The sequence below is a fragment of the Luteibacter sp. HA06 genome, from assembly GCF_054061215.1.
Genome location: NZ_JBSSDZ010000001.1, coordinates 1,249,579 through 1,303,972 on the forward strand (window position 1 = coordinate 1,249,579; position 54,394 = coordinate 1,303,972).

Here is a 54,394-nt window from a genome sequence, read left to right on the forward strand (position 1 = left end):
AGGTTGGTGCCCCCCGCGATGTAGCGCGTTCGGCGCTGTGTGACGGCGGTGCGGGCGGCGGCGCCCGGCGACGTGGCGCGCTCATACGTGAACTGCTTCATGCGTCGTCCCCCGCGGCATCGGCAATGGCCGCGACGATGTTCGGATACGCGCTGCAACGGCACAGGTTGCCACTCATGCGTTCGCGGATTTCGTCGTCGGTGAGGGAGGCCGCAGTGGCGAGGTCTTCAGTCACCACGCTCGGCCAGCCGGCACGAATTTCCTCGAGCATGCCCGTCGCCGAGCAAAGCTGGCCCGGCGTGCAGTAACCGCACTGGAAGCCGTCGTGGGCGACGAAAGCCGCCTGCAACGGACTGAGGACGTCGCCTCGCGCCAGGCCTTCGACCGTCGTGAGCGCGTCACCATCATGCATGACGGCAAGGGTCAGGCAGGCGTTGATACGGCGCCCCTCGACCAATACCGTGCAGGCACCGCACTGGCCATGGTCACAACCCTTCTTCGAGCCTGTCAGGCCGAGATGCTCGCGCAAGGCATCGAGAAGGGTCACGCGGGGATCGAGATCGAGATCGCGATCCTCGCCGTTGATGCGCAAACGGATGGGGACAGTGTCTATGCCGGGAACGCGCGCGAGGGTGCGGATCGCCGCACTACCGGAAGTCGCGTCGTGACGGGCCGCACTGGCGGAAGATCGCTCGGGTTTCTGTTGCATGCCCTTCTCCGTGGGGTTCCCCACGGTTGTAATCAGAACGACGTGAACACGGCGGAGCGAATCGCGCCCCCCGGCTTGCCAAGACCTTTACATACGCCCGCGCTCGGGGTCCAGGCGGCCAGCCGCGATGGCACGAATGACGTCGGCTTCGGTATCCAGGTCGTCGGCAAAGGCGTCGGCGCGGATGATTTGGGGAACAGCCTCCTGCCATAGGGCGCGAAAACCGGTATCGCCACGGAGCAAGGTGGCGCGTGCGAGTGTCGTGGCGCGCAGCACGGCGGGCACGCCCATGGCGTCGCCATAGCCGGTAACGGTGTCAGCAGAGCCATCGTGCGCGCTGAGCAGTCGCTGCAGGTGGCCCTCGTCGAGCGCCAGCTGATCGACGAGCACGACAAGGATAGGGTCGGTGCGCCCCGCCAGGGCATCGGCCGCCGCATGAAGGGACGATGCCATACCCTCGGCCCAATCAGGGTTGAACACGGCAATGGCGCCGCCCAGCTGGCCGCACATGCGTTCCGCGTAAGCTCCGACGATCGCCACGGTCTGCCCCGGGCGGGTCGCCGCTACCAGTCGTACCGCGCGGGCGAGCAGCGTTTCGCCTTTCACGGTCAGTAGCTGCTTGGGACGTCCGAGGCGCTGGCTGCCGCCGGCGGCGAGGATCACCGCATCATGGGTGCCCATCACGGCAGCCGCGCGCGGTCGCGCTGGCACACCTGGGCAAGGATGGACAAAGCGATACCGTGGGGGGTCTGTGCGCCGATCGGCAGTCCGGCGGGGAGGTGAAGCTTTTGCAGTTCATCTTCCTCGATGCCGTCGTCCCTGAGACGTTCGACACGCGCGCCAATCTTGTTGCGACTACCGAGGATGCCCACGGCAAACGCCTCTGAGTGCAGGGCGTGCGCCGCCACGGCGTGGTCGATTTCAGCATCGTGGCTCAGTGAATACACGGCTGTGCGGTCGTCGAGCGCCAGATCGGCCAGGGCGGCCGGAAGGCTCCGCGAGTCGTATCCGGCAAGGGCGACCCCCGGGGGTGGTTCGGTCGGCCCATGAGGCCTCAACAGGACGATCTCCACACCCAGCGCGGGTGCGAGTTGAGCGACAGCCAGGGTCACCGGATCGCCGCCGATGGCGACCAGCCGCAACGGCGGACGCTGGGGGCGCGCGTAGTGTTGAACGTCAGGTTCCCGGGTACCGTCGGAGATCTGCCAGGCGCCCGTCTCACGATCGGTCAGGACGGTGACAGTACGCCGTTCGCGGCGTGCAATGGCAAGGGTATTCACATACCGCGACGGCTCGCGCAGTTCACGAACGAAGATGCCGATCCGGCCACCGCAGCTGAGCTGGATGTCCAGGACCGGGCTGCCTACGCCATAGTCGAGGAGCCGCGGGCGGCCCTCCGCCAAGGCCAGGGACGCCTCTTCGGCGACAGCCGCTTCAACGCAGCCGCCGGACACGTACCCCGCCACCCGGCCGTCTGCGGCGATCGCCATTTCGCTGTAGAGCGGGCGCGGCGACGGCCCTGCGACATCGACCAGCGTGGCCAGCGACACCCGGCCGGCGTGGGCGTACTCGCGAAGGGCCGGCAGGAGGTCCTCGACCAGCGCGTAATCCGGCCACGCCGGCCACGCTGCTGCGACGAAAGGATTCAAGGCGTTCATGCCCGAAGTCTGGCACGATTGCATGTGAAGGGCTTGCGGGGCAGGACACACCCCGCTTACGCACATTGTGCTTTCCTGAGGCGACATGTCCCCACTTATCGACCGTCACGGACGTACCAAGCGCAAGCTGCGGATATCGCTCACCGATCGCTGCAACTTTCGCTGTACGTACTGCATGCCCGAAAACCCGGACTGGCTCCCCAGGGCCAGCCTGCTGACGCGTGCGGAAATCGTACGGCTGGCAGGTCTGTTCGTGGACCAGGGTATCGACCAGATCCGACTGACGGGCGGCGAGCCGCTGCTGCGCCGGGACCTGCTGGAGTGCGTGCGCGACATCAGCGCTCTTCGCGAAAGGGGCCTGCAGCGACTGTCGATGACCACCAATGCCTCCCGTATCGCGCCAAAGGCCCATGCCCTGGTTGCTGCGGGCGTGGATGATTTCAACGTGAGCCTGGATGCAGTCGATCCAGCCACGTTTCGTCGCCTTACCCTGCGTGAGATCGCACCCGTGCTCGATGGCATCGATGCGCTTGTCGATGCGGGAGCCAAGGTCAAGCTCAATGCCGTCGTCATCCGTGGCGACAACGAAAAGGACATCGTCCCGCTGCTGGAATGGGCGATGCTTCGTAAGCTTCCCCTTCGTTACATCGAATACATGCCCCTGGATGCGCCGGGGCACTGGAAGCGCGATGCCGTCGTCTCCGAGGCCGAAATACTGGCCGCGATCCGCGAGCGCCACGAGGTCGAGGATCAGCCAAGGGGACACGATCCCGCGACGCCTTACCTCGTCGACGGCCACTACCCGCTTGGCATCATCTCCACGGTGTCCAATCCGTTCTGCTCGACCTGCGATCGCCTCCGTATCACCGCAACGGGCGAACTGTTCACCTGTCTGTTTTCGCCGCTCGGCACGCCGCTCGGCGCAGGCATGCGCGAGGGCATCGCCGATGACGTGCTTGCCGAACAGGTGCGCCGCGCCGTCTGGCTGAAGGACGCGGGATACGCCTCACGGCCGGGCCCGGTGGACAGGCCGCTGACCATGCATGCGATGGGCGGATGAGCCACTTTTTCCGGATACGCCATGAAACCGATTGTCTTTGAATTTTTCGCCGCGCTCGAGCGGCTGGCCGGAACCTCTACCCTCGAGGTCGAAGGTCCGGACGACACACGCACGGTCGCCGACGCCATCGCCTTGTTGGCGCGCGCCCGTCCCGAGCTGGCGACGTCGCTGGACCGCTGCGCCTGCGTGTCCGGAGATACGATCGTTCGTCGCGCTGATCCGCTGCCCGCCGATGGGCGCATCGCGCTGCTCCCGCCCGTGGCCGGAGGCTGAGCATGGAACGTCACGTTCTTTCCCATGATGCGGTGATGGTCGAGCCATTGCTTGAACTGGACGGCCACCCGGAGTGTGGTGGTCTCGCGCTTTTCGTCGGTACGGTTCGCGATCATCATGAAGGCCGTTCAGTGCGGCACCTTACATACACGGCGCACGAGCCGCTCGCGGCAAAGATCATTCGCGAAGTGGAGGCAAGCACACGCGAGAAGTATGGCGTTCCGTACGTGCGCGTCGTGCACCGCCTGGGTGACCTCTCGATCGGCGATATCGCCATTGTCTGCGTCGTGCGCGCGCCACATCGCGCGGAAGCGTTCGACGCATGCCGCTACGCGGTCGACGCGGTGAAGCACGGCGCGCCCATATGGAAGGAAGAGTTCTATACCGACGGCAGCAGTGCCTTCGTCGAGGGATGTTGCATCCGCGACGATCTCGATGACGCACCTTTGCCGTCACATCGCCACCATTCGCATACGAGTCACGGATGAAAGACGTCAGCCAGAAACCGGATTCCCTGCGCGTCGCCCGCGCAACCGCCACCTTGCATGCACCGGCCCACTGCATCGAGCTGCTGCGCAGTGGCGACACCGAAAAAGGTGATCCCCTCAAAACCGCGCGAGTTGCTGGCATCCTCGCGGCCAAGCGGACCGATGAGCTCATTCCGCTGTGCCACCCCTTGCCCATCCATCGGGCCGACGTGACTTACGAACTTGAAGAAACCTCGGTGCGGGTCATCGCCGAAGTGCAGACCATCGGCCCGACGGGAGTCGAGATGGAAGCGCTGACTGCCGCGAGCCTTGCCGCGCTGACGCTTTACGACATGCTCAAACCCTATGCCGAGCCGGACGAACTGCACATCGAAGACTGTCGCCTCGAACGCAAAATCGGTGGCAAGTCGCACTACAAGCGGGCGTTGTCCACGCCGCGCAGTGCCGCGGTCGTAGTCCTCTCCGATACCGTGGCAAGTGGCAGCAAATCCGATACGGCAGGCGTCTGGGTACGCGACGCGCTGGCCGCGGCCAACTTTGGTCCGGTCGAGTACGCGGTCATCGCCGATGACGCGGCCGTGCTGGGCGATCTGCTCGGCACCCTCATCGCCGCCGATACGGCCATGATCATTACCGTGGGCGGCACGGGCCTGGGCCCGCACGACATCACCGTCGACACGGTCAAGCCGATGCTCGATGTCGAGATCCCCGGCATCATGGAAACCGCCCGCGCCTTCGGGCAACAGCGCATGCCCTTCGCCATGCTCTCGCGTGGTGTCGCCGGCTATGTCCGCGACACCTTGCTGCTCACGTTCCCGGGAAGCCGTGGCGGGGCCAGCGAGTCGCTGGCGGCCACCTTGCCGGGTCTCATCCACCTGCTGGAGACCGGTCGCGCGGGTGGGCAACACCCGGGCGGCTACGGCGAGGCGCACTGATATGGCTTTGCTGCCGCTCGCCGAGACCTTCGAACTCTACCGGCAGTGGGTGGGTCCGTTGCCCACGCATCGCCTTCCCGTCGAGCACGCGCTGGGTGCCGTCCTGGCCGAAGACGCGACCGCACGCATCGCGCTTCCGCGCTTTACCCAAAGCTCGGTCGATGGCTACGCGGTGCGCGCCGGGGATGGGCTGGCGCCGCGTGAGCTGATAGGAACCTCCGCAGCCGGCGAGCCGACGGATGTCTTGGTCGGTGACGGGCAGGCGGTTCGTATTCTGACGGGCGGTGTCGTACCGCAGGGCGCCGACGCCATTGCGCGCCAGGAAATCGTCCAGCGAACGGGGACGGGCATCGTGCTCAGCGAAGCCGTGCGCACCGGCGAAGCCATCCGCTATGAAGGCGAGGAGCTCGCCGCAGGCAGCGTGATCGCTCATGCGGGCCAGCGCGTGACCGCTGGACTCGTTGCCGCCTTTTCCATGGCAGGCATCGACCGTATCGAGGTCTATCGTCGGCCCCGTGTCGCCGTGCTCATCACCGGCGACGAGGTACTGCGTGTCGGCGAGCCGCTCGCTCCCGGCATGGTCTATGACGCCAACGGTCCGCTGCTTCGCGCGTGGTTTGTCGAACAGGGCTATGGCGAGCCGGTCGTGGCCTATGTGCGCGACGACGAAGCGGCTCTCGAGGAAGCCCTGAGTGCCGCGCTGGATAGTGCGGACCTGGTGGTCACCAGCGGTGGCGTCTCGGTCGGCGATCGCGACTTCGTGCCTTCTGTCGCCGATCATCTCGGCGTGCGCAAGGTGTTCTGGAAAGTGGCGCAGAAGCCTGGCAAGCCGCTGTGGTTCGGCATGCGCGAGGGCAAGGCATTGCTGGGCATGCCGGGGAATCCCGCCGCCGTACTGGTTTGTCTGGCGGTGCATGCGCGTGCCGTGCTCGGCCACCTCGAAGGCGAGACGGCGGCTCAACCCAAGTGGCGCGGTGGTGTCCTGAGTGCGGCCGTCGAGGCGGACGCGGAGCGCGACCGGTTGGTCCGCATGCGCCTGACCAACGAGGACGGCATGGTCATGCTCGAAGCGTTGCCGCGCCAGGACTCGCACATGCTGAGTAACCTGGCTTCGGCGCACGCCCTGGTATGGCTACCCACCCGCGCGGCGGCTTTCGCCGCCGGCGAGCGGGTATCGTGGATCCCGATCTGACCTGTTACCAGGCCTTCACGTCAGTGACCACGACGGTGTAGTCGGACATATCCGCCGAGTAACGGAACAGGCGGCCGAGGTCGAAATCGACGCTCTTGCCCGGCTCGATGTTGGAGGTGCCTGCCGGCCAGCCCTGCTTGCTCGCAACGACCTTGCCGGTGGAATCCTTCGCGTCGATACGGATCTGCGCGGCGGCGGCTTCGGGGCACTTGTTGACTAGGTTGCCCTTCATGCTGAAGCGCGGCTGGCCCGAACCCTGCTGCACCTTGACGGAGAAACCGTCGATGGTGAAATCCTTGGCGGCGCAGGCAGCGTGGGCGGACAACGGAGCGGCGATGAACAGCGCGGCGGCGATGGCGATCTTCTTCATGGGTGTTACCTGTCGTCGATAGGGAAAGGCTCGCACCTGAGGAGGGCGCGTAGCTTTCGTATCGGCAGGTTTAATTCTGACTTTAGGCCGGATTTGCCCTACGCGTTCAGACGGCCGCGGCGAACAGGTCGGGCGTGACCTCAATCTCGGGTTCGAACCAGCGCTTGACCGGGGCGAAACTCCGGCGGTGGGCGACGCAGGGACCCAGGCGGCCCAGGGCTTCCAGGTGTTCCGGAACGCCATAGCCCTTATGCCTGGCGAAGCCATAGCCGGGATGCTCGGCGTCCAGGGCGTGCATGTGCCGGTCGCGGCTGACCTTGGCCAGGATCGAGGCGGCGCTGATCGCCGGCTCGGTAGCATCGCCGCCGATAACGGCTCGCGCCTCGCACGGTAGCGTCCGAGGCAGGCGATTGCCGTCGATGAGGGCCATCTGTGGTGCCAGCGAAAGCCCCATCAGCGAGCGCGTCATGCCGACCATCGTCGCCTGGAAGATATTGATCCGGTCGATCTCCTCGCGTTCGACGAAGATCACCGTCCAGGCCAGCGCACGCTCGACAATCCGCCCGTAGAGCTTTTCGCGGACGTCTTCGGCGAGCTGTTTTGAATCGTTGAGGCCACGGATCGGCCGCGCAGGGTCGAGGATCACGGCTGCGATGACCACCGGTCCGGCGAGCGGGCCGCGACCTGCCTCGTCCACCCCAGCGACGATGAGGTCGCGGGCGAGCTGGCTGCTGACGTTGCGCTTACGGGGCATGGGCTGCGGGGACCAGTTCGGCAACGGCGTCGGCGGCGTGGTCCGCCGCGCGACCTTCCAGGCCGCCGCGCAATTCCTGGTGCAGGTACTCGAAAGCAGCGACCACGGCACCGCGACGCTCGCTGTCCCCGAGCAGGGCCAGGGTCGCTTCCGCCAGGTTCTCCGCCGTGCAGTCGTCCTGCATGAACTCCGGCACCAGCAGGCGCCGGCCCAGGCCACAGGCGCGGGCAAGGATGTTCGGCAGGCTGTACACGTCGGTCTTGAGCATGCGCAGTGCCTTGGCAATGCGATAACTCGTGGGAGACACACGGTAGCCAACGACCATCGGGCGCTTCGCCAGCATGGCTTCCAGCGTGGCCGTGCCCGAGGCGAGCAGCACCACGTCGGCGGCAAGCATGACCTCGTGGGCCTGGCCGTCGGTGAGTAGTGGTGGCGTACCCGGGAAGTCGGCAAGGAGGGTCTTTAGCCGTGCGTGGACGCGTTCGTTCGCGGCAGGGACGACGATGCGCAGGTTGGGCATGGCGATGGCCACGCGTTTCGCCGCCGCGATGAAGATGGCGCCGACCCTGTCGATTTCGCTTGGCCGGCTGCCGGGCAGGACGGCGAGCACCGGCGCGTCGTGCGGCAGCCCCAGCGCGTCGCGCGGGCTGGCCCGGTCGGACACCATCGGGAAGCGGTCCGCGAGCGGATGGCCGACGAAGCGTGCATCGATGCCGTGCTTCGCGTAGATCGGCGGCTCCATCGGGAACAGGCAGAGGACGCGGTCGGCCGAGAGGCCGATCTTCTCGGCGCGCTTCTCGCGCCAGGCCCAGACGGACGGGCTGACATAGTGCACCGTACGCAGGCCCGCGGCCTTCAGCTTGCGCTCCACACCAAGATTGAAGTCCGGCGCATCGATACCGACGGTGACGTCCGGGCGCGCGACCATAAGCTTGCCGAGGAGGTCCTTGCGCAGGCGAAGCAGGCGCGGCAGGTGTTTGACCACCTCCGCAAAACCCATAACGGAAAGTTCGCGGATGTCGTACCAGGACTCGAAGCCCCGGGCCATCATGCGTGGGCCGCCGATACCCACGAAACGGGCGCCGGGAAAACGGTTGCGCAGGGCGTCGATGAGTTCCGCACCCAGCTGATCGCCGGAGTCTTCGCCGGCGATCAGGGCGATCGTCGGCGCGGCAGGGGAGGGAGTGGTCGGCTGCATGACGTCAGCGGGCGAGCGAGCGCTCGCTGCGGTCCAGGAATTCGAGCATCTGGCGCACGTCTTCGCTGGTCTCGGCCTGGACAAGCAACTGCTCGCGCGCCTCGGCCAGCGGCAGGCCGCCCATGTACAGCGTGCGATAGGCGCGCTTGATCGCGGCGATGCGTGCGGTATCGAAACCGCGGCGTTTCAGGCCTTCGCTGTTGATGCCGCGCGGACGGCCACGTGTTTCGTTGGCCATCATCACGAAGGGCGGTACATCGGAGCCGACCAGGCAGCCCATGCCGATGAAGGCATGGGCGCCGACCTTGCAGAACTGATGCACGCCGGAATAGCCGGACATGATCGTCCAGTCACCGATCTCGGCATGCCCGGCGAGCGCCGAGTAGTTGGAAAACACGACATGGTCACCGACCTGGCAGTCGTGGGCGATGTGCACGTATGCGAGTAGCCAGTTATCGTGGCCGATGCGCGTGATGCCACCACCGTCGGCCGTGCCACGGTTGATCGTGACGAATTCGCGGACGAGGTTGCGATCACCGATGATGACTTCGCTTCGCTCGCCCTGCCATTTCTTGTCCTGCGGCGGGCCGCCGATCGATGCGAACTGCGAGATGCGGTTGTCGCGGCCGATGGTGGTCGGCCCTTCGATCACCACGTGCGGACCGACAGTCGTGCCTTCACCGATGACGACGTCCGCACCGATGACGCTGAACGCGCCGATGCTGACGTTGTCCGCGATGCGCGCGGAGGGGTCGATCTGCGCGGTGGCATGAATCATTTATCGCTCCTGGCGGCGCACATCAGCTCGCAGGACGCGACCGTCTTGCCTTCCACGAGGGCCCGGGCCTCGAACAGGCCCATCCCGCGAAGCAGGCGCTTGAGCGACACCTCCAGGCGCAGCTGGTCACCCGGTGCGACGACGGCCGAGAAGCGGGCGTTGTCGACCTTGACCAGATAGAACAGGGGGCTGCCGCCCTGGCCTTCGATCTGGCTGGTGAGCTGGGTGAGCAGGCCGGCGGTCTGCGCCATGGCTTCGACGATCAGCACGCCCGGCATGACCGGGTGACCGGGAAAGTGACCCTGGAAGAACGGCTCGTTGATCGTGACGTTCTTCAGCGCGGCGATGCTCTTGCCCGGATCGAGTTCGATCACCCGGTCCACCAGCAGGAACGGGTAACGATGCGGCAGCAGTCGCTGGATATGTTCCACATCCACCGGAAGCTTCACGGCAGCGTTTGTATCGGTCATTGCCCTTTATCCTTTTCCAGCGCCGACAGGCGGCGCGCGTACTCATCGAGATGTTTGAATCGCGCCGCATTGCGCCGCCACTGGCGGTTGTCCTGCAACGGTGTGCCGGACGAATACTCGCCCGGCTCCCTGATCGATGCGGTGACCAGGCTTTTCGCGGTGATGGTAACCCGGTCGGCCAGTTCGAGGTGGCCGAGAACGCCGGCGTTACCGCCGATCAGGCAGTAGCGGCCGATCTTCGCGCTTCCTGCTACCGCGGAACAGCCCGCCATGGCCGTATGTGCGCCGATGTGGACGTTGTGGGCGATCTGGATCTGGTTGTCGAGGCGGACGTCCTCCTCGAGCACGGTGTCGTCGAGCGCGCCACGATCGATGGTGGTATTGGCGCCGATCTCGCAATCGTCGCCAATGCGCACGCCACCCAGCTGCGGGAGCTTGACCCAGTGATCGCGATCGAAGGCGAGGCCGAAGCCGTCGGAGCCGATCACTGCGCCCGGATGGACCAGGACGCGCTTGCCGAGGGTGACGCGGATGACCAGGGTCACCCGGCCGACCAGGCGCGAGTTGGCGCCGACCACGCAGCCCGGGCCAATGGCACAGTGCGGCCCAAGGATGGCGCCTTCCTCGATGACCGCACCATCGTCGACGACGCAGCAGGGCCCTACGCTCGCCGTGGGATGCACGCGGGCAGAAGGCGACACCACGGCGCTGGCATGGATGCCGCGCGGGGCGGCAGCCACGCGTTCGAACAGCGAGGCGATCTTCGCGTAGGCGACATAGGGATCTTTCGCCACGAGCGCGGCACCCTTGCGCAGGGCGAGCGATTCCTCGGCGAGCACCACGATGCCCGCCTGCGACTCGGCCAGTTGCGAGGTGTACTTGGGATTGGACAGGAAGGTGAACTGCGAGGCCGTCGCCGTCGACAAGGTGCCGACGCCGTCGACGACCGTGGCCGGATCGCCATGGGACTGGAGGCCGAATCGTTCAGCCAGCTCAGCCAGGGTGTACTGCGGATTTCCGCTCACGGGGCACTCCATAAAAAAGGGGTGGCGGGCCGGAGCCGCGCCACCCCTCGATTCTAGCGGCTTGTAAGCCTTACAGCTGGCTGCCGAACGTGAACTGGATACGCTCGACGAAGCGGCCGTCGTCGGACTGCTTACGGAAGGGCACGGCGAAGTTGATGATCAGCGGACCGATCGGTGCCTGCCACTGCAGCGAGAGACCCGTCGAAGCGCGCAGCTCGCTGGCCTTGAACGTCGAGAAGGACGAGTACACGTTACCGACGTCGACGAACCAGGACACGCGGGCGGTGTTGATGTCCTTCAGGAAGGGCAGGGGCAGGAACATCTGCGCCGTGCCGAGCGTCTTGAAGGCGCCACCGACCGGCTGGCCATAGCTGTAATAGCCCTGGCAGTTGCCGCTCTTGTCTGGCTTGGCATTAAGGCTGGTGCCGTCGCAGAGGCGGGGACCCAGGGTGTTGTCCTGGAAGCCGCGAACGTCGCGCACACCACCGGCGTAGTAGTTCTCCCAGAACGGGAAAGCCACCTTGTCGCCCTTCGAGTAAATCTTGATCGGGTTGGCCGGATCTTCCGGGTTGTACGCGTAGCCGTCGTTGTCGTACTTCTGGCCGTAGGTTTTGCCGTAGCCCACCTGACCGTCGAGGTAGAGCACGAAGCCCTTGCCGATCGGCCAGTAGTGGTTGGCTTCGCCGAAGATCTTGTAGTACTGCACCGTGGAACCGGGCAGTGCGCCGTCGACCGACAGCGTCAGCTGGCCACCGCGGGTCGGGGCCCAGTAGCTGTTACGGGTGTCATGCGTAAAGCCGAGGCTCGAGGTCCACGAGTGAATCGTCTTGTTGCCGACGGCCTGCTGGTAGGCGACCAACTGGCCGGGCGTATAGACCGAGGTGTTGATCAGGTTCGAGCTGACGCCGAGGCTGGTGGTCAGCGAGTCGAAGTCGGAGATCGGGAACGACAGCGTCGTCTGGAACGACTTGGTGCTGTAGGTGTAGTTCGCGAGGTCGGTGTCGCCGTAATCGAGCTTGCTGTAGCCGACGTTGTAGCCGATCTGCACGCCCGAATCGGTGAGATACGGATTGGTGTAGCTCGCGTTGATGCGCTTGTAGTACGTGCTGGTTTCCGCGCCGATGGAGAAGCGGTCACCCGTACCCAGGAAGTTGTTCTGCGAGACCGACGCCGACAGGATGATGCCCGAGTACTGCGAGTAGCCCACGCCGAACATCAGCGAGCCGGCGGACTGTTCTTCCACCTTCGCGGTCAGGTCGACCTGGTCGACCGTACCCGGCACGAGGGCCTTGTCGACGTCGACGGTCTTGAAGTAACCAAGGCGCTGCAGGCGGGTCTTCGAGCGATCGATCGCGCCCTGCGAGTACCAGGCGCCTTCGAGCTGGCGCATTTCACGACGCAGCACCTCGTCTTCCGTGCGGGTATTGCCCTGGAAGACCACGCGGCGCACGTACACGCGCTTGCCCGGCTCGATGAAGAGCGTGAGGTCGGCGGTGCGCTTGTCCTTGTCCAGCTTCGGCACCGGCGTCACCTTGGCGAAGGCGTAACCGATGTTGGCGAGGATGGCCTTGATCGCGTCGGTGCTGGCCTCGATGGCCGCACGGTTGAAGGTGTCGCCCTTGTGGATGTACACCAGCTTGCGCAGGGTGTCTTCCGGAAGGATGAGCTCGCCGAGCAGGTGCACGTCGGAGACGGTGTAGACCTCGCCTTCCTTCACGCTGGCGTCGATGTACATCGCACGCTTGTCCGGGCTGATCGCCACCTGCGTGGAATCGACACCGAAGTCGGCGTAGCCGCGATTCATGTAGTAATTGCTGAGCTTTTCCAGATCGCCGGAAAGCTTTTCGCGGGAGTACTGGTCGTCCTTGGAGTACCAGGACAGCCAGTTGCTCGTGTTCGACTCGAAGCCATCGCGGATGGCCTTGTCGGTAAAGGCCTTGTTGCCGACGACGTTGATCTCCTTGATCTTCGCCGCCTTGCCTTCACGGATTTCGATGTCGATCGCCACGCGGTTGCGATCGAGCGGCGTCACATGCGGAATGACCGACACGTTGTACTTGCCGCGGTTGTAGTACTGGCGGATGAGTTCCTGCTGGACGCGATCCAGGGACAGGCGGTCGAAGGTTTCACCCTCGGACAGGCCGATCTCCTTGAGGCCCTTGCGCAGGTCGTCTTCCTTGATGTCCTTGTTGCCGCGCAGCGTGAGCTTGGCGATGGCCGGGCGCTCGGTGACCTTGATCACCAGGATGTCGCCCTGGCGTTCAATTTCGACGTCGCTGAAGAACTTGGTCTGGTACAGGGCGCGAATCGCGGCCTGGGCTTTCTCGTCGGTTAGGGTCTCACCCTTCTCGATCGGCATATAGCTCAACACCGTGCCCTGGGCAATGCGGGTGAGACCGTCGATACGGATATCGGAGACGACGAACGGCTCAAAAGCAAGCGCATTAGCAGACAGGGAGGCGAGCAGGATCAGGGCGGCGATACGCTTCATCGTCGATTCCGTTGGGTTAAGACCAGAAGCCGGCGGACGAGGCCGGCGACCGAATAGGAGCACGCGCAGGGCTCATGCCCGACGTCGTCTGGCCCTGGGCGCGCGAGCGCCCGGGACCGGGGTAATACGGATGCCTCGTCACGAGACGATCATTCGCTGGATGTCGTTGAAGAACGCGAGCCCCATCAGCGTAAACAGCAGGGCGAGCCCAACATACTGGCCGGCGATCATGGTGCGTTCGCTGACCGGGCTGCCTTTGACCAACTCGATAAGGTAATACAGCAGGTGTCCACCGTCCAAGACCGGGATGGGCAACAGGTTCAGAATGGCCAGGCTCAGGGAGACCAGGCCGAGGAAGTTCAGGAACCACCCCAGGCCGCGGTTGGCCGAATCGTTGGCGACCTGGGCAATCCCGATGACGCCCGAGAGGTTCTTGGTCGAGGCCTGTCCGGAGAGCATCTTTCCGATCAGGTTGAAGGTGTTGACCGTGCCACCCCAGGTGGCGTGCAGCGATTCACTGAATGCGCGGACCGGGCCATAGCGGAGCGTGGCGGTCTCTGGCGGGCGGGCGCTGATGCCGATCATCCAGCGGGTCGGCTCACCGCGCTCTGATTTCTTCTGGGCGGTGATGTCGAGGGTTCGCGTGCTGCCATCGCGCTCGATCGCCACGGCCAGCTTCGGCGAGATCACCGCCTGCTCGGGAACCAGCTTGGTGAAGGTGTCGAAGTCCGCTACCGGCTTGCCGTTGACGCTGACGATGCGATCGCCCGGGTGGATGCCGGCCAGGGCGGCGGGATCGCCCGGCACGACGTCGCCCACGTAAGGCGTTGTCTGCAGGGTCAGGCCGAGCTGGGTGAATTTCTTGCCGATGTCCCCTTCGGCGGTGAGCTTCTGCAGGGGCAGGACGACGTTGCGCTGAATGCCGTCCGTGCCTTTCACGCTTACCGGCATGGGCTCGTTGCCGAGCAGGCCGTTGGCCAGCGCGTCGAAGGCGTCACTGCCGGTGGCTACCGGTTCGCCATTCATGGAGATCAGGCGGTCGCCGGGGCGGATGCCCGCCTGGGCGGCGATGGTTTCCGGGGCCGCATTGACGATGGGCGCCACGTCGGGCTTGCCGATCATGTACATCGCCCAGAACGCGGCGACGGTAAAAATGAGATTGAAGGCCGGACCTGCCGCGACGATGGCGATCCGCTTCCACACCGACTTGCCGGTGAATTCCTGGCCGCGGTCCGCGGGGTCGACCTCGCCTTCGCGGGCGTCGAGCATCTTCACGTAGCCGCCGAGGGGAATGGCGGCTATCTGGTACTCGGTGCCGTCTTTCGCGACGCGACGCCACAACGGACGGCCAAAGCCGACCGAGAAGCGCAGGACGCGCACGCCGCAGCGGCGCGCGACCCAGTAATGGCCGAATTCGTGGAAGGTCACCAGCACGCCAAGCGTGACAAGTAGCCAGAACACGGAACCTAGGAAGGGGCTCATCGGGGAGGGAGGGTCTCGAAAAAAGTCGTTGGGTAGAGCGAGTTTAGCAGTAAGCGCGGTGCAGCACGTTCCGCGCCGACCGCCGCGCGGCGGCATCGCGCTCTACAAGGGTCTGGACATCGACCACAGGTTCGGCCGGCAGTTCCTCAAGAACGCGTTCGACGAGCTCGGCGATCCCCAGGAACGGAAGCGTTCCGGCAAGAAACGCTTCCACGGCGATTTCGTTGGCGGCGTTGAGGATGGTCGTGGCGTCGCCTCCCGCCCGCAGGGCCTCGAAGGCAAGCGCCAGGCAGCGAAAGGTCTCCAGGTCCGGCTTCTCGAAATCCAGGCGGGCATGGGCCGCAAGGTCCAGCGGCGCGACACCGGCATCGATGCGCTCAGGCCAGGCGAGCGCGCAGGAGATCGCCGTGCGCATGTCCGGGTTGCCGAGCTGGGCCAGCATGGAGCCATCGACGTAGTCGACCATCGAGTGGACCAGGCTCTGCGGATGGACCACGACCTCGATGCGGTCGACCGGCGCGGCGAACAGATGGTGCGCCTCGATGACCTCGAGGCCCTTGTTCATCAGCGTGGCGGAGTCGACGGAGATCTTCCGGCCCATGGACCATTTCGGATGCGCGCAGGCCTCGTCCGGGGTGATCGTGCCCAGGTCGGCGCGCGTGCGGCCGCGGAACGGACCGCCGGAGGCGGTCAGTACCAGTCGGCGCACCCCCGCCCGGGCCAGCTCGGGGCGCCCGCCCGGGAGGCATTGGAAAATCGCGTTGTGCTCGGAGTCGACCGGGATGAGGTCGCCGCCACCCTGGCGCAGGGCCTCGAGCAGCAGGGCACCGCCCATGACGATGGATTCCTTGTTCGCCAGCAGCAGGCGTTTGCCGGCGCGTGCGGCAGCGAAGGTCGAGTCGAGGCCGACGGCACCCACGATGGCGGCGACGACCGTGTCGCAAAGCGGGCCAGCCGCCGCGGCGGTGACTGCGTCGGCGCCGGACGCTACCTCGCAACGCACGCCGGCGGCGGCCAGCCGGCGGGCGAGGTCAGCTTCCATGGCAGGGTCCGCGATGATCGCCAGGTCGGGACGAAAGCGCTCGCAGAGGGCGGCCAGGGCCTCGCTGCTCCGGTTGGCGACGAGGACGCTGGCGCGAAAACGATCCGGGTGGCGAGCGATGACGTCCAGCGTGCTGCCACCGATGGAACCGGTAGCACCGAGTACCGCGACCTGGCGAATGGTCATGGCCTCAGAGGCCCAGAAGCAGTTTGCCCGCCGCGAAGACGGGCAGGGCGGCGAAGACGCTGTCCAGGCGATCGAGGAGGCCACCATGGCCCGGGAACAGGCTGCCGGAGTCCTTCACGGCCGCATGGCGCTTCATGAGGCTTTCGAACAGGTCACCGACGACCGCAAAGCCGACCGTGATCACGCCGAGTACGCCGAGGCCGACCAGCTGGGACGTCTCGCGTACACCGATCAGGTAGCCGCCGAGTACGGCGATGAACGAACCGGCGACGATGGCGCCATACACGCCGGCCCAGGTCTTTCCCGGGCTGATGCGCGGCGCCAGCTTGCGCCGGCCGAAGTACCGACCGCTGAAATAGGCGCCGGTGTCGGCGAACCACACGACAACCAGGGCGAGCAGGGTCCACCAATGGCCGTGGTCGCTGGCGTGCATCGCCATGGCGGCGGCCAGGGTTGGCACGATCACGAGGACGCCGGTGCCGAGCTTGAGCATGCGGTTTTCGGCATTGGGCGCCGCGGCAAAGGTGAAGTGACGCAGCCAGAAGCAGCATCCGATCCACCACGCCACACCGGCCAGGGTCAGTGCGGTCAGCAAGCCCGGCGTCCAGACGAGAAGCAGGGCAAGCAGCATCACGGCCGCAACGGCGGCGACGATGCCGCGGCCGACAGCGGTGCGGCTGCCGGCAAGCTGGCTCCACTCCCATGCCGCGCCGACGAAGACGAGGGCGACGACCGCAGCAAAGAAGCCGGTCGGCGGCAGGAGGATCAGCGCCAGGACGACCGGGATCAGGGCGGCGGCAGTGAGGATGCGTTGCTTGAGCATGAGTTTCCGGCGTTAGCCCGCGGCTACCTGCTCACCGGTGCGGCCGTAACGGCGCTCGCGGCGGGCATAGTCGTCGACGGCTTCGGCAAGGCAAGCCTGGTCGACATCGGGCCACAGGGTGTCGGTGAAATAGAGCTCGGCATAGGCGAGTTGCCAGAGCAGGAAATTGCTGACGCGGTGTTCGCCGCCGGTACGGATGAAAAGATCCAGTGGTGGTTGGTCGGCGAGGCAGGTGTAGCGGTTGAGCCGTGCCTCGTCCAGCTCGGCCGTGGTGAATTCCCCACGGGCGATCGCTTCCACCGCCAGGCGGGCAGCGTTGGCAATGTCCCAGCGGCCGCCGTAGTTCACGGCGACGTTCATGTTGAGCGCGGTGTTGCCGGCCGTACGTTCCATGGCGCCCAGCATGCGCGCCCGCAGTTCGGGGGCGAACGCGTCGAGGTCGCCAACGAAGCGTATGCGTACGCCGTTACGGTGGAGTTCGTCCACTTCCTTGTCGATCGCCTTGAGGAACAGCTCCATCAGCGCCGAGACCTCGGTGGCCGGGCGCTTCCAGTTCTCGCTGGAGAAGGCAAACAGGGTCAGTGATGCAATACCGCGGCGCAGGCAGAACTCGACTGCTTCCTTGACCGCCTTCTGGCCGGCATGGTGGCCGAAGGTGCGCGGCCGCAGGCGCTGTTTTGCCCAGCGGCCGTTGCCGTCCATGACGATGGCCAGGTGACGGGGAACCCGCTCGTCGGGCTTCGCTGCCATGGGAGCGCGATCCGATGGCGCGTCAGAGCGCCATCAGCTCCTTTTCCTTCTCGCTGACCACGGCATCGACTTCCTTCACGAACTTGTCCGTGAGCGTCTGGATGTCGGCGTCGGCACGCTTCTGGTCGTCTTCGGTGATGGCCTTGTCCTTGAGTAGCTTGGCCACATGCTGGACGGCGTCACGGCGGACGTTGCGAATGGCGATCTTGGCGGCTTCGCCTTCCTTCGACACGCTCTTTGCGAGCTCCTTGCGGCGCTCCTCGGTCGGCGGCGGGAAGTTGAGGCGGATGTCCATGCCCATGGTGGTGGGCGTGATGCCGAGGTCGGAGGCCATGATGGCCTTCTCGATCGGGCCGACCATGGCCTTGTCGAACGGCTTCACGGACAGTGAGCGCGCGTCCGGCGTGGACACGTTGGCCACCTGGGCGAGCGGTGTCGGCGTGCCGTAATAGGGCACGACGATGTTGTCGAGGATGGAGGGATTCGCGCGACCGGTGCGGATCGTCTTCAGGTCATGCTTGAGCGAGTCGATGCTCTTGCCCATGCGGGTCTGGGCATCGGCTTTGATGTCGTTGATCATGGGCGGGATTCCGGTGGATCAGGTCAGCAAAAGAGTATAGCAGCGCGCGCGCCGGGGCCGTGCCGCAGCGCGCCAAGGGCCGTGGACCGGCCCGCGGGTGCTCAGCCAGCGTCGACGAGCGTTCCGACGGACTCGCCCTTCATGATCTTCATGAGGTTGCCGGGCTGGGTCATGTCATAGATACGCAGGGGCAGCTTGTTTTCGCGGCAGAGGGCGATCGCCGCGGTGTCCATCACTTCGAGGCGGCGCTCGATCACCTGGTTGTAGGTGAGGTGGTCATAGCGCGTGGCGGTCGGGTCGCGCTTCGGATCGGCCGAATAGATCCCGTCCACCTTGGTGGCCTTGAGCAGCAGGTCGGCGCCGACTTCGACCGCACGCAGGGCGGCAGCGGAATCCGTGGTGAAGAACGGGTTGCCGATGCCGGCGGCGAACAGGGCGACACGGCCCTTTTCGAGATGGCGAATGGCCCGGCGACGGATGAAATCCTCGCAGACTTCGTTGATCTTGATGGCGCTCATGGTGCGTGCTTCGCCGCCGAGTTTTTCGATGGCGTCCTGCATGGCCAGAGCGTTCATGACGGTGGCGAGCATGCCCATGTGGTCGCCGGTGACACGGTCCATCCCGGCGGCGGCGAGACCCGCGCCACGGAAGATGTTGCCGCCACCGATGACCACGCCGATCTGCGCGCCCGCGTCGCGCACTTCAAGGATTTCCTTGGCCAGCCCACCGATCACCTTGGGATCGATACCGTAATCCTCGGCTCCCATCAGCGCTTCACCGGAGAGTTTGAGCAGGATGCGGCGGTTCTTCAGCGGGGTGCTCATGGGGTATCTCCAGTTTGTATGGGGCAAAACAGCCGTAGTTTAACGCGCACAGCCTTGTTACAGCTATGTGAATAAGGAAATGTGGGAGCCGCTTCAGCGGCGAACGAGGCAATGTGGGAGCCGCTTCAGCGGCGAAAAGCCAACGGAGCGGTGAAGCAGCTCGGCTACGACGTGCGAAGCATCGGAGAGCCGCGAGGGGCAAGGCCCTTGGGGCCGCACAAAAAAAGAGCCGCGATCACTCGCGGCTCTTTCGGATATTGCCAGGAGGGAAGGCTTACGCCAGACCGGCCTGCTTCATGACTTCGGCGGCGAAGTCGTCGACGGGCTTCTCGATGCCTTCGCCGACAGCCAGGCGCTGCACCGTGACGATCTCGGCGCCGGCCTTCTTGAGGGCCTCCGCAACCGTGATGTCACCGTCCAGCACGTAAGGCTGGCCGACCAGGGTCGCTTCGGCGAGGATCTTGTTGATCTTGCCGGTAACGATCTTGTCGAGGATGTCGGCCGGCTTGGCCTTTTCCTTTTCCGACATCTGGCTCAGCGCGATGTCCTTTTCCTTCTCGACGTAGTCGGTCGGGACGTCTTCGACCTTGATGAACTTGGGGTTCATCGCGGCGACGTGCATGGCAATGCCCTTGGCCAGCTCGTCCGAGCCGCCCTTGAGCGCAACGAGCACGCCGATGCGGCCGCTGTGCGAGTACGCGCCGATCGGGCCGTCATTCTCGACCTTGGCCATGCGGCGGACTTCGAACTTCTCGCCGATGGTCAGGGTAAGCGTCTTGGCGCCTTCCTCGACCGTGACGTCGCCCAGCTTGGCGGCGTTCAGGGCGGCGACGTCGGCCACGCCCGACTCGAGCGCGACGTTGGCGACGTCCTTGGTGAACTGGATGAACTGCTCATTGCGCGAGGAGAAGTCGGTTTCGCTGTTGACTTCAACCAGGACGGCCTTGCCGGCCTTCTGCGTGACGGCGATCAGGCCCTCGGCAGCGACGCGGTCGGCCTTCTTGTCAGCCTTGGCGAGGCCGTTCTTGCGCAGCCATTCCATCGCCGCTTCGATGTCGCCGTTGTTTTCGACGAGTGCCTTCTTGCACTCCATCATGCCGACGCTGGAACGCTCGCGCAGTTCCTTGACGAGGCTTGCGGTGATCTCAGCCATGGTAATTCCTCAATATTTTGATAAGCGCCGCGACGTTGGTGTCGCGGCGCCGGATGAAACGGAAGAGCTCGACAGGGTGGGGCGCTTACGCGCGGCCACGACCACCGTCACGGCCGCCTTCGCGACGCGGGGCACCCTTCTTGTCCGGGGCGCCACGACGATCGCCACGCGGGGCGTTGTCCTTCGCGACCGGGTTGCCTTCTTCGTCGAGCTCGACGAACTCGTTGGCATCGCCACGGGCAGCGTTCGGCGAAGCGGCCTTGCCTTCGAGGATCGAGTCGGCAGCGGCGCGGGCGTACAGCTGGATCGCGCGGATGGCGTCGTCGTTACCCGGGATGGCGTAGTCGACGAGGGCCGGGTCGTAGTTGGTATCGACGACGGCGACGACCGGGATGCCGAGCTTGCGGGCTTCCTGGACGGCGATGTCTTCGTGACCGATGTCGATGATGAACAGGGCGTCCGGCAGACGGTTCATGTCCTTGATGCCGCCCAGCGAGTTCTGCAGCTTGTCGCGCTCACGGCGACGGGCCAGCACTTCGTGCTTGACCAGCTTCTCGAACGAGCCATCGGTTTCGGCGGCTTCGAGTTCCTTCAGGCGGGCGACCGACTGCTTGACCGTGCGGAAGTTGGTCAGCATGCCACCGAGCCAACGGGCGGTGACGAACGGCTGGCCGGCGCGTGCAGCTTCTTCGGCCAGCGACTCACGGGCGGAGCGCTTGGTGCCGACGAAGAGGACGGTGCCGCCTTTCTGGGCCAGGCCCGAGAGGAAATGCATCGCGTCGGTGAAGAGCGGAAGCGTCTTCTCGAGGTTGATGATGTGGATCTTGCCGCGGGCGCCGAAGATGTACGGAGCCATCTTGGGGTTCCAGTAACGGGTCTGGTGGCCGAAGTGGACGCCGGCTTCCAGCATTTCGCGCATGGTGACTTGTGCCATGGAATAACTCCTGGGCGAACCGCATCGAGCGGTTCTATGGGGGTTGGGACCTCCACGCATCCCCGGCTTCGACCCGGCCCTGTCGGGCCAGGCACCCCGAAGGCGGTGCCGATGCGTGTGTGGCGTTAAAAGCGATGCTTTCGTGGGGCCAATGCTGGCTCCATACGGTTACAATCGCGCTTCGTATTGCCGCCGTGGCCACGTAAAAGTGGCTTCGCCGGACAGCAAAACTCGCTAATTGTAGCCTCCAGACCCGCCCGGCCGCAAGCCGAGGGTGGATTTCCGGCAGGGGCGCCGCCACCTCGGGTGGCAGGCCCAATCCCCTGAGGGCGAAAGGAAAAGAGAGAACCATCATGGCTGTCGTACCGAAGACCCCCGAAGAGATCCAGCACATGCGCGAGGCCGGCCGTCTGGCCGCCGAGGTGCTTGCGATGCTCGTGCCCCACGTCAAGCCCGGTATCACCACCGAAGAGCTGGACCGCCTCGCCCACGATCACATCGTGAACGTGCAGAAGGCGATTCCCGCCAACGTCGGCTACCGGGGTTTCCCGAAGACCGTGTGCACGTCGGTCAACCATGTGATTTGTCACGGAATTCCGACCGAAACCAAGGTCCTGAAGGATGGCGACATCGTCAATATCGACGTCACCGTCATCAAGGACGGCTGGCACGGCGACACCAGCCGGATGTATTTCGTCGGCACGCCGAGCGTGCTGGCCAGGCGTCTGGTCGACACCACGTTCGAGGCCATGATGCAGGGCATCCGCGCCGTGAAGCCGGGCGCCACGCTGGGCGACGTCGGTGCGGCCATCCAGAAGCATGCCGAGGCCGCCGGATTCTCGGTGGTCCGCGAGTATTGCGGCCACGGCATCGGCAAGGTCTACCACGACGAGCCCCAGGTGCTTCACTACGGCCGCAACGGCACGGGCATGGAGCTCAAGCCAGGCATGACCTTCACCATTGAGCCGATGATCAACGCCGGCAAGCCGCAGACGAAGTCGCTGCCGGATGGCTGGACCGTGGTCACCAAAGATCACTCCCTCTCGGCCCAGTGGGAACACACCATCGCCGTGACCGACGACGGCTTCGAGATCCTGACCCCCTGGCCGGACGCCGCCTGACGCTCCATCCACCGCAGAGGGCTCCGACGTGACGCTTCCGCCGCTTCCACGCCTGCCCGCCGTCGTACCGCGATCGGGCGTCTCGCCCGAGGCGCGCCGGTCGCTGCGTCAACTGCTGGGCGATGTGGATCGGTCGCTCGCCGTCGCGTTTCGCGAGGGCGAGGACGCCTCGGCCCTGGCTCGCCGCCGGTCGGAGATTGTCGACCGCATCGTTGTCCACACCTGGGGCGCCTGCCTGGGTGACATGGCCGCCGGCGCCCTGTTCGCGGTCGGCGGTTTCGGCCGCGGCATGCTGTTTCCTGCGTCCGACGTCGATCTGCTCGCCCTGGTGGCCGAAACCTCGCCGGCGCTGCACCGCGCACTGGAAAGCTTCTTCGGCTGCCTTTGGGACATCGGCCTGAAACCCGGCCACGCCGTACGCACCGTGGAGCAGTGCCGCGAACTCGCGGCGACCGACGCGAGTGTCTTCACCAGCCTCCTCGATGCACGCCGCCTGGCCGGCTGGCCCATCCTGGCCGAAAGCCTTCGCGGCATCCTCGACGATCCGGCACTGTGGCCACCGCGTCAGTACCTTGCCGCTCGCCTTGCCGAGCGCGACGCCCGCCACGCCCGTTACGACGACACGGCACAAAACCTCGAACCCAACCTCAAGGACGGCCCCGGCGGACTGCGCACGCTCGACGCGCTGCGCTGGCTCGGGAGACGCCTCGCCGACGCCCCCGATTTCGACGACATGGTCGCGGAAGGGCTGCTCGAGCCCGTCGAGGCCACGAAACTGGCGCGAGCCGAGGAAACCCTTCGTCGCTATCGCTATGCCCTGCACCTGGAAGCAGGGCGGGCGGAAGAGCGCCTGCTCTTCGATTACCAGCGCGGCCTCGCCATGCAACTGGGTTTCGAAGACGAGCACGCCAAGAACCTCGGCGTCGAACAATTCATGCAGGGCTATTACCGCGCTGCCACGCAGATCGAGCGATCGGGGACCCAGCTGGTCGAGCGCTTCGAAGAAATGCTCGATCCCGCCACCGAGGCCCTGCCGGTGGGCGCCGACTACGTGCGACATGGTTCGCGCATCTCGTTGCGCAACCCTCATCTGTTCGTGCGCCGCCCTGCATCCTTGGTTGAAATCTTTATCGCGCGGCTGGACGAGCCCGGCATTACGGGGTTCACCGCCGAGACCATGCGTCGGATCCAGCATGCCGTTTCGTTGCATGGCGAATCGCTCGCCGATGACCCGCAGGTGCTCAGCGCGTTCCTGGCCCTTCTCAGGCGTGGCGCGCCCGCAGTCGAAGCCTTATGGCGAATGAATCGACACGGCCTGCTCGCCGCGATCCTGCCGGCGTTCGGCAAGGTGGTCGGGCGCATGCAGTACGACCTGTTCCACGTGTACACCGTGGACGAGCACACGCTGCGCGTACTGCGCAACGTCGCACGTTTCGCCGATCCCGCGGCGCGACGTGACTTTCCCATCGCCTGTGAAATCTGGCCCCATGTCGAGAAGCCGGAGCTGATGCTGCTCGCGGCGTTGTTCCATGACATTGCCAAGGGCCGCGGCGGTGATCATTCGATGCTCGGTGAAGAGGACGCGCGGGCCTTCTGCGCCCGGCTGGGCCTGCCCGGGGACGATATCGACCTCGTCGCCTGGCTGGTTCGCCATCACCTGCTGATGAGTACGACGGCGCAGCGACAGGACATCACCGACCCCGACGTCGTGCATCGCTTCGGTGCCGCGGTGGGCGATTGGGAGCACCTCGACCACCTGTACCTGCTGACGATCGCAGACATCATCGGGACCAGCCCCAAACTATGGAACGCCTGGAAAGACCGCCTGCTCGCCGACCTGTACACGGCCACGCGTTTCGCCTTGCGCAGCGATCTCACGCCACCGGCCCATGCGGGCATGCGCCTTCGGGAAACGCGCGAGCGGGCTCTCGCCATGCTGGTGGCGGAGCACGTCGCGGCCGATGACATCGCCAGTGTCTGGGCCGAGTTCCCCGACACCAGCTTCCTTCGTCACCGGCCCGAGCAGATCGCCTGGCAGACGGCAGCCATCCTGCGCGCCCGGGGCGTCACACCGCTGGTCGAAGTGCACCCGTTTTCGGTACGCGGAAGTACCGAGCTTTTCATCTACACCCCCGACCGCGACGGCCTGTTCGCCACGGTGACCGCCATGCTCGACCGCCTGCGCTTCTCGGTCGTCGAGGCACGCATTTTGGTTTCGAACACCGGCAAGGCGCTGGATACCTTCCTGTTGCTCGAGTCCGACTCGCAGGCGCCGGCGTCGCTGCAGCGTGCGGAGGAACTGCGCGCACGCATGCTTCGCGCACTCGACCAACCGGCTGGGCAGGGACCGCCGAAACGCAGCCTTTCGCGACACCTTCGCCACTTCCAGATGACACCGCGCATCGAATTCGTCGACGCCGGCGAACGCACGCAGCTCGCTCTGGTATGCACCGACCGGCCCGGCCTGCTCGCTGCCGTCGCCCAGGCGCTGGCCGAAGCCGAGGTGCGCGTGCATGATGCGCGTATCGCGACGTTCGGTGAGCGCGTCGAGGATTTCTTCCAACTCACCGATCGCAGCAACGCGCCGCTATCTCCGCAACGCCGTGAGATCCTGCGCGATTGCCTGCTTCGTCATATCGGTTTCGAAAACCCCAGGAACAGTTTGAATGCAGATGCAAACGCTTGAGTCCCTTATCGACGACGCTTTCGAGCGTCGCGCCGACCTCAACCAGAGCGAAATCGAAGGCAGCTTGCGCAACGCCGTCGACCAGGTGCTCGACCTCCTGGAATCCGGCGAGCGTCGTGTCGCCGAGCCGGACGGGAAAGGCGGCTGGACGGTCAATGCGTGGCTGAAGAAAGCCGTGCTCCTGTATTTCCGCATGAATGGCAACCGCGTGATGGATGGCGGCCCTTCGAGCGCTTTCGACAAGGTGCCGCTGCGCTTCGCCGAGGGCGACGCCACCGAGTATGCCAACCTTGGCGCGCGCGTCGTGCCCGGTGCCCTGGTCCGTCGCGGCGCACACATCGCGAAGGATGCGGTCCTCATGCCCAGCTACACCAACATCGGTGCGTTTGTGGGCGCAGGCAGCATGGTCGATACGTGGGCCACGGTGGGTTCCTGCGCGCAGATTGGTGCTGGCGTGCATCTCAGTGGCGGTGTAGGCATCGGTGGCGTACTCGAGCCGTTGCAGGCAAACCCGACCATCATCGAGGACAACTGCTTCATCGGCGCGCGTTCCGAAGTAGTCGAAGGCGTCGTCGTGGAGAAGGGTTCGGTGATCGGCATGGGCGTGTTCCTCGGCCAGTCCACGCGCATCTATAACCGGGCCACCGGTGAAGTCAGCTACGGCCGTGTGCCGGCTGGCAGCGTGGTCGTCGCCGGAAGCCTGCCCGCGAAGGACGGCAGCCACAGTCTGTACGCGGCGATCATCGTCAAGCAGGTCGACGAAAAGACCCGCTCGAAGACCGGCATCAACGAACTCCTGCGCAGCGGCGAATAAGGCATGGCTGTCTTCGTTTATGGCCTGCCCACCTGCGATACCTGCAAGAAGGCACGCAACTGGCTCACACGGTTCGAGGTGGACCATGAGTTCATCGACTATCGCGCCCAGCCGGTGCCGGCCGCGACGCTGAAGGCATGGTCGGAGAAGGTCGGCGGTTGGGAAAAGCTGGTCAACAAGGCGTCGACCACGTGGCGCACGCTGTTGCCGCAACGCAAGGACCCACGGTCCGATCCCGAGTGGACGCTCCTGCTCAAGGAATACCCGGCCCTGATCAAGCGGCCGGTGGTGGTCGACGGCGACGAGGTCACGGTCGGTTTCACCGACAACGCCTTCAAGAAGCACTTCGGGAAGTAAGGTCATGTCGGACGTCCTCCAGCTCACGCGTGATCTCATCAGCCGTCGTTCCGTCACGCCGCAGGATGCCGGATGCCTTGACCTGATCGCCGGTCGGCTTGCCTCGCTCGGTTTTCATATCGAGCGCCTGCGCTTCGCCGACGTCGACAATCTGTGGGCTACCCATGGGAGTGAAGGCACCGTCCTGGCATTCCTTGGGCACTCGGATGTCGTGCCACCCGGCCCGGAGGACGCCTGGCGCTTCGCACCGTTCACCCCGACGGAGCGTGACGGCATGCTCTACGGTCGTGGCGCGGCGGACATGAAGGGGTCCGTCGCGGCCATGGTGGTCGCACTCGAAGGCTTTGTCCGGGCGAACCCGGATCATCCCGGCACCGTAGGCCTGTTGCTCACGAGTGACGAAGAGGGCGTAGCGCTGCACGGCGTGCGTGAAGTCGTCGGGCACTTCGCGAAGACGGATCAGCGCATTGACGCTTGCGTCGTCGGCGAGCCATCAGCGAAAGCCACGCTCGGCGACCTCATTCGCGTGGGGCGTCGCGGATCGCTCTCCGGGACGTTGACGGTGCATGGCATCCAGGGCCACGTGGCGTATCCGGAGAAGGCGAAGAATCCGATCCACAGCTTTGCGCCCGCCCTGGCGGCGCTTGCCGCAGAGCGCTGGGATGAAGGTAACGCGGATTTCCCGCCGACGTCGTTCCAGGTTTCCAACATCAACTCAGGCACCGGTGCGAACAATGTCATCCCGGGCGAACTCGTTGCGCTGATCAACTTCCGCTTTTCCACAGCGAGCACGGCGGACAGTCTTCGTGAGCGTGCCGAGACGATCCTCCGCGCACATGGCGTGGAATTCTCGATCGACTGGCATCTGTCCGGCCACCCATTCCTCGCCACGCCGGGCGGGAAGCTACGTGAGGTCGTCGTCGGCGTGTGCCGCGACCTGTGTGGTATCGATCCGGAACAGAGCACCGGCGGTGGCACCTCGGACGGTCGCTTCATCGCCCCCATGGGTGCCGAGGTGATCGAACTGGGTCCGGTAAACGCGACCATCCACAAGGTGGACGAGTGCGTGTCCGTTGCCGACCTCGAGCGCTTGCCTGACCTGTACCAGGCCATTTGCGAGCGCATGCTGCGTTGATCACCGACGCCTGTCGGCGTCTACCCCTGCTACGTCGCTAGCTGTCTATGTCCGAAGCTCTTCCGGCTCGATACCGGGCGGACGCAGGAATACGACATGAGGGTTTACGGACGCGCTGCCGCGGCAGTGCTGGTTTTCGCGGGAAGCTGCCAGCCGGCCGCCGCCATGACGCGTGATGTCACCAGCGTCGCCGGCGTAACGATCCTGAACGTAAGCAATGACGACGATCTGGTCGAAGTCGAGTTGAAGATCGAGGAATCGCTCGACGAGGGACAGCGAGTGGCTCTGACGGGTCCGTTGTCCATGCTCGGCGTTCTCAAGCCGGACGATGTCTACGCCTGGCCGGCGACCAATACCATCGTGCTCGACCCGGGCGCGGGACTTGGCATCTTTGGTTTCAACGCAACCGATCTCGCTAATCGCCATGCGGTTCTGAGTCGCTGGAACTGGAGCGATCGAGCGGAGGTGGATACGGGGCTGCGGCCCGTTCGCTCAGCCAATACCTCGACCCGCTCCATCGACGTTAGCTTCGATCTATCGGCAGCGACGCCGTCGTCCGTCTGCCGTGCGTTTCGCCGGAAGATGACCTCGACGGTGTTCGGGCAGCGAGTGCCGCCGCACGATGAATTTCGTGTTTTCGCGCGCGAACTCCGCCGCTGGTGCCAGTACGGCAACCTGTCGGTACACACGGCCGCGCTACCGCAGTTCACCATTGCTCCCTATCGCGCCACCGACGAACCGCGACTGAGCCTCGTGACCGAATGGGCCCTGCTTCGCAACAGTGATCCTATCGATTTGCGCGGAACAACCTTCCTGTTCTGGGCAAAGACCGTAGGCGAGGGCGGCGGCAGCGGCTTCGGACGGCGCGAGGGCACCGAAGGTTACTTCGATGCGGCACAGGGCGGACTGCGGCGCTTGCTCGACGCGTCCATCCACAGCGGGTGGGGGCCGATCGAATACGACGGGAGGGTGTCCGCATGGCCCATCGACTCGTCCTTCCCTGGTACCGGGAAAACGGGACTCTTCGTTTGCGATGAACCCGATGGTGAGGAGTTGTTCGGCTGCCCGCGCCAGCCGAGGCTGAGAACGCTGTACCCAGCCGACTCCATCGACGGCAAGGTTTCCGTATCCCGTGCGGAGCGCTTCATCGTCGGCGGTAATGCGCAGGCAGGCGTGTCGATCGATTCGACCGGCAAGGTGACGCCGAGCATGACCTTCAGCCTGAACCTGATCCGCTCGACGACGGAGACGGCGCAATCGGAAATGCACCTCGTGCAGACGCGGAGCAACACCGGCGTGACCTTTTACCGATCCACACGCTGGACCCCCGATGTGCCGGCGATCTATCGGTGGATCAACGCGCGCGCTCATCACGGCAGCCTGGTGCAGGCAACGCCGCTTGCCGGCACGTTGAATCCACAATATGAAATCGTCTGGGAGCTTCCCCTGAGCGGCAATGAAGGCCGGAAGCTCTCGTACAACGTGATCTACGAGGCTGGCTGGAACACGTGCTTCAACGGTCCCAACTGCACCGGTCATGTGCAGCCGCCGGACAGGACGCTTCAGTCCAAGGGTCGCGTCGGCTGGAAGGACCGCCTCAAGCTGGTGATTCCTTACAGCTGAACCTGCTCAGCGGTGCTTGGGGAACACCGCGATCATGCCCGCGTAAGGCTTGGTCATGAAGGCAGGCGCGCCCGCGTAGCCGTCGTCGGGCGTGAAGGCCTGCGAGATCGTGCCGTCGAGGAACAGGGCGTCCCGGCAACCGATCTCGTCGCGGAAAAGTCGGGCGAAGCTGTGGAAGTTGACTGGCGCACGACTGACCACGAAGACCACCTCATGAGGTGTCTTTGCACAGACGCCGCTGCGCCATTTCATGCTGTCCGAACCATTGTCGAACTGCGGGTTGATCTCGCCGTCGATGACCAGCATGGGGCCCGACTGCGTAGCCCAGCGCGGCTTGCGACCCGCGTCGCGAAACGCTTCGCTCGTGTGCACCTCGGCGCTGCCATCGTCGTAGACCGCGAAGACGCCGTTGGGCAGTAGCGAGAAATTTCCCGAGCGAGGATTGCCGTGGATCAGGTTCAGCGGGACGAGGGCTTTCCCGTTCTCGACATACAGCCCGAGCGGTTTGAACTCGCGGTCGTAGATGCCTGCATTGGTGGCGAACGACAGGGGGCGATCCTTGCCGGCGGTCCAGGTCCGGAGCGCATCGATCGTACCGAAGGGCTGGTCGGTATCGGGATTGCGCCAGTAGAGCTCGATGTCTTCGCGGCGCGTATCCACGGTGACAGCAAAATACGACTGGCTGTCGAAAACGAGTTCGCGGCTGTCGACGGCGTCCGCGGGTGCCACACAGCCCATGGCAGTCGCTGCCAGGGCGGCCGCCATAGCGATACGGGCGAACAGGGGACGGGTCATGCGGGAAAGCGACGGGTGGGGCATCCGTCGATGTTCGCCGGGTCGTCGCGCCCATGCAAGGGGCGAAACGCCGCCTTCGCATGGGGAGGGGGTAAACTTCGGGTTTTTTCCCCCTCGTTGCCATCGCCATGCCCTATACGCCCATCGTCGCCACGCTCGGCTATGTGATGTCGCCCGACGGCCAGCGCGTCCTCATGATCCACCGCAACGCCCGCCACGATGATCAGCATCTGGGCAAATACAACGGCCTCGGCGGAAAAATGGAGCCGGACGAAGACATTGCCGCCTGCATGCGTCGCGAGATCATGGAGGAGGCCGGTATCGAGTGCCTCGGGATGCGCCTGCGCGGCACGCTGAACTGGCCCGGCTTCGGTAAGAACGGTGAGGACTGGCTCGGCTTCATTTTTGTCATCGACCGGTACGCGGGAACGGCCTTCGAATCGAATGCCGAAGGCAAGCTGGAGTGGGTGTCGCTGAACGAGCTCGATGCCTTGCCGATGTGGGAAGGCGACCGTCACTTCCTGCCACTGGTGTTCGATGCCGATCCGCGGCCGTTTCATGGCGTGATGCCGTACAAGGACGGGCGGATGGTTTCCTGGAACGTGACGCGGCTCTGAAGCATCGCCGGTCCGAGCGTTGTCGATAACAGCATCGCCGATGAATCGGCTCCCACAACAGCCGCTCATGTGGGAGCCGATTCATCGGCGATGGCCTGAACGCTCATGTGGGAGCCGATTCATCGGCGATGGACCCGTCAGGGGCCGCCGATTGCCAGGGGCCGCCAATCCGGCGGCCCCCAACCGATCAGCCAGTCGTTTCGATCCGTTCCACGCGACGCAACCCGCGCGGCAACACGCCGCCACGCGTTGCACGGCTACCACCGTACTCGACGAGATCCGCCCACTTGAGCGTCAGCTTGCGCTGCCCTGCGTAAAGCGTGACTTCGCCCTTGCCCTCGGCAACAACGGCAACACCGACCACGCGCTCCTCGCCCGAGACCAGCTTGGCCTTCGGAATCTCGATGAGCTTGTTGCCCTTGCCCTTGTCCAGCTCTGGCAGCTCGGCTACCGAGAACATGAGCAGATGGCCTTCACCCGTGACCACGACGATGCGGTCGCGAGACGGATCCGCCGAGATCGCGGGCGCCAGGACGCGCGCGCCGTCGCTGAGCGCGATGATCTGCTTGCCGGCCTTTTGCCGACCCGTCAGTGCTTCGAAGCGGGTGACGAAGCCGTAGCCGAAGTCCGTGGCCAGCACGATGCGGGTGTCGTTGTCGGCCGTGACCACCGCGTCGAAACGTGCGCCAGCCGGCGGGCTGAACCGTCCGGTGAGCGGTTCGCCGTTGCCGCGCGCGGATGGCAGCGTGTGCGCCGGCGTCGCGTAAGCGCGACCTGTGGAGTCGATGAAGGCAACCTGCTGCGTCGTACGCGCGCGGGAGATTGCCAGGAGGCTGTCGCCATCGCGATAGGACAGCGCTTCGCCATCGATATCGTGGCCCTTGCCGGCGCGTACCCAGCCCTTCTGCGACAGCACGACAGTTACCGGCTCGGAAGCCACCAGCGCGCTCTCGTCCAGTGCCTGGGCGACGCTGCGCTCGATCAGGGGCGAACGACGCTCGTCGCCATACTTCTCGGCGTCGCTGCGTAGCTCTTCCTTGATCAGGCTCTTCAGCTTGGCGGGCGACTTCAGTAGTACGTTCAGGCGCGCGCGCTCTTCCTCGAGCTTGTTGGATTCTTCATTGATCTTCATTTCCTCGAGGCGAGCCAGCTGGCGCAGCTTGGTCTCGAGGATGTAATCGGCCTGCTCATCGTCAAGACGGAAGCGGGCGATGAGCACCGGCTTGGGCTCTTCCTCGGTACGGACGATGCGGATCACTTCATCCAGGTTGAGGTAGGCGATGCGCAAGGCGTCGAGCAGGTGCAGGCGACGCTCCACCCGGCCGAGACGGTGATTGAGCCGGCGCGTGACGGTATCGGTGCGGAAGCGCAGCCATTCGGTCAGGACCATCTTGAGGTCTTTGACCTGCGGCCGGCCGTCCAGGCCGATCATGTTCATGTTGACGCGGAAGCTCTTTTCGAGGTCCGTGGTAGCAAAGAGATGCTGCATCATCTCGTCCGCATCCACGCGGTTGGAGCGCGGCACGAGCACCAGGCGGATCGGGTTTTCGTGGTCCGACTCGTCGCGCAGATCCTCGATCATCGGCAGTTTCTTCGCGCGCATCTGCGCGGCGATCTGCTCGAGGATTTTCGAAGGGGATACCTGGTGCGGCAGCGCGGTGATGATGATGTTGCCCTCATCGCGCTCGTAGATGGCCCGGGCGCGAACGGAGCCACCGCCGGTCTGGTACATGGCCATGAGCTCGCGGCGCGGCGTGATGATCTCGGCCAGCGTCGGGTAATCCGGGCCCTGCACGTGCTCGCAGAGGTCGGCGATGGTGGCGTCCGGGTCGTCCAGCAGGCGAATGCAGGCGCTGGCGACCTCGCGCAGGTTGTGCGGAGGGATATCGGTGGCCATGCCCACGGCGATGCCCATCGACCCGTTGAGCAGCACATGGGGCACCCGTGCCGGCAGCCAGGAAGGCTCGTCCATGGTGCCGTCGAAGTTCGGGACCCAGTCCACCGTGCCGTGCTGGAGCTCGGAGAGCAGCACCTCGGCAATCGGGGTCAGGCGCGATTCCGTGTAGCGCATCGCGGCGAAACTTTTCGGGTCGTCCGGTGAACCGAAGTTGCCGTGGCCGTCGACGAGGGGGTAGCGGTACGAGAACGGCTGGGCCATCAGCACCATGGCTTCGTAGCAGGCCGAATCACCGTGCGGGTGGAACTTGCCGATCACGTCGCCGATGGTACGCGCCGACTTCTTCGGTTTGGCGGTGGCCGACAGGGCCAGTTCGCTCATGGCATAGATGATGCGGCGCTGGACCGGCTTGAGGCCGTCACCCACGAAGGGCAGGGCGCGGTCCAGCACCACGTACATGGAATAGTCGAGGTACGCCCGCTCGGCGTAGTCCTTGAGCGGGATCTGTTCGTAATTGGCTTGCAGATTCATGGGCTTGGCTGTCCGGCTGGCGCGCTAAGGCGCGTCGTTAACCGGACGATGTTGCCAGAAACCCGTCTCACAGGTGTAGACCATAGATAAATGGGGGAGCCGATTCATCGGCGAAAAGCCATCAGGCCATGTGGGAGCCGATTCATCGGCGAAAAGCCGACAGCGCAGTGAAGCCGCGCCCTCAATGGCTCACCGCAAAGCCTTACCCCCATCCACATCCTTCAGAAACCCGATCAACCCCGAAAAATACGTCTGCTGATCGTCATACATCGCCAGATGCCCGCCCTTCGGGCAAAGCAGAAACCGCGCATTGGGCATCTTCTTAGCCATGGCTTCCATGTATTTCGGGTCCATCGTGTCGTATTGCGCACCGATCACCAGCGTCGGCACCTTGATCGTCTTCAGCTCCTTGCTGCGATCCCAGTTCAGCAGCTTGCCGCTCGCGCCGAGTTCGCTGGGACCCTGCATGGATACATAGATCTGCTCGTTGAGGTGCCCAAACGAGCGCTGCACCGGCTCCGGCCACTGGTCGGCCGGCATGCGCAGGATGTGCTTCTCGTAGTGCAGGGGCATGAGGAGGGCCATGTAAGCCGGATCATCCGTCTTCTTCTCCGCCTCCATGCGCTTGATCTCGGCGAGTTTCTTCTGGTCCATCGCGGGCATCAGTACCTTCGTCGCGTACTGGTTGTACGCCGGGATGCTGTCGACCATGTTGGAAATGATCAGGCCCTTCAGGTGCTGCGGGTATTTCAGGGCATATTCGATCGCGAGCACGCCGCCCCACGAATGGCCCAACAGGTAGAAATTGTCCTTGTCCAGGTGGAGGGCCTGGCGCACCTGCTCCACCTCGTCGACGAAGCGGGGGATTTCCCACAGCGACTCGTCGGTAGGCTTGTCGCTGAACGCCGAGCCAAGCTGGTCGTAGTAGTAATACTCGATGCTCGCGCCGGGGAAGTAGCTGTCGAAGGCCTCGAAATACTCATGCGTGGCGCCAGGGCCGCCATGCAACAAGAGCACCTTGATGGTCGGGTTATTGCCGACCCGTTTGGTCCAGACGCGAAACTTGCCCTTGGGAGTGTCGATCGTGATCATTTTCACGCCGCCCGACAGGATGTCATCGTGCCCGGCGTGATCGAAATACGAACTCGGAGAGATAGGAGCGGTGTCGGCCGGCGCGGCGAACGCGCAAGCGGCGACGAGCAGCATCGTGACGGTAGCAAGCAAACGGCGCATGGCGTTGTCCCCCAGTTGATGGCGCCGACTATCGCCGGCCTCCGCCACGCTGGCAAGTCGTCACAAGCCTTGCACCGCCCCAAAGGTTCCCTGACAGGCCCACCCCACGTTCACCCGACGGCCAACCGGGTCCTGTTTACATAGTGCTTTTCAAGCGGGACCTGGCATGCGGAAAGACATCTCGGCAGACGGGCTGCGCGGCCTCGCTGCAGTCAATGTGCTGCTCTGCCATCTGTTTCTCGCCTTCCTGCCCGGCGGGTTCGCCTTCATCTACCCCGACACGACCACGCCGGACGCCATGCGTGGCGTCGTCGACCATATCATTGGCTTCGCGCCACTCTCCGTGTTGTGGAACGGACAGTTCGCGGTGTGCATCTTCTTCGTGCTCAGCGGCTATGTACTGACCAAGGCCTATATCGAGCGCGGCGATGCCATGATCTTCCGGCTCCGCGCCTCGCGCCGCTACCTGAGGCTATGCGTGCCGATCTTCGGGTCGGTGATGTTCGCCTGGTTCGTCATGAGCATGGGCTGGTCGCATGCCAGGGAAGCGGGTGCCCTTTCCGGGTCGCACTGGATCGCGAACTTCTGGAGCAAGCCGCCGGACTTGCTTGAGGCCTTGCGCGACGGTGTATACGGCACGCTGCTCGGTGGCTGGTCGCGGTTCAACCCCACGTTATGGACGATGAAGATCGAGCTGCTCGGCTCTATGTTCGTGTTCGCCTACCGGTCGCTGACACTGCCCGGGCGCTCCGGCGTGGTCAACTTTGCTGTCGCCGTCGCCTTGCTGGCCTGGTTCTTTCCGCACGACTGGCCGTACTACACGGCGTTTCTTGCCGGTAGCCACGTCGGTGAGGCGCGCCTGACAACGTCGAAGCCATGGCTCGCCTTGGCACTTATCGGCGCCGTCATCTGCGGCGGTTTCGACGTGTCGCCGTGGTACGACTGGACGCATGTCGTGCCGCTTGCCGACAACGAGCGAAAAGCCCTGTTCAACGTCGTTGGTGGCGTGCTTCTGCTGTATGTCGTGCGGTGCGGGCTGCTCGATGGCGTATTGCAGAGTCGACCCGCGCAGTTCATGGGACGTGTCTCGTATGCGTTCTACCTTGTGCACCTGCCAATCCTGCTCAGCTTCTCGGCGTGGTTCTACGTGATGGTATCGAAGACGCTGGCGCTCGGTGCCGTGCCGGCTGCACTACTCACCATTCCCGCGACATTCGCTGCCGTCATTGCGGCGGCCGTCGTCTTTGATCGGAGCTTCGATCGCTGGGGTATCGCCCTGTCGCAGGCCGTCTTCCCGGCACCCCGGACGCGGCCGAAGACGGTTGCCGTACGAAGTGTCGACGGTCTGCGGCGCCGACTGCGCTACCGACGTCGCCGCGTCGTCGAGCGCGGCGGCGACGTCGGGCAGCGAAAGATCAAAGGCTGAAGTTCGCCTCGACGGGAAAATGATCGGACGGATAACGACCGTCCTTCGAGGTAGTCACGGTCTGCACCGACGTGGCCTCCACGCCGCGATAGAGAATCCAGTCGATCCGCTTCGTGGGCTTGCCGGTGAAGTCGTGGAAGGTGTCTTCCGGGCCTTCACGTTTCGGCGCGGCGGACCATGCATCCTTCAGCGCGGCCGTAAGCGTGGCATGCGCTTCGCTCTCCGGCCCGGTGTTGAAGTCGCCCGTGATGATGACCGGTACGCCGGCCGGTAGCTTCCCGATCCACGTTGCCATTTCGCGCGCACTGCGAGAGCGGGCGTCTTCATCCTGGTCGCGGTACGGGTAATGCGTGTCGAGCAGATAGAAGCGCTTATGGTCAGAAAGTCGTTCGAACAACGCCCAGTTCACCATGCGCGGGAAGATGTTGCCCCAGGTAATGCTCGCGACCTTGTCCGGGGTATCGGAGAGCCAGTAGTCCCCGCTTTCGACGAGTTTCAGACGATCCTTCCTGTAGAAGATGCCCATGTGCTCGTCGGTGTGCGCGCCAAAACGGTCGCGGCCGAACCAGGTGTATTCCGGGAGTCGTGCGACCGTGTCGTCACCTTGCTCCTTCGCCAGCTCCTGCGTACCGATCACGTCCGGATGAAGTTGCCGGATGGTATCGGCGAACAGGTCCTTCCGTGCCTCCCAGCGGTTCGGGCCGTCCTTTCCGGTAATAGTGCGGACGTTGAAAGACATCACCCTCAGTTCGTCGGCGATGGCCGGCTGGGCGATGGCTGCGGTGAGGGCCGCGAGAAGGGCGAGTCGGGACATCCGGATCATGCGTGGAGGATTCCTGGGGGCGGGAAGTCCTCCGAATATAGCGACGTAACGAGGTCATTTCCGTTACCTGGGTCGCCCTCCAAGCGACACCATGTCGCGCCCCGGGTCGCCCGCGTTGGCGTCCACGGGTCTGGCTAATCGGTCAGAATGAGGCGATTGTGCGCAACAGCGGAGCGGATATGAACAACCCTGAGCCCGAAACACCACGCCCCGGCGCCAACGGCCGTCGCGTCGCGCTTGTGGTCCTCCTGATCGCTTTCGTGGCCTCGGCAACCACGGCGATGCTGGCATTCACGGCATCCCACCGTGCGCGCACGGCGGATGCCACGGCGCAAGCTGCGGACATCGCCGACCTGCATGCGACGCTTGCTGAATGGCAGGCGCAGGTAACCGAAGCACAGCAGGCCGGGCATGACGACGCTCCGCAGCGCGTGCTTACGCTAGCGTCGCGTGCGGCGGCGCTATCCGCCTGGAAGCCACGAACGCCGTGCGGCCAGTTGGGCCGCGAGCAGCTTCGTGTAGCTATGGACGCGCGGATTCGTCGCATCGACGGCGTGCTTGCCAGAAAGCCTGCTGGGCTGGATCGCGTCGATGAGCAGGCGAGCCTCGAAGATGCGCTTCATCAGTGCGAAGTTGAGCCAGGGCGTGATGTGAATATTTAACGGGCGGATGGCAGCCGCTTATCCGCCCATCGAGCCAAAGTGCACATAGCCCGCGAGTGCCTTAAAGATTCCCCAAAGGACGGCGAGCACCGCAGCGCCACCGAACACGGAGAACTTCCAATTGACCATAACCTCTACTTTGCGCTCGACGATCTCGACCCTTCTCTCGATCGACTCGGTCGTGGTTGTCAGGTGCTTGACGTCGACTCTCAGCTCGGTCACGCCCACCTTAAGCTCGGTCACGTCGCGCCGCATCTCGCTGAGATCGCTCCACATTTCCCGGAGATCGCTCTGTATCTCCCGGAGAACAACCATCGCGACGTCACCGCCAAAGGACTGGGCGAAGGCGGGGCCCTGCGACGGAAAGGTGGCGTTCTTCGGCGTTTCGGTAAGTGCTGTGGACATGGGTTACCTCATTTCCTGAGCGCGGCTATACGGCGCGCTTGCCTTATAAACCTCACTCAAACATCTTCGTGGCGACGGTATGCCGATTGAGCGATTCGCCTTAATCAAAGAAGCCAGCGAGGGTCTTCGCGCCGCCATCGGCGAGCCAGACGAAAAGTCCGCCGCAGCTCACCAGGGTGGCAAGGCTCGTCGACGCAACGCTCTTCCAGGTAGGAAGGTGGTCAATCCGTGCGTCGATTCGAGTGAGCTTGCCGTCAGCCTCGCGCTGTTGGATTTCCTGCCGGACAAACCGGTCCTCGGCGCGATTGAAGCGTTCCTCTGTCAGATCAAACCGATCCTCGACTCGATCGAGGCGTTGTTCGACAACGACGAGGCGCGCTCCGATGGCTGACGTCTGGATTTTCAGTTCAACGATGTCTTCGCTGACTTTGTCCAGACGTTTGTCCATGTAGCCCAGACGCTGATCCATGGTGTCCAGACGCTTATCCATGGTGTCCAGACGCCCGTCTATCGACTGGAGTCTTCCGTCGATGCTCCTGAGCAGGGTTTCGATAGTCACCGGGTTGTTCTCTGTGGGGTGTGCTTCGGGAAAGTCAGCGTAACGAGTCGAATAGCCGCCTGAATTGAGAATCGAGACCGATCTCGAAGTTTCAGTTGTCGCGTTCAGGATGGTCATGAAGGATCTCCGCAGGGCCGAATCAGATTCGCCCGGAGAGGACCGGACTGTCTGTAGCGCGCGCCCACGCCATGATGTCGGTAGCCGCCGCGGAGCAACGGAACGCGAAAGGCCCGCTCGTGGGCGGGCCTTTGCCTTCATCAACAGAATTTTTTCTGGTCTCGTCGACTCAGGTCTGGCACTGAACCAGGATGTCCCGCTTCGGCATGCCACCCCCCGCAGCCTTATAGGGGCTGATGCTGTAGTTGACCTGGGAACCTTCGTTGCGATCCAGTACTTCGTAGGGTCCATGGCAAAGGCCCGACGCTTTGTTGTAGCAGTCGCCGATGGTTTGAGAGCCTGAATCGCAAGACACGACAAGGGCCTGATCGCCGTCGGCCAGCTTTACCTGCCTGGACCCCGCGCAACCGGCCAGGAGACCGACGATGGAAATCAATAGAGCGACTCGTATACCTGCCATGTGACGCTGCCCCCCCGATCCGTGCGGTCGACAAATGCGCCAGCGGCAACCGACGCGACGAAATACATGTCGTTTGTAGCAGGGCGGGGGGAGATCACGCAACGCTGTGTTCGCTGAGGAGGCGGAGCGTTGCGAAATGGTGGCTCGGGACGGAATCGAACCGCCGACACGGGGATTTTCAATCCCCTGCTCTACCAACTGAGCTACCGAGCCACGAGTGCCTGCAACGAATGTTGCGGCGAGTGGAGCCGCGTATTAAATCCGTTGCGGGCGCCGACGTCAAGCCTCTCTTTCGGGCGGAACATACCCAGCGGGCTGTACGACATCGCCGCCGAAGAAGTACTTCTCCATTTCGCCGCTGAGGAAGCCGCGGGTTTTCGGGTCCAGTGGCGACAGGCGCATCTCATTGATAAGCATGGTCTGGTGGCTCAGCCACTGCGCCCATGCTTCCTTTGAGACGCCCTCGTAGATGCGCTTGCCGAGATCGCCGGGCCAGGGAGCGAAATCGAGTCCTTCGGCCTCACGGCCGAGTTTCACGCAGTGAACCATGCGCGTCATGGGGATATCTCCGGAAGGTTGTGCAGCAGCGTGCGCACCGGGGCGGGCAGGCCGAGCGAGGCGATTTCATCCCGGTCGCACCAGCGACGGTCGGGGCGGTCGGCCACGGCGGCAAGCGGGGCCGCATGGTCGAACAGGATGGGGGAAACGTCCAGTCGGTAGTGACTGAAGACGTGGGTAAAGGCGGGCAGGGGGTCGGCGTCGCCGACGCGGGCGATACGTGCCGCGACGGAAATGGCTACCGTCGTATCGTCCGCCTCCGGCAGGCTCCACAGGCCCGACCAAACGCCCTGGGCGCCGCGCTTCTCCAGCAGGATGCGACCGCGTGAGTCGCGCAGCAGCAACATCGAGAGCGCGCGCGTCGGAATCTTCTTACCGGGCCTGGCAGTCGGGAGAGTGGCGGTGAGGCCGTCGCGCAACGCTACGCAGCGCGCGGCCTGAGGGCACAGCGGACACAACGGTTTGCTGCGCACGCAGACCGTGGCGCCAAGATCCATGATCGCCTGGGTGAAATCCGTCGTGCGTTTCGCTGGCGTGTGCTCGTCCGCAAACAACCACAACCGCTTTTCAACGGCGCTTTCGCCGGGATGTCCGACAACCCCGTGGTAGCGAGTCAGCACGCGCTTTACGTTGCCGTCGAGGATCGGGAAACGCAGGCCGTAGGCCTGGGCGAGGATCGCGCCGGCCGTGGAGCGACCGATGCCCGGCAACGCGAGAAGGGCATCGAGATCGCGCGGCAATTCACCATCGTGGCGCTCGACACATAGCTGCGCGGCCCGATGCAGGAAGCGCGCCCGGCGGTAGTAGCCAAGCCCCGACCACAGCGCCAGCACGGTGTCTTCCTCGGCTTCGGCCAGCGAGGCGAGGGTAGGCAGCCGCTGCACGAAGCGTTCGAAGTAACCGATGACCGTAACCACCTGGGTCTGTTGCAGCATGATCTCCGAAAGCCACACGCGATATGCATCGCGCGGATGCTGCCAGGGGAGGTCCTTGCGGCCGTGATGGTCGTACCAGCGAAGCAGTTCCGTGGCAAACGTGTTCATGGCGACGCGGCCGGGGGAGCGGCCGTGCCGCTGGCAGCTGGCGCCGTGGGTGTCGCCCGGACCTGCAGGCCCTTGATATGCACGCTGCCGACGTCGACCTGCGTGGCCTCGATGCTGCCCTCTACAGGAGGCAGCGTGGGAGGACGTCCGGCTTGCATGCCCGCCCACCAGTCGGCCAGCGCGATAGGCGGCATGTGCAGATCCGCGTGGTCGTGCTCACCGTCGACCTTCAGGGCGATCGACAGGGGGTCACGCTGGTTGGCCGGAGCCACCCCGAGCACGATGTCGTAAGGTGCCGTGCCCGGGCGTGTGAGCTGTCCGGCCAGCGACGCGCCGACATCGGCGCCGCCTCGCCAGGTGGCATCGCCGCGCAGCTTCGCCCCGAAGCGATCCTTGCCAGCAAGGTCGACGTCGAGACCGCCCAGCGTCAGAACGCCGCGAACGAGCGACGGGGTCGTCGCGAGGTCGAGTGTGTAAATAGCTTCTTCCGACGTGCTCGCATCGACCGATAGCGTGAAGCGGTGCCCGTTGGCGAGTCGGCCGGCATCGATATCTACATTGGAAAGCAGGAGGCGATTGCCGCGTAGAAGTGTGCTTCGCGAGACGCGGAAACCTGCATCGATTTCAGGCAGGATCGCACCCGCTGTGGATGACCGGGGCGGAAGAGTATCCAGGTAGGACGAGACGGCATCGAGATCGATGCGTGCTCCCTCGATCTCGAGCCGCGAAATAGTGGCCTCCCCACCCATGAGGGTGCGCCACGGAAGCACGATCTTGCCCCGCGAGGCGACGATCAGCGGGGTGCCGCCGTCCGCGCCGCGCAGCGTTATCCCGTCCAGTTCCAGCGACGGTTTGGGAAACAGCGTGGGGCTGGCAGGATTGGCCAGCGTGAGTTCGAGGCCGGCGACGCGCGCCCGCGATTGCAGCAGCGCCGTGAAGCGCTCCGGTTGGAGCACGACGTACATCGCGATCAAGGCCGCGACGACGATAGCCACGACAAAACCAGCAACGACAAGAAGCCCGAGCCGCAGTCGACGGTTCATCGCCGGGAGGCCTGCCATGCGACGCTCACTCAGCCACCGAGGCTCGCCGGCAACAGGCCGTCGACGAAGGCTTCCGCATCGAAGACGCGCAGGTCGGTCGCCGTCTCGCCAAGTCCGACATAGCGAATGGGCAGCTTGAATTCGCGTGCGAGAGCGAACATCACGCCACCCTTGGCGGTGCCGTCGAGCTTGGTGACGACCAGGCCCGTGACGCCAGCGGTGTCCCGGAACTGGCGGAGCTGGCTGATCGCGTTCTGGCCGGTCGTGCCGTCGATCACCATGAGCACTTCGTGCGGAGCGGCGGCATCGAGCTTCTTCATCACGCGACCGATCTTGCCGAGTTCGTCCATCAGGCCGCCCTGCGTGTGCAGGCGACCCGCCGTGTCGGCGATAAGGACCTGGGTACCGCGCGACCGGGCGGCCTGCAGTGCGTCGAAGATCACGCTGGCGGAGTCGGCATCCTGTCCCTGGGAAACCACGGGAACCTTGTTGCGCTCGCCCCAGGCCTTCAACTGCTCGACGGCGGCGGCGCGGAAGGTGTCGCCCGCGGCCAGCATCACGCTGCGCCCTTCATCCGAGTAGCGGCGCGCCAGCTTGCCGATGGTGGTGGTCTTGCCGACGCCGTTGATACCGACGGTGAGGATGACGAAGGGCGTGGACGTCGAGACGTCGAGCGGCTTCTCCACCGGCTTGAGCAGGGCGACGAGCTCGCGGCGCAGGGCCTTCAGGAGGTCCCCGGCGTCGGCGAATTCGCGCTTGTGCATCCGCTTGCGGAGATCTTCGACCAGGTTGCTGCTGGCTTCCACGCCGACATCGGCGGTGATCAGCGTCGTTTCCAGTTCGTCGAGCAGGTCGTCGTCGAGTTTGGGGTGACGAACGAAGAGGGTGGTCAGGCTCTTGGCGAACCCGCTGCCGGAAAGTCGTTCGCGCCAGCTGCGTTTGGCCGGCTGCGCCGCTTCGACGATCGAGGCTTCCTCGACATCCGGCTCGACCTCGGGCGCCTCGGGCTCGGGCAGAACGGTTTCGGCGAGCGCTTCGGCGACGGCCGGGCCGGCGTCGATCGAGGCGGTATCCGCAGCCTTCTCCGGGCGATCTTCGGGCGGCGCGACGTCGGGCGTCGCGGCGGGTTCGACGGGCTTCTTCTTCCAGAACTTGAGCATTGCGCCAGCGATTCAAAGACAATAGGCGAATGCTAGCACTCCCGCCCTCACTGGCCGCTGAGCGATGAACGCGTCCGGCCGCGTCCGCATCATCGGTGGAACCCTGCGCAACTCCCGGCTCGACGTCCCCGATCTGCCGGGGCTCCGGCCCACGGCCGATCGCGTCCGCGAAACCCTGTTCAACTGGCTTCAGCCGGTGGTGGGCGGGGCTCGCTGCCTCGATCTCTACGCGGGAACCGGGGCACTCGGCATCGAGGCGTTGTCCCGCGGCGCGGGGTCGGTGACCTTCGTCGAGCGCGAGGCGCGACTGGCGGCCGCCCTTAAGGCAAACCTGGCGCGGCTGAAGGTCAGTGCGGAAGTGATCGCCGACGACGCGTCGCGCTGGCTCCGCGGCTCCGGTCGGCCTTTCGACGTCGTCCTCCTCGACCCGCCGTTCGCCCTGGATGCCTGGGCTGACACCGCCCGGCAATTGGAAGACGGCGGCTGGATCGTCGCCCGCGGCTGGATCTACGTGGAGGCACCCCGCGGCGCAGTACTCAGCTTGCCTGCCAACTGGCTTCCGCACCGCCAGGGTCACGCCGGGGAGGTCGCCTACGCCCTCTATCGCCGCACCCCGGCTGATCCGTTAAGCTAGCCCGCGCTTTCCTTCGACCCACCTACATGACTCCTCTGCCGGCCAATCCGCGACTTGCCGTTTATCCCGGCACGTTCGATCCGATCACGAACGGTCACGCCGATCTCGTATCCCGTGCCGCGCCCCTGTTCGACCGCATCGTGGTCGCCGTGGCGGAGAGCCGGAACAAGGGGCCTGGCTTCAGCCTGGGTGAGCGCATCGCGCTGGCCCGCCTGGCGCTGGCCGACCTGCCCAATGTGGAAGTTCGCGGGTTCGATTGCCTGCTCGCCCATTTCGTCGCCGAGATCGGCGCGGGCGTGATCCTGCGGGGCCTGCGGGCCGTGTCGGACTTCGAATACGAATTCCAGCTTGCCAGCATGAACCGTCACCTGATTCCCCAGGCCGAGACGCTGTTCCTGACCCCGGCCGAGCAATACAGCTTCATTTCCTCCTCGCTAGTGCGTGAAATCGGTCGCCTGGGTGGCGATATCTCCGGCTTCGTGCATCCGGCGGTGCAGCAGGCCATGCGCCAACGCTGGCGCAACTCTTGAAAACAAAGGTGATCATCATGCGTAAGTTCGTCCTCGCCGCGTCCGTGGCCCTGACCGCCGCCCTGGCTCTGTCCGCCTGCAACAAGTCCGAAGACGCCGATCAGGCTGCGACGACGCAGGAAGCCGCTGTTGCCAAGCCGACCAACCCGACCGATACCAAGGCCTGGAGCCAGTACTTCGGCCAGATCGTGCGCAAGAACATGCAGGGCATGACGGCCGACCGTCCCTTCCCGTACTTCGTTCCGGCTGGCGACGACCAGGCTGGCCAGGACGGTCGCGCCCGCCAGCTCGAGAACGTCCAGGGCACCGTTGCCCGCGGCGTCACCCCGGGCAACATGCTCGTCTTCGGTGGCCCGGAGTCGGCCAAGACCGCCGACCTCATGGTCGAAGCCTTCAAGGGCGCGAACGCGGGCTCGTTCAAGAACGTCATCATCCTGTTCATCGGTGACCAGGCCGATCAGCAGCGCGTTGCCGACGCCTTGGCCCCGACCGGCGCCACGTACCGCTTCGTCGCTTACTGATCGACGGTTCCGGTGTCTGAAGAAGGGCGTCGCATCTGCGGCGCCCTTTTTTTGGCTGATGTAGGGGTAAAATGACCGGTATGTCCCTGATCATCCTCGACACCTGCGTCAACTGCGACGTCTGCGAACCCGTGTGCCCGAACAAGGCCATCTCGCTTGGCGAGGTTTACTACGAGATCAACCCGGACCTGTGCACGGAGTGCGTGGGTCATTTCGACGTGCCGCAATGCGTCGAGGTCTGCCCGGTAGAGTGCATCCCGAACGATCCCGACCGCGTCGAGTCGCGTGACCAGCTCATGCTCAAGTACGAGCACCTGATGGCGAAAGCCGCCTCGTAAGCCCTTGCCCGGCGTCATCGGTTAATCTCACCGATAGCGATATCTTTATTCCGGAGCGAAACCCCATGGTCCATGCCCCGTCGTGGCGCGTGCTCGCCGCGAGCCTCTTCCTTGTTGCCGGCGCAGGCAGCGCTGCCGCACAAAATCCGTCGGTTCCCTCGAAGGGTCCTGGCCACGCCGCCATCGCCAGCGCCAACTACCTCGCCACCAACGCAGGGTTCGAAGTGCTGGCCAAGGGCGGCAATGCGTTCGATGCCGCCGTTGCGGTCTCGTCGACGCTTGCCGTGGTTGAGCAGCAGAGCTCGGGCATTGGCGGTGGCTTCATGGCCCTGTTGCACCGCGCTTCCGACAACCGCGATGTGTTCATCGACGCCCGCGAAACCGCGCCCAAGGCTGTCGACATGAAGGTCTATGTCGGCAAGGACGGTCAGCCCAACCGCGATGTCTCGACCAACGGCCCGCTGTCCGCCGGCATTCCGGGTGAACCGGCCGGCTTGGTATGGATGGCATCGCACTACGGCAGGTTGCCGCTGTCGGCGTCGCTCGCGCCGGCGATCCGCATCGCGACGGAAGGCTTCCAGCCGGACGCGCGTTTCCTCGGAACCATCGAAGATCGCAAGGACGTCCTCGCGCGGTATCCGGCTTCGGCCGCAGTGTACCTGCCCGGCGGCAACGTTCCCTCCGCCGGCTGGACCCTGAAGCAACCCGATCTGGCGAAAACCCTGCAGCGACTTGCGGCGAAGGGCCATGACGGCTTCTACAAAGGCGAGACGGCGAAACTTCTCGTCGATGCATCGCGTAGCGGCGGTGGCAACTGGACCGCCGCCGATCTCGAGGCCTACCAGGCCAAAGAGCGCGAACCGCTCAGCGTCAACTACAAGGGCTATCGCATCGTCACGGCCCCGCCACCGTCGTCGGGCGGCGTTGCCATTGCTGAAATCCTCAACATCCTCGGCGGCTTCGACCTCACAAGGCTGGACGTCGCCCATGCCACGCATCTCACCATCGAATCGATGCGCAGGGCATTTCGCGATCACAACGAATATCTCGGCGATCCCGACTTCGTGAAGATGCCCCTCGACATGCTGCTGTCGCCGTACTACGCCGACGGCCTGCGTGCGACGATCTCGCCGGACAAGGCCACACCGTCCGACCTGCTTCCGACCTCGATGGCACCCGAGCCTGGCATGCACACCACCCACTTCTCGGTCATCGATGCCGACGGCAACATGGTCGCCTCGACGCTCACGGTGAATCTCGAGTTCGGTTCGGCCTTTGTCGCCAAGGGCACCGGGGTGGTGCTCAACGACGAGATGGACGACTTCGCCCTCGTGCCAGGTCAGCCCAATGCCTTCGGCCTTCGCGGTGCGCTGGCGAATGCGCCGGAGCCCGGAAAGCGCATGTTGTCGTCGATGTCGCCCAGTTTCGTCTTCGGCGCCGACCGCACGGCGGTGATCGGCTCGCCTGGCGGGTCGACCATCATCACGCAGGTGCTCGAGGGAATCCTCGCCTTCATCGACGGCAAGAGCGCGTCGGAGATCACCGCGCAGAAGCGTTACCACCACCAGTACCTGCCCGATCGCGTCGATGTCGAGGCCGGCGTCTTCGATGACGCCACGACCAAAGCGTTGACGGATATGGGGCATGTGCTGAAAAATCGCTCACCGTGGGGCTTCATGAACGTCGTCACCTGGGACCACCGCACGAACAAACTCGATGCGGCCAGCGACCCGCGCCGCCCGTCAGGGCTCGGCAAGGTGCAGTAAGGTTGTCCTCATGAAGCTCTGGTCACTTATCGGCAATTCCCAGCGGCTCGACGGCGGCGCGATGTTCGGCAACGCGCCGCGCGTCATGTGGTCGCGCTGGGTGGAGCCGGATGCGGAGAATCGCATTCCGCTGGCTTGCCGTTGCCTTCTGGTTACCGGCCTGGATGGCAGGAACGTGCTGTTCGAGACGGGCATCGGCGCGTTCTTCGATCCCGCCATGCGCGAGCGCTTCGGCGTCGTCGAGGATCGCCACGTGCTGCTCGACTCCCTCGCCGAGGTCGGTCTTCGCCATGAGGACATCGACGCCGTGGTGCTGTCGCACCTTCACTTCGATCACGCTGGCGGCCTGCTTGCGCCTTGGGTCGAGGGGCAGCCTGCCACGTTGCTGTTTCCGAATGCACGCTTCCTCGTTGGCGCGGAACACTGGTCGCGCGCGCGCGATCCGCATCCGCGCGACCGCGCCTCGTTCATTCCCGAGCTGGTGGGTCTGCTCGAAGCAAGCGGCCGGCTCGAACTCGTCGAAAGAGGGCAAACGTCCTCACTGGGCGATGCCGTACGTTTCGACTTCTCCGAGGGCCATACGCCGGGGCTCATGCTCGCCGAGGTCGGTGGCGTTGCGTTCTGCGCCGACCTCATCCCCGGTCGGCCCTGGGTGCATCTGCCGGTAACGATGGGCTACGACCGCTGGCCGGAAAAACTGATCGACGAGAAACGGGCATTCCTCGACGACAAGATAGAACGTGGCGTAAAGCTGTTCTTTACCCACGACCACGATTGCGCCATGGCGTCCGTGGAAAAGGACGGTAAAGGCCGCTATGCGGCTGCCGATACGCATGAACGACTAAGCGGCATCGAGGCGTAAGGACGCCGGTGACGGGCACGGGGGCAGGATGAGGTCGAAACAAACGATGAAAGACGGCGGTATGGCCTGGGGCTCGCGTATCGCGGGCGCCGTGCTGCTGCTTGCGGGGCTGGGTCTGATCGCCTGGAACGAACACCGCGTCATGGACTACGGCGCGGCGGTGGCACGCCACGGTGCGCCCGTTCTCGACCTGGGGACGGAGGGCCGGCCTACCGCGGGGCAATACGGTTCAACCACCCGCGTCAGCGGAACGCCGCAGATTCTCGATGCCCCTCGCGATCCCGAGTTCAACGTTCGCGCGGACTCGCCGATCCTCATTCGTCACGTGGAAATGTTCCAGTGGCGGGAGATCACGGTCGGTGGCAGCACCCACTACGAGCTGGACTGGGTCGATCGTCCCATCGACGCGAGCAACTTCGCCAAGCCCGCCGGGCACGTGAATCCGGGTGCATTCCCCATCCAGGGACGTCAGTTCGAAGCAGGCGAGGTGAAGCTCGGTAATTTCAAACTGTCCACGCCGATCATCCGCGCGTTTCCCGGGCGGATCGATATCGCGCCCGACGAACACAAGTTGCCGGCGAACCTGGCGGCCACCTTCCAGCGTGTCGACGACAGGCTGGTGACCAGCAGCAAGCCATCGAATCCGCGCCTGGGTGACCTGCGGATAAGCTGGGAGGCGGTGCCCGTCCAGTCGATGACGGTGCTGGCGAGCATCGAAGGCGATACGCTGATACCACGCGCAGCGAACGACGGCGACCCCGGGTTCGACGTGCAGGTAGGCGATCGCAGCCTGCTCGACGTCCTGCCCGCGATGCCTGAGCCGCCCCAGGCAGTTCTGATGGTTCGCCTCGCCGCGTTCGTCCTGGCTGCGCTGGGTGCGTTCCTGCTGGCCTGTACGAGCCGTTTGCGCAGAGATGCCCTGTTCGCCGTGGGCATGGGCGCGGTCGTGGTGCCAGCCGTTGCGGGAGCGATGTGGCTGGCTGGCGATGCGATGACGGCAAGCGTATGGTTGCTCGTTGCCGTGCTCGGCGCAGGCCTTGCTATCTGGCGCGTGCAGCAGCGTTCGATGTCGCAGCCCGACTGACCCCTTAAGGAGCACGATCATGCGCATCACCGGCCTCTATGCGGCACTGCTGACCTTGCTCATCCTCGGGCTGGCCGTGCGTGTGATGCTCATTCGCCGGCGTACCAGTATCGGGCTGGGCGACGGCGGCGACCGTAGTGTCGCCTGCGCCATCCGCGCCCACGGGAATGCCACGGAGTATGTGCCGTTGGCGTTGATCCTTCTGCTGGTTCTCGAACTGGACCAGACGGTGCCGTTGCTGTTGCATGCGTTCGGCATCGCACTCGTGGTCGCGCGTGTCGTGCACGCGCTCGGCCTGTCGCGTGCGGCCGGCAATTCGGCGGGTCGCGCCGTCGGCGCCGGGCTGACCTTGCTGGTCATCGGCCTCATGGCCCTGATGCTGCTCTGGCAGTACGTGGTCATCCACGTGATCGCCGCCAGCGTGACCTGACGGAGCTCTTTGTCGGAGCCGCTTCAGCGGCGATGGGTGCTTGCGACACCCAGGCCCGCGTCAGGCTTCGGCTTCTACGACGGCGGTGCCATCGGCGAAGGCGTAGACGTGGTCGGCCCAGCTCGCGGCTTCGACGTACATGGCGGCCATCGTCTGCAGGTGCTGCGTGCGCAGGGCCGAGTCGCTTTCCAGCTCGCCCTGTTCCCAGTGGCGGATCTGGTCGAGCAACGGTGCGAACGGACCGGCGCCTTCCAGTAATGCCTCACGAATTTCGATCGCCAGGGGAAGGTGCTCGAGCACGTAGGCCATCGACACATTCATCAGGGTATCGAGCAGCGAGAACAGGCCGGCCGTGAAGGCCATTTCCTGCAGTTCGGGCTTGATGGTGCGCGCGAGCTTTTCGCACATGTGCGCGCGGATCAGGGCCAGGCGCAGGAGCTCCGGCGGACGCTCATCCATACCGGACACGGCCATGGTGAAGATCCAGTTGCGCATGCGATTCACGCCGAAGAACACGGCGGCCTGCTCTACCGATTTGAGCTGGCGGGGCAGGGCGAAATAAGCCGAGTTCACGCAGCCGAGCAGCTTGTAGCTCAGGACGGCGTCGTCGCGAATGATCTTGCCGAGCTCGACCGGGCCATTTTCCGGATCCTGCAGGGCGCCCATGAGACGCAGCACGCCGAGCTTGCTCGGCGCGAGGCGCGGCATGTCCACGCGCTCCGGGCGAAGCAGGTATTTGCCCTGGAAACCGTCGACATCCTGATCGGCGTAGTCGACGAAGGTTTCGTGGGAGTCGATGCCGGTAACGATGACCTTGACGCCGAACGCATGGACGTAGTCCATGTGCGCACGCGCCGCGACGGGGTGGCGATGATCCACCGCGACCTTGGCGAACTGCACGATGCGCAGCAGCGCATCCACGCCGGCCCGGTGCTCGGGGTCGGCGGGGAGATTGAAGTCCTCGAGCATGAACAGGCAGCCATGGCCCTTCAGCTCACGCAGCTTCTCCAGCAACTGGTCGTCGGTACCGAGGTCCGCACTGATGCTGGCACCGAGGCGCGCGTTGTGACGAAGGATGTCCGAGTGTTCAAGGAGCAACTGCGGCGACATGTGCAGGAAGGCACGATTGTCGCGAACCAGGCGCTTGAGGCTGCCGTCGGCGATCGCGCTCAGCGTGGCCTGCGTGTGTGCAAGCGCCGCGGCGTCGATATCGCTGCCGATCGGGCGGGGGAACAGAAGCTCGTAGGCGAACAGCGCCTGCTTCCTGTCCAGAATGGGTACGCGGACGATCGGGAGGATACCGTCGTCATTCACCGCTGTCGGCTGGGGGGTCACTGCCATTGCTATGTTGGTGCGCCGTCTGGGTGAGCGTGGGGATGCTTTTAGGTGTGGGTCAAACCTGCGCGATGGTGGCGGACCGCAGTTTTACCCGCGTGGTCCCGCCGTTCGGGCCGTAGGTGGATCCACCCGGCGAATCGCCCGCGAGCAGCGCAAGCGCCTGGCGAACGTGACCGATCCGCTGGCCGACGATGCGGCCGTTGACTTCATTCAATTTACGACACTCGACCAACTGTTCGATCGTGTGCGTCCAGCGTGGATCGTTCAGCGTGTCGACGCCGGCCGCATCGCCGACATGCCGACGCTCGGCGTCGAGTTTCTCGATGCGGTCGAGCTGCTTGCCCTTCACCCGGCTGACTGTGTCGAGTGCATGCGTGTCAGCCTGGTCGAGCGCCATGCGCTCGTCGATCAGGGTGGCGTGCAGCGCGTCGACCTCACGGGCGAGGTCGCCCATGACGGCGCGGACTGCCGCGTCGAAGTCGGAGCCGAGCGAATCGGTCATGCCTTGCCGCCGATCTGGCCTTCCATCGCAAGAAACTTGCTGGCGATGGCCTGGGAATCCGGCTTGTAGGTGCCGTCCGCCAGCTTGCTGCGGATTTCATCCACGCGCTTGCTGTCGATGCCATCGCCACGGCTGGCGGCGTCGAGCGCCTTGGCCGAGTCGGTGATCTTGACGCTGTCGTCGCTCGGACGCACGGAGCTGGCGCTCTGCGTCGAGGCGGCGGAGCCGGCAGCCTGGTTCTGGGTGCGGAGCTGCACCTGGGGCTGCGGAGCCTGGATACCGGGTTTGATTGTCGTCGTCATGGTGTGTCCCTCGGAGCTGGTGTCCTACAAACCCCTTATCGGCGGCCTGTCGGCGAACTTTAACTGGCCCTAGGCCTGGAAGTGTGACCGGGTTTGGATTTTGTTCATGGCAGTACCGCGACGGTGCCCGGACCGGTGACCACGGCGTCGAGCACCTTCCCGGAGGAAGCATTGCGAACCTTGAGGCGGGTGCCGGTGTCGCCGGCGCCCATGGCCACACCGGCGACGCGGATGACCACGCCCTCGACGTCGGCCTGCATGCTGACCGAATCGCCAATCCGGACGGACTGGCGGCCAGCGAGCATGCCGGGTGTCAGCACCGTGCCGGCACTGAGCGGGCGGGCGAGGGAACGGCCCTGGATCTGGCCGAGCTCGGCGACGTAGCCATAAGAGAGGCTGGCGACGTCGCGCTCCTCGGCGCGGACATCGCCGGCACCGATGCCGTCGCCGCGAGCGAGCGGGCGCGTGGTGACGAGCACGTTGGAGAACATCTTGACCCTGACCGGGACGCGTACCGTCCAGCCGCCCGGTACGGGACAGTGGACGGCCACGCTGACGCGGGCGCCGAGCGGCCGGTTCCCGGGCAGGGAGGCCTCGAGTGGCTGCGGACAATCCGCCAGTCGTAGACGGCTGTCGAGCGGATCGGCCTCCGCCGTCATGCGTGCGCCGGGAAGGGTGCGGTTCTGCTGCAGCCAGGTCACCGCCGCCGTGCGCACCGCGTCCACCGGCTGCCCGGCTTCCGCGCAAGGCGAGAGCACGAGCAAGGTGGCCAGGGCGACGCCTTGGGCGAGGGCGGCCGGCTTCACGCGGCGCGTTCCGCCAGCGAAGCGGACAAACCCTGCGTGATCGCGTCCAGTTCCCGGTTGAGCTCGGCGACCATGTGGCTGGCGTCGGCGTGACGGCCTTCGCCCAGGGTGATCGCGTATTGCGAAGCGAGCGCGGAGAAGCGTTCGCCTGCGGCACGAATGCCGTCGGTCGGGCTGTCGGGGCGGCGCACGCGGAACTGGTCGATGCAACGCATCAGCGGTGTCGTGTCGAGCCAGCGACGATCGAGGCTGGCCGGATCGCGCGAGGCGAGCTCCACGGCGTAGCGTAGACCCTGGCTGGCTTCGCGGATCATCTGGCTGAGGCTGGCGGCATCGAGGTCGCCCTCGGTCTCAAGCCGGCTAAGGCTCAGGCGGTGCGCCAGTACGGCAGCGCGCGCCGCGGCATCGGCCTGGCGGCGTGCATCGTTGGCGACACGGCCAAGCGTGCCCTGGGTGGCCTGGATGGCCGTGATGCGACCCTGCAGCGCGCCCATGCCTTCGCGTGCGGCATCGATATTGCCGCGTGCGCCACGAGCGGCTTCGTCCACGCGCCCCATCGAAGCCTGCATCCCGGCAATGCCGGACTGTGTCTGGTCGAGGCGGCGCAGGCTGTTCTGCACGGCGTCGTCGAGCTGGCCGGCGAACTGGCCGACGGCCTCGGTGGTCTGGTCGATCTCGGCGGTGGCCTGGGTGGTCTTCTCAGCGAGTTGCTTCACCTCGTCGGCGACGACGGCAAACCCACGGCCCGCCTCACCGGCACGTGCTGCCTCGATCGCGGCGTTGAGCGCGACGAGATTGGTCTGGTGGGCGATGTCCTGCACCGTCGCGGTCAGCTTGCGGATCGCGGTGAAGTATTCGGAGAACTGTGCGTGGTTGCGGCTCATGCCCGACAGCGCGCTGCGGAGCAGGCGTAGCTGGCCGTCGAGGTCACCGGCGGTCGCCAGGCCCTGGCTACCCGAATCGCCCATGCCCGTTGCGCCGGCGTAGGCCTGGTCGAGCGCTGTCGAAATCCTGGCGCTGGCCTCCGTCAAACGCCCGGCGGTATCGCGCGCGCCTTCCACCACCTTGCCCAGTTCCAGCAGGGTGCCACCGAGCGCCTGGGCGTTGGTCAACACCATGCCCTGTTGCTCGATCGCCTGGATGGTGGTCGCGGGTGCGGTCCGCGGCTCGGCAGGCTTGAGCAGGGCGCCAAGGGCGCTGGCTGCGGCCGGATACTGCGCGGAGAGGGCGCGAACGCGCGCCGCATCGCCCTGGGCGGCGGCGTGGGCGAGGAGGCGGACGTGCTGGCTCCAGAGGAGGGTCATGATTTCGCTTTCATCGGATGGTCGCTCCACTTAATCGGTCGGGAGCGTCAGGACTTGAGTCATGCAATCGGCGTGCCATTCACCCGACTACAGAAACCGGCGCTCCCGCCGATACGGTTCGCGACACCTTCTGTAGATGCCTCGCACGTCATGGCCCGACCGCTGCTCGACACCGTGGACACCTTTACCCGCCTGGCCGGTCACAACCGCGTGGCCATGCTGTTGTTTCGCCTCGGCGACCGCCAGGCGTTCGGCATCAACGTGTTCAAGGTGCGCGAAGTGCTTCGCCGGCCACGCCTGGAGCGGATGCCGAGCATGCACGCACTGGTCTCGGGCAGCTTCGACTACCGCGGCAGCACCATTCCGGTCGTCGACCTTGCTGCTGCCATGGGCTATCCGCCCCTGGCCAGCGTGGAAAGCGCGCACCTGATCGTCACCGAGTTCAATCTGTCGGTACAGGGCTTCCTGGTATCCGACGTCGATCGCATCGTCCATGTGGACGGTGCCAACCTGACTGCTCCGTCGGCCGCGCTGGGCTACGGGGCGCGGGTCAATGCAGTCACCCGGCTCGATGGGGATCTGCTCGCCGTCGTCGACGTCGAACAGGTGTTGGCGTCGGTGGCGCCCTCGACGGCCCAGCTTTCCGATCGTGTGCAGCAGGCCGCCCACGTGCAGCAGGCCGGCAATCGCCGGGTATTGGTGGTCGACGATTCGGCGGTCGCCCGCACCCAGCTGGTCGATCTGTTCCGCAAGATGGACCTGGAATGCGTGATCGCCAAGGACGGTCGGGAAGGTCTCGACAAGCTGCGCACCATGGCCATGGGCCCGGCCGATGAACGCGTCGACCTGGTCGTTTCCGATATCGAAATGCCGCTGATGGACGGCTACGCGCTGACCACCGCGATCAGGGAAGACGCCCAGCTGCGTCACATGAAGGTGCTGCTTCATAGCTCGCTGAGCGGCGTCTTCAATGAAGCGATGGTGGCCCGCGTTGGCGCGGACAGGTTCATCGCCAAGTTCCAGCCGGATATCCTGGCGACGGCTGTGCTCGACCTCCTGCCGGCCTGATAGCCGCCTGGCGACTGGCGACGGTCATCCGTCACTGACCGGATCGCCGCAGGCGCCGGAATTCCGGCACCCGCAAGAAAACGCCCGGCACGATATACCGCAAACGGCGCCACGGCGCCGTTTCGCGTGTCTGGCCCTGCGTGGCACGGCTCTTGCTCAACCCCTCGGGCCAAGCTAACGAGGGGGCCAAGCCCATGATCGACAAACCGGATCCGCTGTTAGGCGTACACGCCCAGGCCCTTGGCCTGTGGCAGCGCCGTGCGGAAGTCATTTCGTCGAACCTGGCCAATGCCGACACGCCGGGCTTCCTCGCGCGCGACCTCGATTTTCGAAAAGCGATGACCGCAGCCAGCGGGACCAGCGACGGCCCGGGCCTGCAGATGGCGGCGACCGAATCCGGCCACATCGGCGGCAACGCGGCCTTCGCCGCAACGGACGCCGACAAGCTCGCCTACCGCGTCCAGACCCAGCCCACGATGGACGGCAATACGGTGGATACCCAGGTCGAACAGGCCCAGTTCGCCGCCAACGCCATCCATTACCAGGCCTCGCTCAGCTTCATCACCGCGCAGATCCATGCCATGCGCATGGCCATTACAGGATCCAGCTCATGAGCCTGCTCAAGATCTTCGACGTCGCCGGCTCGGGCATGGCGGCACAGTCCGCCCG

At 65.0% G+C, this 54,394-nt stretch carries 60 protein-coding genes and 1 tRNA gene (2 of these 61 running past the window's edge); 25 read left to right on the forward strand and 36 right to left on the reverse strand.

Annotated features, from left to right (window positions below; translation table 11 throughout):
- The 4 genes from ACVWWJ_RS05505 to ACVWWJ_RS05520 form a co-directional block, all read right to left on the reverse strand.
- A protein-coding gene (locus ACVWWJ_RS05505) for an FAD binding domain-containing protein (RefSeq protein WP_456967043.1) crosses the window boundary here: on the reverse strand, positions 1-101 show its beginning. 892 nt of this gene lie to the left of the window's left edge; the window shows 101 of its 993 coding nt (coding positions 1-101); its start codon is at positions 99-101; the stop codon falls past the left edge of the window.
- Positions 98-709, reverse strand: coding sequence for a 2Fe-2S iron-sulfur cluster-binding protein (locus ACVWWJ_RS05510; RefSeq protein WP_456967044.1), 612 nt, complete (start codon positions 707-709; stop codon positions 98-100). Before ACVWWJ_RS05510 ends, ACVWWJ_RS05505 begins: the two co-directional genes overlap by 4 nt.
- Before the next feature lie 87 nt (positions 710-796).
- Complete coding sequence (locus tag ACVWWJ_RS05515) at positions 797-1,390, reverse strand: nucleotidyltransferase family protein (protein ID WP_456967045.1); 594 nt, start codon at positions 1,388-1,390, stop codon at positions 797-799.
- Complete coding sequence (locus tag ACVWWJ_RS05520) at positions 1,390-2,367, reverse strand: XdhC family protein (protein WP_159895831.1); 978 nt, start codon at positions 2,365-2,367, stop codon at positions 1,390-1,392. Before ACVWWJ_RS05520 ends, ACVWWJ_RS05515 begins: the two co-directional genes overlap by 1 nt.
- An 85-nt stretch (positions 2,368-2,452) precedes the next feature.
- Between ACVWWJ_RS05520 and moaA the strand changes: the two genes are divergently transcribed.
- The 5 genes from moaA to ACVWWJ_RS05545 are packed head-to-tail and all read left to right on the forward strand — an operon-like array spanning position 2,453 to position 6,315.
- Positions 2,453-3,427 carry a GTP 3',8-cyclase MoaA gene (gene moaA, locus ACVWWJ_RS05525; protein ID WP_456967046.1) on the forward strand — a complete coding sequence of 325 codons (975 nt, stop codon included), beginning with the start codon at positions 2,453-2,455 and terminating at the stop codon, positions 3,425-3,427.
- A gap of 21 nt (positions 3,428-3,448) precedes the next feature.
- A complete protein-coding gene (locus ACVWWJ_RS05530) occupies positions 3,449-3,700 on the forward strand; it encodes a MoaD/ThiS family protein (protein WP_159895818.1) in 252 nt (83 codons plus the stop codon).
- A gap of 2 nt (positions 3,701-3,702) precedes the next feature.
- Complete coding sequence (locus tag ACVWWJ_RS05535; protein WP_456967047.1) at positions 3,703-4,188, forward strand: molybdenum cofactor biosynthesis protein MoaE; 486 nt, start codon at positions 3,703-3,705, stop codon at positions 4,186-4,188.
- On the forward strand, positions 4,185-5,123 hold the full coding sequence (gene moaCB / locus ACVWWJ_RS05540; RefSeq protein WP_159895814.1) for a bifunctional molybdenum cofactor biosynthesis protein MoaC/MoaB: 939 nt from the start codon (positions 4,185-4,187) through the stop codon (positions 5,121-5,123). The genes ACVWWJ_RS05535 and moaCB overlap by 4 nt, the downstream gene beginning before the upstream one ends.
- A 1-nt stretch (position 5,124) precedes the next feature.
- Positions 5,125-6,315, forward strand: a complete 1,191-nt coding sequence (locus ACVWWJ_RS05545) for a molybdopterin molybdotransferase MoeA (RefSeq protein ID WP_456967048.1) — start codon at positions 5,125-5,127, stop codon at positions 6,313-6,315.
- A gap of 4 nt (positions 6,316-6,319) precedes the next feature.
- Here the strand turns inward: ACVWWJ_RS05545 and ACVWWJ_RS05550 are convergent, their stop codons facing one another.
- The 15 genes from ACVWWJ_RS05550 to rpsB form a co-directional block, all read right to left on the reverse strand.
- Entirely contained in the window at positions 6,320-6,685 is a 366-nt protein-coding gene (locus ACVWWJ_RS05550; RefSeq protein ID WP_159895810.1) for a hypothetical protein, read from the reverse strand.
- Between the two features lie 106 nt (positions 6,686-6,791).
- Positions 6,792-7,439, reverse strand: coding sequence for a ribonuclease HII (gene rnhB / locus ACVWWJ_RS05555; protein ID WP_159895808.1), 648 nt, complete (start codon positions 7,437-7,439; stop codon positions 6,792-6,794).
- Positions 7,429-8,637: a lipid-A-disaccharide synthase gene (lpxB, locus tag ACVWWJ_RS05560; RefSeq protein WP_159895806.1), complete on the reverse strand. Its 1,209-nt coding sequence runs from the start codon at positions 8,635-8,637 to the stop codon at positions 7,429-7,431. The genes rnhB and lpxB overlap by 11 nt, the downstream gene beginning before the upstream one ends.
- A 4-nt stretch (positions 8,638-8,641) precedes the next feature.
- Positions 8,642-9,415, reverse strand: a complete 774-nt coding sequence (gene lpxA, locus ACVWWJ_RS05565) for an acyl-ACP--UDP-N-acetylglucosamine O-acyltransferase (protein ID WP_456967049.1) — start codon at positions 9,413-9,415, stop codon at positions 8,642-8,644.
- Positions 9,412-9,885 carry a 3-hydroxyacyl-ACP dehydratase FabZ gene (gene fabZ / locus ACVWWJ_RS05570; RefSeq protein WP_159895802.1) on the reverse strand — a complete coding sequence of 158 codons (474 nt, stop codon included), beginning with the start codon at positions 9,883-9,885 and terminating at the stop codon, positions 9,412-9,414. Before fabZ ends, lpxA begins: the two co-directional genes overlap by 4 nt.
- On the reverse strand, positions 9,882-10,910 hold the full coding sequence (gene lpxD, locus ACVWWJ_RS05575; RefSeq protein WP_456967050.1) for a UDP-3-O-(3-hydroxymyristoyl)glucosamine N-acyltransferase: 1,029 nt from the start codon (positions 10,908-10,910) through the stop codon (positions 9,882-9,884). Before lpxD ends, fabZ begins: the two co-directional genes overlap by 4 nt.
- Before the next feature lie 70 nt (positions 10,911-10,980).
- A complete protein-coding gene (gene bamA, locus ACVWWJ_RS05580) occupies positions 10,981-13,401 on the reverse strand; it encodes an outer membrane protein assembly factor BamA (protein WP_159895798.1) in 2,421 nt (806 codons plus the stop codon).
- 138 nt (positions 13,402-13,539) lie between these two features.
- On the reverse strand, positions 13,540-14,883 hold the full coding sequence (gene rseP, locus ACVWWJ_RS05585; protein WP_456967051.1) for an RIP metalloprotease RseP: 1,344 nt from the start codon (positions 14,881-14,883) through the stop codon (positions 13,540-13,542).
- A gap of 43 nt (positions 14,884-14,926) precedes the next feature.
- Complete coding sequence (locus ACVWWJ_RS05590) at positions 14,927-16,105, reverse strand: 1-deoxy-D-xylulose-5-phosphate reductoisomerase (protein ID WP_456969664.1); 1,179 nt, start codon at positions 16,103-16,105, stop codon at positions 14,927-14,929.
- Between the two features lie 10 nt (positions 16,106-16,115).
- Positions 16,116-16,934 (reverse strand): phosphatidate cytidylyltransferase, encoded by an 819-nt coding sequence (locus tag ACVWWJ_RS05595; protein ID WP_456967052.1) that lies wholly within the window; start codon positions 16,932-16,934, stop codon positions 16,116-16,118.
- Between the two features lie 12 nt (positions 16,935-16,946).
- The gene (gene uppS, locus ACVWWJ_RS05600; protein WP_456967053.1) at positions 16,947-17,684 is read right to left on the reverse strand and encodes a polyprenyl diphosphate synthase; all 738 of its coding nucleotides are present in this window, start codon (positions 17,682-17,684) and stop codon (positions 16,947-16,949) included.
- Positions 17,685-17,706: 22 nt separating this feature from the next.
- Positions 17,707-18,264, reverse strand: a complete 558-nt coding sequence (frr, locus tag ACVWWJ_RS05605; protein WP_159895583.1) for a ribosome recycling factor — start codon at positions 18,262-18,264, stop codon at positions 17,707-17,709.
- A gap of 101 nt (positions 18,265-18,365) precedes the next feature.
- Positions 18,366-19,088, reverse strand: coding sequence for a UMP kinase (gene pyrH, locus ACVWWJ_RS05610; protein WP_159895581.1), 723 nt, complete (start codon positions 19,086-19,088; stop codon positions 18,366-18,368).
- A 274-nt stretch (positions 19,089-19,362) separates the two neighbouring features.
- The gene (tsf, locus tag ACVWWJ_RS05615; protein ID WP_159895579.1) at positions 19,363-20,241 is read right to left on the reverse strand and encodes a translation elongation factor Ts; all 879 of its coding nucleotides are present in this window, start codon (positions 20,239-20,241) and stop codon (positions 19,363-19,365) included.
- 85 nt (positions 20,242-20,326) lie between these two features.
- A complete protein-coding gene (rpsB, locus tag ACVWWJ_RS05620) occupies positions 20,327-21,175 on the reverse strand; it encodes a 30S ribosomal protein S2 (protein ID WP_107914363.1) in 849 nt (282 codons plus the stop codon).
- Between the two features lie 353 nt (positions 21,176-21,528).
- On the opposite strand from rpsB, the gene map reads away from it, so the two are divergent.
- The 6 genes from map to ACVWWJ_RS05650 all read left to right on the forward strand — a co-directional run bounded on the left by map (position 21,529) and on the right by ACVWWJ_RS05650 (position 28,911).
- On the forward strand, positions 21,529-22,296 hold the full coding sequence (gene map / locus ACVWWJ_RS05625) for a type I methionyl aminopeptidase (RefSeq protein WP_456967054.1): 768 nt from the start codon (positions 21,529-21,531) through the stop codon (positions 22,294-22,296).
- 28 nt (positions 22,297-22,324) lie between these two features.
- A complete protein-coding gene (gene glnD / locus ACVWWJ_RS05630) occupies positions 22,325-24,982 on the forward strand; it encodes a [protein-PII] uridylyltransferase (RefSeq protein ID WP_456967055.1) in 2,658 nt (885 codons plus the stop codon).
- Entirely contained in the window at positions 24,969-25,796 is an 828-nt protein-coding gene (dapD, locus tag ACVWWJ_RS05635; RefSeq protein WP_456969665.1) for a 2,3,4,5-tetrahydropyridine-2,6-dicarboxylate N-succinyltransferase, read from the forward strand. The genes glnD and dapD overlap by 14 nt, the downstream gene beginning before the upstream one ends.
- Before the next feature lie 3 nt (positions 25,797-25,799).
- Positions 25,800-26,153, forward strand: coding sequence for a Spx/MgsR family RNA polymerase-binding regulatory protein (locus ACVWWJ_RS05640; RefSeq protein ID WP_159895575.1), 354 nt, complete (start codon positions 25,800-25,802; stop codon positions 26,151-26,153).
- A 4-nt stretch (positions 26,154-26,157) separates the two neighbouring features.
- The gene (dapE, locus tag ACVWWJ_RS05645; protein ID WP_456967056.1) at positions 26,158-27,288 is read left to right on the forward strand and encodes a succinyl-diaminopimelate desuccinylase; all 1,131 of its coding nucleotides are present in this window, start codon (positions 26,158-26,160) and stop codon (positions 27,286-27,288) included.
- 96 nt (positions 27,289-27,384) lie between these two features.
- A complete protein-coding gene (locus tag ACVWWJ_RS05650; RefSeq protein ID WP_456967057.1) occupies positions 27,385-28,911 on the forward strand; it encodes a hypothetical protein in 1,527 nt (508 codons plus the stop codon).
- Between the two features lie 6 nt (positions 28,912-28,917).
- On the opposite strand, the gene ACVWWJ_RS05655 is transcribed toward ACVWWJ_RS05650, so the two are convergent.
- Complete coding sequence (locus tag ACVWWJ_RS05655) at positions 28,918-29,706, reverse strand: phosphodiester glycosidase family protein (RefSeq protein WP_456967058.1); 789 nt, start codon at positions 29,704-29,706, stop codon at positions 28,918-28,920.
- A 128-nt stretch (positions 29,707-29,834) separates the two neighbouring features.
- On the opposite strand from ACVWWJ_RS05655, the gene ACVWWJ_RS05660 reads away from it, so the two are divergent.
- Positions 29,835-30,323: an NUDIX hydrolase gene (locus ACVWWJ_RS05660; protein WP_456967059.1), complete on the forward strand. Its 489-nt coding sequence runs from the start codon at positions 29,835-29,837 to the stop codon at positions 30,321-30,323.
- A 187-nt stretch (positions 30,324-30,510) separates the two neighbouring features.
- On the opposite strand, the gene parC is transcribed toward ACVWWJ_RS05660, so the two are convergent.
- Positions 30,511-32,751: a DNA topoisomerase IV subunit A gene (gene parC, locus ACVWWJ_RS05665; protein ID WP_456967061.1), complete on the reverse strand. Its 2,241-nt coding sequence runs from the start codon at positions 32,749-32,751 to the stop codon at positions 30,511-30,513.
- Between the two features lie 189 nt (positions 32,752-32,940).
- On the reverse strand, positions 32,941-33,984 hold the full coding sequence (locus tag ACVWWJ_RS05670; protein WP_456967062.1) for a proline iminopeptidase-family hydrolase: 1,044 nt from the start codon (positions 33,982-33,984) through the stop codon (positions 32,941-32,943).
- 166 nt (positions 33,985-34,150) lie between these two features.
- On the opposite strand from ACVWWJ_RS05670, the gene ACVWWJ_RS05675 reads away from it, so the two are divergent.
- Entirely contained in the window at positions 34,151-35,410 is a 1,260-nt protein-coding gene (locus ACVWWJ_RS05675; protein ID WP_456967063.1) for an acyltransferase family protein, read from the forward strand.
- Here the strand turns inward: ACVWWJ_RS05675 and ACVWWJ_RS05680 are convergent.
- Positions 35,400-36,233: an endonuclease/exonuclease/phosphatase family protein gene (locus tag ACVWWJ_RS05680; protein ID WP_456967064.1), complete on the reverse strand. Its 834-nt coding sequence runs from the start codon at positions 36,231-36,233 to the stop codon at positions 35,400-35,402. The genes ACVWWJ_RS05675 and ACVWWJ_RS05680 overlap by 11 nt on opposite strands.
- Before the next feature lie 179 nt (positions 36,234-36,412).
- On the opposite strand from ACVWWJ_RS05680, the gene ACVWWJ_RS05685 reads away from it, so the two are divergent.
- The gene (locus ACVWWJ_RS05685) at positions 36,413-36,895 is read left to right on the forward strand and encodes a hypothetical protein (protein ID WP_456967065.1); all 483 of its coding nucleotides are present in this window, start codon (positions 36,413-36,415) and stop codon (positions 36,893-36,895) included.
- Between the two features lie 18 nt (positions 36,896-36,913).
- On the opposite strand, the gene ACVWWJ_RS05690 is transcribed toward ACVWWJ_RS05685, so the two are convergent.
- From ACVWWJ_RS05690 to ftsY, 8 genes are all read right to left on the reverse strand, one after another.
- Complete coding sequence (locus ACVWWJ_RS05690; protein ID WP_456967066.1) at positions 36,914-37,300, reverse strand: hypothetical protein; 387 nt, start codon at positions 37,298-37,300, stop codon at positions 36,914-36,916.
- 100 nt (positions 37,301-37,400) lie between these two features.
- Positions 37,401-37,976 (reverse strand): hypothetical protein, encoded by a 576-nt coding sequence (locus tag ACVWWJ_RS05695; RefSeq protein ID WP_456967067.1) that lies wholly within the window; start codon positions 37,974-37,976, stop codon positions 37,401-37,403.
- A gap of 169 nt (positions 37,977-38,145) precedes the next feature.
- The gene (locus tag ACVWWJ_RS05700; RefSeq protein WP_159893507.1) at positions 38,146-38,436 is read right to left on the reverse strand and encodes a hypothetical protein; all 291 of its coding nucleotides are present in this window, start codon (positions 38,434-38,436) and stop codon (positions 38,146-38,148) included.
- A 137-nt stretch (positions 38,437-38,573) separates the two neighbouring features.
- A tRNA-Phe gene (locus tag ACVWWJ_RS05705) sits at positions 38,574-38,649 on the reverse strand.
- Between the two features lie 66 nt (positions 38,650-38,715).
- Entirely contained in the window at positions 38,716-38,994 is a 279-nt protein-coding gene (locus ACVWWJ_RS05710) for an oxidative damage protection protein (RefSeq protein ID WP_159893509.1), read from the reverse strand.
- The gene (gene mutY, locus ACVWWJ_RS05715) at positions 38,991-40,037 is read right to left on the reverse strand and encodes an A/G-specific adenine glycosylase (protein WP_456967068.1); all 1,047 of its coding nucleotides are present in this window, start codon (positions 40,035-40,037) and stop codon (positions 38,991-38,993) included. The genes ACVWWJ_RS05710 and mutY overlap by 4 nt, the downstream gene beginning before the upstream one ends.
- Complete coding sequence (locus ACVWWJ_RS05720; RefSeq protein ID WP_456967069.1) at positions 40,034-41,098, reverse strand: AsmA family protein; 1,065 nt, start codon at positions 41,096-41,098, stop codon at positions 40,034-40,036. The genes mutY and ACVWWJ_RS05720 overlap by 4 nt, the downstream gene beginning before the upstream one ends.
- 11 nt (positions 41,099-41,109) lie before the next feature.
- A complete protein-coding gene (ftsY, locus tag ACVWWJ_RS05725) occupies positions 41,110-42,240 on the reverse strand; it encodes a signal recognition particle-docking protein FtsY (protein ID WP_456967070.1) in 1,131 nt (376 codons plus the stop codon).
- 64 nt (positions 42,241-42,304) lie between these two features.
- On the opposite strand from ftsY, the gene rsmD reads away from it, so the two are divergent.
- The 8 genes from rsmD (at position 42,305) to ACVWWJ_RS05765 (ending at position 48,405) form a co-directional block, all read left to right on the forward strand.
- Positions 42,305-42,874: a 16S rRNA (guanine(966)-N(2))-methyltransferase RsmD gene (rsmD, locus tag ACVWWJ_RS05730; protein ID WP_456967072.1), complete on the forward strand. Its 570-nt coding sequence runs from the start codon at positions 42,305-42,307 to the stop codon at positions 42,872-42,874.
- Positions 42,875-42,900: 26 nt separating this feature from the next.
- Entirely contained in the window at positions 42,901-43,404 is a 504-nt protein-coding gene (gene coaD, locus ACVWWJ_RS05735) for a pantetheine-phosphate adenylyltransferase (protein WP_063571678.1), read from the forward strand.
- 17 nt (positions 43,405-43,421) lie between these two features.
- Positions 43,422-43,925, forward strand: a complete 504-nt coding sequence (locus tag ACVWWJ_RS05740) for a hypothetical protein (protein ID WP_159893573.1) — start codon at positions 43,422-43,424, stop codon at positions 43,923-43,925.
- Positions 43,926-44,005: 80 nt separating this feature from the next.
- Entirely contained in the window at positions 44,006-44,263 is a 258-nt protein-coding gene (locus ACVWWJ_RS05745; RefSeq protein WP_063571679.1) for a YfhL family 4Fe-4S dicluster ferredoxin, read from the forward strand.
- A gap of 65 nt (positions 44,264-44,328) precedes the next feature.
- Positions 44,329-46,029, forward strand: coding sequence for a gamma-glutamyltransferase (gene ggt, locus ACVWWJ_RS05750; protein WP_456967073.1), 1,701 nt, complete (start codon positions 44,329-44,331; stop codon positions 46,027-46,029).
- A gap of 10 nt (positions 46,030-46,039) precedes the next feature.
- Complete coding sequence (locus ACVWWJ_RS05755; RefSeq protein WP_456967074.1) at positions 46,040-46,891, forward strand: MBL fold metallo-hydrolase; 852 nt, start codon at positions 46,040-46,042, stop codon at positions 46,889-46,891.
- 46 nt (positions 46,892-46,937) lie between these two features.
- Positions 46,938-47,975: a TMEM43 family protein gene (locus ACVWWJ_RS05760; RefSeq protein WP_456967075.1), complete on the forward strand. Its 1,038-nt coding sequence runs from the start codon at positions 46,938-46,940 to the stop codon at positions 47,973-47,975.
- 19 nt (positions 47,976-47,994) lie between these two features.
- On the forward strand, positions 47,995-48,405 hold the full coding sequence (locus ACVWWJ_RS05765) for an MAPEG family protein (RefSeq protein ID WP_159893522.1): 411 nt from the start codon (positions 47,995-47,997) through the stop codon (positions 48,403-48,405).
- A gap of 60 nt (positions 48,406-48,465) precedes the next feature.
- Here the strand turns inward: ACVWWJ_RS05765 and ACVWWJ_RS05770 are convergent, their stop codons facing one another.
- The 5 genes from ACVWWJ_RS05770 to ACVWWJ_RS05790 form a co-directional block, all read right to left on the reverse strand.
- Positions 48,466-49,746, reverse strand: coding sequence for an HDOD domain-containing protein (locus tag ACVWWJ_RS05770; RefSeq protein ID WP_159893523.1), 1,281 nt, complete (start codon positions 49,744-49,746; stop codon positions 48,466-48,468).
- 52 nt (positions 49,747-49,798) lie between these two features.
- Positions 49,799-50,245: a flagellar protein FlgN gene (locus ACVWWJ_RS05775; RefSeq protein WP_159893524.1), complete on the reverse strand. Its 447-nt coding sequence runs from the start codon at positions 50,243-50,245 to the stop codon at positions 49,799-49,801.
- On the reverse strand, positions 50,242-50,547 hold the full coding sequence (gene flgM / locus ACVWWJ_RS05780; RefSeq protein WP_159893525.1) for a flagellar biosynthesis anti-sigma factor FlgM: 306 nt from the start codon (positions 50,545-50,547) through the stop codon (positions 50,242-50,244). Before flgM ends, ACVWWJ_RS05775 begins: the two co-directional genes overlap by 4 nt.
- A gap of 104 nt (positions 50,548-50,651) precedes the next feature.
- On the reverse strand, positions 50,652-51,353 hold the full coding sequence (flgA, locus tag ACVWWJ_RS05785) for a flagellar basal body P-ring formation chaperone FlgA (RefSeq protein ID WP_456967076.1): 702 nt from the start codon (positions 51,351-51,353) through the stop codon (positions 50,652-50,654).
- Positions 51,350-52,657 carry a methyl-accepting chemotaxis protein gene (locus ACVWWJ_RS05790; protein ID WP_200851754.1) on the reverse strand — a complete coding sequence of 436 codons (1,308 nt, stop codon included), beginning with the start codon at positions 52,655-52,657 and terminating at the stop codon, positions 51,350-51,352. Before ACVWWJ_RS05790 ends, flgA begins: the two co-directional genes overlap by 4 nt.
- A gap of 150 nt (positions 52,658-52,807) precedes the next feature.
- Between ACVWWJ_RS05790 and ACVWWJ_RS05795 the strand changes: the two genes are divergently transcribed.
- From ACVWWJ_RS05795 to flgC, 3 genes are all read left to right on the forward strand, one after another.
- On the forward strand, positions 52,808-53,725 hold the full coding sequence (locus ACVWWJ_RS05795) for a chemotaxis protein (protein ID WP_456967077.1): 918 nt from the start codon (positions 52,808-52,810) through the stop codon (positions 53,723-53,725).
- A 194-nt stretch (positions 53,726-53,919) separates the two neighbouring features.
- On the forward strand, positions 53,920-54,339 hold the full coding sequence (flgB, locus tag ACVWWJ_RS05800; RefSeq protein ID WP_159893527.1) for a flagellar basal body rod protein FlgB: 420 nt from the start codon (positions 53,920-53,922) through the stop codon (positions 54,337-54,339).
- On the forward strand, positions 54,336-54,394 hold the 5' portion of the coding sequence (flgC, locus tag ACVWWJ_RS05805) for a flagellar basal body rod protein FlgC (RefSeq protein ID WP_456967078.1). The gene runs 355 nt beyond the window's last position; only the first 59 of its 414 coding nucleotides appear in the window; its start codon is at positions 54,336-54,338; the stop codon falls past the right edge of the window. The genes flgB and flgC overlap by 4 nt, the downstream gene beginning before the upstream one ends.

Bases quoted from the DNA above. Each gene is read 5' to 3' on its own strand.
- ACVWWJ_RS05510 (WP_456967044.1), bottom strand. From the start codon at position 709: ATGCAACAGAAACCCGAGCGATCTTCCGCCAGTGCGGCCCGTCACGAC.
- ACVWWJ_RS05515 (WP_456967045.1), bottom strand. From the start codon at position 1,390: ATGGGCACCCATGATGCGGTGATCCTCGCCGCCGGCGGCAGCCAGCGC.
- ACVWWJ_RS05520 (WP_159895831.1), bottom strand. From the start codon at position 2,367: ATGAACGCCTTGAATCCTTTCGTCGCAGCAGCGTGGCCGGCGTGGCCG.
- moaA (WP_456967046.1), top strand. From the start codon at position 2,453: ATGTCCCCACTTATCGACCGTCACGGACGTACCAAGCGCAAGCTGCGG.
- ACVWWJ_RS05530 (WP_159895818.1), top strand. From the start codon at position 3,449: ATGAAACCGATTGTCTTTGAATTTTTCGCCGCGCTCGAGCGGCTGGCC.
- ACVWWJ_RS05535 (WP_456967047.1), top strand. From the start codon at position 3,703: ATGGAACGTCACGTTCTTTCCCATGATGCGGTGATGGTCGAGCCATTG.
- moaCB (WP_159895814.1), top strand. From the start codon at position 4,185: ATGAAAGACGTCAGCCAGAAACCGGATTCCCTGCGCGTCGCCCGCGCA.
- ACVWWJ_RS05545 (WP_456967048.1), top strand. From the start codon at position 5,125: ATGGCTTTGCTGCCGCTCGCCGAGACCTTCGAACTCTACCGGCAGTGG.
- ACVWWJ_RS05550 (WP_159895810.1), bottom strand. From the start codon at position 6,685: ATGAAGAAGATCGCCATCGCCGCCGCGCTGTTCATCGCCGCTCCGTTG.
- rnhB (WP_159895808.1), bottom strand. From the start codon at position 7,439: ATGCCCCGTAAGCGCAACGTCAGCAGCCAGCTCGCCCGCGACCTCATC.
- lpxB (WP_159895806.1), bottom strand. From the start codon at position 8,637: ATGCAGCCGACCACTCCCTCCCCTGCCGCGCCGACGATCGCCCTGATC.
- lpxA (WP_456967049.1), bottom strand. From the start codon at position 9,415: ATGATTCATGCCACCGCGCAGATCGACCCCTCCGCGCGCATCGCGGAC.
- fabZ (WP_159895802.1), bottom strand. From the start codon at position 9,885: ATGACCGATACAAACGCTGCCGTGAAGCTTCCGGTGGATGTGGAACAT.
- bamA (WP_159895798.1), bottom strand. From the start codon at position 13,401: ATGAAGCGTATCGCCGCCCTGATCCTGCTCGCCTCCCTGTCTGCTAAT.
- rseP (WP_456967051.1), bottom strand. From the start codon at position 14,883: ATGAGCCCCTTCCTAGGTTCCGTGTTCTGGCTACTTGTCACGCTTGGC.
- ACVWWJ_RS05595 (WP_456967052.1), bottom strand. From the start codon at position 16,934: ATGCTCAAGCAACGCATCCTCACTGCCGCCGCCCTGATCCCGGTCGTC.
- uppS (WP_456967053.1), bottom strand. From the start codon at position 17,684: ATGGCAGCGAAGCCCGACGAGCGGGTTCCCCGTCACCTGGCCATCGTC.
- frr (WP_159895583.1), bottom strand. From the start codon at position 18,264: ATGATCAACGACATCAAAGCCGATGCCCAGACCCGCATGGGCAAGAGC.
- pyrH (WP_159895581.1), bottom strand. From the start codon at position 19,088: ATGAGCACCCCGCTGAAGAACCGCCGCATCCTGCTCAAACTCTCCGGT.
- tsf (WP_159895579.1), bottom strand. From the start codon at position 20,241: ATGGCTGAGATCACCGCAAGCCTCGTCAAGGAACTGCGCGAGCGTTCC.
- rpsB (WP_107914363.1), bottom strand. From the start codon at position 21,175: ATGGCACAAGTCACCATGCGCGAAATGCTGGAAGCCGGCGTCCACTTC.
- map (WP_456967054.1), top strand. From the start codon at position 21,529: ATGGCTGTCGTACCGAAGACCCCCGAAGAGATCCAGCACATGCGCGAG.
- dapD (WP_456969665.1), top strand. From the start codon at position 24,969: ATGCAAACGCTTGAGTCCCTTATCGACGACGCTTTCGAGCGTCGCGCC.
- ACVWWJ_RS05640 (WP_159895575.1), top strand. From the start codon at position 25,800: ATGGCTGTCTTCGTTTATGGCCTGCCCACCTGCGATACCTGCAAGAAG.
- dapE (WP_456967056.1), top strand. From the start codon at position 26,158: ATGTCGGACGTCCTCCAGCTCACGCGTGATCTCATCAGCCGTCGTTCC.
- ACVWWJ_RS05650 (WP_456967057.1), top strand. From the start codon at position 27,385: ATGAGGGTTTACGGACGCGCTGCCGCGGCAGTGCTGGTTTTCGCGGGA.
- ACVWWJ_RS05655 (WP_456967058.1), bottom strand. From the start codon at position 29,706: ATGACCCGTCCCCTGTTCGCCCGTATCGCTATGGCGGCCGCCCTGGCA.
- ACVWWJ_RS05660 (WP_456967059.1), top strand. From the start codon at position 29,835: ATGCCCTATACGCCCATCGTCGCCACGCTCGGCTATGTGATGTCGCCC.
- parC (WP_456967061.1), bottom strand. From the start codon at position 32,751: ATGAATCTGCAAGCCAATTACGAACAGATCCCGCTCAAGGACTACGCC.
- ACVWWJ_RS05670 (WP_456967062.1), bottom strand. From the start codon at position 33,984: ATGCGCCGTTTGCTTGCTACCGTCACGATGCTGCTCGTCGCCGCTTGC.
- ACVWWJ_RS05675 (WP_456967063.1), top strand. From the start codon at position 34,151: ATGCGGAAAGACATCTCGGCAGACGGGCTGCGCGGCCTCGCTGCAGTC.
- ACVWWJ_RS05680 (WP_456967064.1), bottom strand. From the start codon at position 36,233: ATGATCCGGATGTCCCGACTCGCCCTTCTCGCGGCCCTCACCGCAGCC.
- ACVWWJ_RS05685 (WP_456967065.1), top strand. From the start codon at position 36,413: ATGAACAACCCTGAGCCCGAAACACCACGCCCCGGCGCCAACGGCCGT.
- ACVWWJ_RS05690 (WP_456967066.1), bottom strand. From the start codon at position 37,300: ATGTCCACAGCACTTACCGAAACGCCGAAGAACGCCACCTTTCCGTCG.
- ACVWWJ_RS05695 (WP_456967067.1), bottom strand. From the start codon at position 37,976: ATGACCATCCTGAACGCGACAACTGAAACTTCGAGATCGGTCTCGATT.
- ACVWWJ_RS05700 (WP_159893507.1), bottom strand. From the start codon at position 38,436: ATGGCAGGTATACGAGTCGCTCTATTGATTTCCATCGTCGGTCTCCTG.
- ACVWWJ_RS05710 (WP_159893509.1), bottom strand. From the start codon at position 38,994: ATGACGCGCATGGTTCACTGCGTGAAACTCGGCCGTGAGGCCGAAGGA.
- mutY (WP_456967068.1), bottom strand. From the start codon at position 40,037: ATGAACACGTTTGCCACGGAACTGCTTCGCTGGTACGACCATCACGGC.
- ACVWWJ_RS05720 (WP_456967069.1), bottom strand. From the start codon at position 41,098: ATGGCAGGCCTCCCGGCGATGAACCGTCGACTGCGGCTCGGGCTTCTT.
- ftsY (WP_456967070.1), bottom strand. From the start codon at position 42,240: ATGCTCAAGTTCTGGAAGAAGAAGCCCGTCGAACCCGCCGCGACGCCC.
- rsmD (WP_456967072.1), top strand. From the start codon at position 42,305: ATGAACGCGTCCGGCCGCGTCCGCATCATCGGTGGAACCCTGCGCAAC.
- coaD (WP_063571678.1), top strand. From the start codon at position 42,901: ATGACTCCTCTGCCGGCCAATCCGCGACTTGCCGTTTATCCCGGCACG.
- ACVWWJ_RS05740 (WP_159893573.1), top strand. From the start codon at position 43,422: ATGCGTAAGTTCGTCCTCGCCGCGTCCGTGGCCCTGACCGCCGCCCTG.
- ACVWWJ_RS05745 (WP_063571679.1), top strand. From the start codon at position 44,006: ATGTCCCTGATCATCCTCGACACCTGCGTCAACTGCGACGTCTGCGAA.
- ggt (WP_456967073.1), top strand. From the start codon at position 44,329: ATGGTCCATGCCCCGTCGTGGCGCGTGCTCGCCGCGAGCCTCTTCCTT.
- ACVWWJ_RS05755 (WP_456967074.1), top strand. From the start codon at position 46,040: ATGAAGCTCTGGTCACTTATCGGCAATTCCCAGCGGCTCGACGGCGGC.
- ACVWWJ_RS05760 (WP_456967075.1), top strand. From the start codon at position 46,938: ATGAAAGACGGCGGTATGGCCTGGGGCTCGCGTATCGCGGGCGCCGTG.
- ACVWWJ_RS05765 (WP_159893522.1), top strand. From the start codon at position 47,995: ATGCGCATCACCGGCCTCTATGCGGCACTGCTGACCTTGCTCATCCTC.
- ACVWWJ_RS05770 (WP_159893523.1), bottom strand. From the start codon at position 49,746: ATGGCAGTGACCCCCCAGCCGACAGCGGTGAATGACGACGGTATCCTC.
- ACVWWJ_RS05775 (WP_159893524.1), bottom strand. From the start codon at position 50,245: ATGACCGATTCGCTCGGCTCCGACTTCGACGCGGCAGTCCGCGCCGTC.
- flgM (WP_159893525.1), bottom strand. From the start codon at position 50,547: ATGACGACGACAATCAAACCCGGTATCCAGGCTCCGCAGCCCCAGGTG.
- ACVWWJ_RS05790 (WP_200851754.1), bottom strand. From the start codon at position 52,657: ATGACCCTCCTCTGGAGCCAGCACGTCCGCCTCCTCGCCCACGCCGCC.
- ACVWWJ_RS05795 (WP_456967077.1), top strand. From the start codon at position 52,808: ATGGCCCGACCGCTGCTCGACACCGTGGACACCTTTACCCGCCTGGCC.
- flgB (WP_159893527.1), top strand. From the start codon at position 53,920: ATGATCGACAAACCGGATCCGCTGTTAGGCGTACACGCCCAGGCCCTT.